This window comes from Thauera sp. 27 (genome assembly GCF_000310125.2).
Taxonomy (GTDB): domain Bacteria; phylum Pseudomonadota; class Gammaproteobacteria; order Burkholderiales; family Rhodocyclaceae; genus Thauera; species Thauera mechernichensis.
The window spans coordinates 56,557-114,227 of record NZ_AMXB01000013.1; the positions used below are offsets into that span (position 1 = coordinate 56,557).

General features: G+C 66.2%; 53 protein-coding genes (2 of these 53 only partly in view). 33 read left to right on the plus strand and 20 right to left on the minus strand.

Features of this window, described 5'->3' with window-relative positions; all coding sequences use genetic code 11:
* On the plus strand, positions 1-156 hold the 3' end of the coding sequence (rpiA, locus tag B447_RS09040; RefSeq protein ID WP_002929366.1) for a ribose-5-phosphate isomerase RpiA. It extends 504 nt beyond the left edge of the window; only the last 156 of its 660 coding nucleotides appear in the window; its start codon lies beyond the left edge, outside the window; the stop codon is at positions 154-156.
* Between the two features lie 94 nt (positions 157-250).
* The gene (gene phoU, locus B447_RS09045) at positions 251-946 is read left to right on the plus strand and encodes a phosphate signaling complex protein PhoU (protein ID WP_002938926.1); all 696 of its coding nucleotides are present in this window, start codon (positions 251-253) and stop codon (positions 944-946) included.
* A gap of 81 nt (positions 947-1,027) precedes the next feature.
* Here the strand turns inward: phoU and B447_RS09050 are convergent, their stop codons facing one another.
* The 9 genes from B447_RS09050 to B447_RS09090 all read right to left on the minus strand — a co-directional run bounded on the left by B447_RS09050 (position 1,028) and on the right by B447_RS09090 (position 10,942).
* Positions 1,028-1,300, minus strand: a complete 273-nt coding sequence (locus B447_RS09050) for an oxidative damage protection protein (protein WP_002929370.1) — start codon at positions 1,298-1,300, stop codon at positions 1,028-1,030.
* A 70-nt stretch (positions 1,301-1,370) separates the two neighbouring features.
* Positions 1,371-2,732 carry a GGDEF domain-containing protein gene (locus tag B447_RS09055; protein ID WP_002929371.1) on the minus strand — a complete coding sequence of 454 codons (1,362 nt, stop codon included), beginning with the start codon at positions 2,730-2,732 and terminating at the stop codon, positions 1,371-1,373.
* Positions 2,729-4,054: an amino-acid N-acetyltransferase gene (gene argA, locus B447_RS09060; RefSeq protein WP_002929373.1), complete on the minus strand. Its 1,326-nt coding sequence runs from the start codon at positions 4,052-4,054 to the stop codon at positions 2,729-2,731. Before argA ends, B447_RS09055 begins: the two co-directional genes overlap by 4 nt.
* 180 nt (positions 4,055-4,234) lie before the next feature.
* The gene (locus B447_RS09065) at positions 4,235-4,837 is read right to left on the minus strand and encodes a hemerythrin domain-containing protein (RefSeq protein WP_002938927.1); all 603 of its coding nucleotides are present in this window, start codon (positions 4,835-4,837) and stop codon (positions 4,235-4,237) included.
* Between the two features lie 43 nt (positions 4,838-4,880).
* A complete protein-coding gene (locus tag B447_RS09070; RefSeq protein ID WP_002929376.1) occupies positions 4,881-5,672 on the minus strand; it encodes an ABC transporter ATP-binding protein in 792 nt (263 codons plus the stop codon).
* 14 nt (positions 5,673-5,686) lie between these two features.
* A complete protein-coding gene (locus B447_RS09075; protein WP_002938928.1) occupies positions 5,687-7,480 on the minus strand; it encodes a branched-chain amino acid ABC transporter ATP-binding protein/permease in 1,794 nt (597 codons plus the stop codon).
* Entirely contained in the window at positions 7,477-8,514 is a 1,038-nt protein-coding gene (locus B447_RS09080; protein WP_002929384.1) for a branched-chain amino acid ABC transporter permease, read from the minus strand. The genes B447_RS09075 and B447_RS09080 overlap by 4 nt, the downstream gene beginning before the upstream one ends.
* 111 nt (positions 8,515-8,625) lie before the next feature.
* On the minus strand, positions 8,626-9,774 hold the full coding sequence (locus B447_RS09085) for an ABC transporter substrate-binding protein (protein ID WP_002938929.1): 1,149 nt from the start codon (positions 9,772-9,774) through the stop codon (positions 8,626-8,628).
* A 346-nt stretch (positions 9,775-10,120) separates the two neighbouring features.
* Positions 10,121-10,942 (minus strand): IclR family transcriptional regulator, encoded by an 822-nt coding sequence (locus B447_RS09090; RefSeq protein WP_002938931.1) that lies wholly within the window; start codon positions 10,940-10,942, stop codon positions 10,121-10,123.
* 64 nt (positions 10,943-11,006) lie between these two features.
* Between B447_RS09090 and paaY the strand changes: the two genes are divergently transcribed.
* Positions 11,007-11,630 (plus strand): phenylacetic acid degradation protein PaaY, encoded by a 624-nt coding sequence (paaY, locus tag B447_RS09095; protein ID WP_002938934.1) that lies wholly within the window; start codon positions 11,007-11,009, stop codon positions 11,628-11,630.
* Between the two features lie 19 nt (positions 11,631-11,649).
* Here paaY and paaX read toward each other — a convergent pair whose 3' ends face one another.
* Positions 11,650-12,744: a phenylacetic acid degradation operon negative regulatory protein PaaX gene (gene paaX, locus B447_RS09100; protein ID WP_232431600.1), complete on the minus strand. Its 1,095-nt coding sequence runs from the start codon at positions 12,742-12,744 to the stop codon at positions 11,650-11,652.
* A gap of 359 nt (positions 12,745-13,103) precedes the next feature.
* On the opposite strand from paaX, the gene paaN reads away from it, so the two are divergent.
* The 13 genes from paaN (at position 13,104) to B447_RS09165 (ending at position 27,708) form a co-directional block, all read left to right on the plus strand.
* Positions 13,104-14,771 carry a phenylacetic acid degradation protein PaaN gene (gene paaN, locus B447_RS09105; RefSeq protein WP_002938936.1) on the plus strand — a complete coding sequence of 556 codons (1,668 nt, stop codon included), beginning with the start codon at positions 13,104-13,106 and terminating at the stop codon, positions 14,769-14,771.
* A 10-nt stretch (positions 14,772-14,781) separates the two neighbouring features.
* Complete coding sequence (gene paaG, locus B447_RS09110; protein WP_002938938.1) at positions 14,782-15,579, plus strand: 2-(1,2-epoxy-1,2-dihydrophenyl)acetyl-CoA isomerase PaaG; 798 nt, start codon at positions 14,782-14,784, stop codon at positions 15,577-15,579.
* On the plus strand, positions 15,576-17,135 hold the full coding sequence (paaH, locus tag B447_RS09115; protein WP_002938939.1) for a 3-hydroxyacyl-CoA dehydrogenase PaaH: 1,560 nt from the start codon (positions 15,576-15,578) through the stop codon (positions 17,133-17,135). Before paaG ends, paaH begins: the two co-directional genes overlap by 4 nt.
* On the plus strand, positions 17,128-17,595 hold the full coding sequence (paaI, locus tag B447_RS09120) for a hydroxyphenylacetyl-CoA thioesterase PaaI (RefSeq protein ID WP_002938940.1): 468 nt from the start codon (positions 17,128-17,130) through the stop codon (positions 17,593-17,595). Before paaH ends, paaI begins: the two co-directional genes overlap by 8 nt.
* 36 nt (positions 17,596-17,631) lie before the next feature.
* A complete protein-coding gene (gene paaK / locus B447_RS09125; RefSeq protein ID WP_002938941.1) occupies positions 17,632-18,957 on the plus strand; it encodes a phenylacetate--CoA ligase PaaK in 1,326 nt (441 codons plus the stop codon).
* A 10-nt stretch (positions 18,958-18,967) separates the two neighbouring features.
* Positions 18,968-20,188 carry a 3-oxoadipyl-CoA thiolase gene (gene pcaF / locus B447_RS09130; protein WP_002938942.1) on the plus strand — a complete coding sequence of 407 codons (1,221 nt, stop codon included), beginning with the start codon at positions 18,968-18,970 and terminating at the stop codon, positions 20,186-20,188.
* 16 nt (positions 20,189-20,204) lie between these two features.
* On the plus strand, positions 20,205-20,990 hold the full coding sequence (locus B447_RS09135; protein ID WP_002938943.1) for an enoyl-CoA hydratase-related protein: 786 nt from the start codon (positions 20,205-20,207) through the stop codon (positions 20,988-20,990).
* Positions 20,991-21,097: 107 nt separating this feature from the next.
* A complete protein-coding gene (gene paaA, locus B447_RS09140) occupies positions 21,098-22,102 on the plus strand; it encodes a 1,2-phenylacetyl-CoA epoxidase subunit PaaA (RefSeq protein ID WP_002929409.1) in 1,005 nt (334 codons plus the stop codon).
* The gene (gene paaB, locus B447_RS09145) at positions 22,099-22,395 is read left to right on the plus strand and encodes a 1,2-phenylacetyl-CoA epoxidase subunit PaaB (RefSeq protein WP_002929410.1); all 297 of its coding nucleotides are present in this window, start codon (positions 22,099-22,101) and stop codon (positions 22,393-22,395) included. The genes paaA and paaB overlap by 4 nt, the downstream gene beginning before the upstream one ends.
* A complete protein-coding gene (gene paaC, locus B447_RS09150; RefSeq protein ID WP_002929411.1) occupies positions 22,395-23,180 on the plus strand; it encodes a 1,2-phenylacetyl-CoA epoxidase subunit PaaC in 786 nt (261 codons plus the stop codon). Before paaB ends, paaC begins: the two co-directional genes overlap by 1 nt.
* Before the next feature lie 11 nt (positions 23,181-23,191).
* Positions 23,192-23,698, plus strand: coding sequence for a 1,2-phenylacetyl-CoA epoxidase subunit PaaD (gene paaD, locus B447_RS09155; RefSeq protein WP_002929413.1), 507 nt, complete (start codon positions 23,192-23,194; stop codon positions 23,696-23,698).
* 18 nt (positions 23,699-23,716) lie between these two features.
* A complete protein-coding gene (locus tag B447_RS09160; RefSeq protein WP_002938944.1) occupies positions 23,717-24,814 on the plus strand; it encodes a 2Fe-2S iron-sulfur cluster-binding protein in 1,098 nt (365 codons plus the stop codon).
* 236 nt (positions 24,815-25,050) lie between these two features.
* A complete protein-coding gene (locus B447_RS09165) occupies positions 25,051-27,708 on the plus strand; it encodes a bifunctional acetate--CoA ligase family protein/GNAT family N-acetyltransferase (RefSeq protein WP_002938945.1) in 2,658 nt (885 codons plus the stop codon).
* Between the two features lie 19 nt (positions 27,709-27,727).
* On the opposite strand, the gene pap is transcribed toward B447_RS09165, so the two are convergent.
* Positions 27,728-29,209 (minus strand): polyphosphate:AMP phosphotransferase, encoded by a 1,482-nt coding sequence (pap, locus tag B447_RS09170; protein WP_002938946.1) that lies wholly within the window; start codon positions 29,207-29,209, stop codon positions 27,728-27,730.
* 61 nt (positions 29,210-29,270) lie between these two features.
* On the minus strand, positions 29,271-29,993 hold the full coding sequence (locus B447_RS09175; protein ID WP_002938947.1) for a 16S rRNA (uracil(1498)-N(3))-methyltransferase: 723 nt from the start codon (positions 29,991-29,993) through the stop codon (positions 29,271-29,273).
* Between the two features lie 50 nt (positions 29,994-30,043).
* On the opposite strand from B447_RS09175, the gene B447_RS09180 reads away from it, so the two are divergent.
* The 8 genes from B447_RS09180 to fba all read left to right on the plus strand — a co-directional run bounded on the left by B447_RS09180 (position 30,044) and on the right by fba (position 41,285).
* Positions 30,044-30,853, plus strand: coding sequence for an inositol monophosphatase family protein (locus B447_RS09180; RefSeq protein WP_002938948.1), 810 nt, complete (start codon positions 30,044-30,046; stop codon positions 30,851-30,853).
* An 84-nt stretch (positions 30,854-30,937) separates the two neighbouring features.
* Positions 30,938-31,813, plus strand: a complete 876-nt coding sequence (locus B447_RS09185; RefSeq protein WP_002938949.1) for a phosphoribulokinase — start codon at positions 30,938-30,940, stop codon at positions 31,811-31,813.
* Positions 31,814-31,909: 96 nt separating this feature from the next.
* Entirely contained in the window at positions 31,910-33,910 is a 2,001-nt protein-coding gene (locus B447_RS09190) for a methyl-accepting chemotaxis protein (RefSeq protein ID WP_037982609.1), read from the plus strand.
* 138 nt (positions 33,911-34,048) lie between these two features.
* A complete protein-coding gene (tkt, locus tag B447_RS09195; RefSeq protein ID WP_002938951.1) occupies positions 34,049-36,064 on the plus strand; it encodes a transketolase in 2,016 nt (671 codons plus the stop codon).
* 142 nt (positions 36,065-36,206) lie between these two features.
* Positions 36,207-37,235 carry a type I glyceraldehyde-3-phosphate dehydrogenase gene (gene gap / locus B447_RS09200; RefSeq protein ID WP_002938953.1) on the plus strand — a complete coding sequence of 343 codons (1,029 nt, stop codon included), beginning with the start codon at positions 36,207-36,209 and terminating at the stop codon, positions 37,233-37,235.
* A 67-nt stretch (positions 37,236-37,302) separates the two neighbouring features.
* On the plus strand, positions 37,303-38,487 hold the full coding sequence (locus B447_RS09205; RefSeq protein ID WP_002929434.1) for a phosphoglycerate kinase: 1,185 nt from the start codon (positions 37,303-37,305) through the stop codon (positions 38,485-38,487).
* A gap of 157 nt (positions 38,488-38,644) precedes the next feature.
* Positions 38,645-40,099, plus strand: coding sequence for a pyruvate kinase (pyk, locus tag B447_RS09210; RefSeq protein WP_002938954.1), 1,455 nt, complete (start codon positions 38,645-38,647; stop codon positions 40,097-40,099).
* A 121-nt stretch (positions 40,100-40,220) separates the two neighbouring features.
* Entirely contained in the window at positions 40,221-41,285 is a 1,065-nt protein-coding gene (gene fba, locus B447_RS09215) for a class II fructose-bisphosphate aldolase (RefSeq protein ID WP_002929444.1), read from the plus strand.
* Between the two features lie 66 nt (positions 41,286-41,351).
* On the opposite strand, the gene B447_RS09220 is transcribed toward fba, so the two are convergent.
* On the minus strand, positions 41,352-42,272 hold the full coding sequence (locus tag B447_RS09220; protein ID WP_002938955.1) for a LysR family transcriptional regulator: 921 nt from the start codon (positions 42,270-42,272) through the stop codon (positions 41,352-41,354).
* A gap of 134 nt (positions 42,273-42,406) precedes the next feature.
* On the opposite strand from B447_RS09220, the gene B447_RS09225 reads away from it, so the two are divergent.
* From B447_RS09225 to B447_RS09255, 7 genes are all read left to right on the plus strand, one after another.
* Positions 42,407-43,873: a form I ribulose bisphosphate carboxylase large subunit gene (locus tag B447_RS09225; RefSeq protein WP_002938956.1), complete on the plus strand. Its 1,467-nt coding sequence runs from the start codon at positions 42,407-42,409 to the stop codon at positions 43,871-43,873.
* 35 nt (positions 43,874-43,908) lie between these two features.
* Positions 43,909-44,334 carry a ribulose bisphosphate carboxylase small subunit gene (locus B447_RS09230; RefSeq protein ID WP_002938958.1) on the plus strand — a complete coding sequence of 142 codons (426 nt, stop codon included), beginning with the start codon at positions 43,909-43,911 and terminating at the stop codon, positions 44,332-44,334.
* Positions 44,335-44,361: 27 nt separating this feature from the next.
* Positions 44,362-45,264, plus strand: a complete 903-nt coding sequence (gene cbbX / locus B447_RS09235; protein WP_002938960.1) for a CbbX protein — start codon at positions 44,362-44,364, stop codon at positions 45,262-45,264.
* Positions 45,265-45,324: 60 nt separating this feature from the next.
* Positions 45,325-46,413, plus strand: coding sequence for a class 1 fructose-bisphosphatase (locus B447_RS09240; RefSeq protein WP_002938962.1), 1,089 nt, complete (start codon positions 45,325-45,327; stop codon positions 46,411-46,413).
* Positions 46,414-46,431: 18 nt separating this feature from the next.
* Positions 46,432-47,313: a phosphoribulokinase gene (locus B447_RS09245; RefSeq protein ID WP_002938964.1), complete on the plus strand. Its 882-nt coding sequence runs from the start codon at positions 46,432-46,434 to the stop codon at positions 47,311-47,313.
* An 88-nt stretch (positions 47,314-47,401) separates the two neighbouring features.
* The gene (locus tag B447_RS09250) at positions 47,402-48,640 is read left to right on the plus strand and encodes a phosphoglycerate kinase (RefSeq protein ID WP_002938967.1); all 1,239 of its coding nucleotides are present in this window, start codon (positions 47,402-47,404) and stop codon (positions 48,638-48,640) included.
* A gap of 122 nt (positions 48,641-48,762) precedes the next feature.
* Positions 48,763-50,058, plus strand: coding sequence for a DUF3422 family protein (locus B447_RS09255; protein ID WP_002938969.1), 1,296 nt, complete (start codon positions 48,763-48,765; stop codon positions 50,056-50,058).
* 33 nt (positions 50,059-50,091) lie between these two features.
* On the opposite strand, the gene B447_RS09260 is transcribed toward B447_RS09255, so the two are convergent.
* From B447_RS09260 to B447_RS09290, 7 genes are all read right to left on the minus strand, one after another.
* The gene (locus tag B447_RS09260; protein WP_002938971.1) at positions 50,092-52,230 is read right to left on the minus strand and encodes a sensor domain-containing diguanylate cyclase; all 2,139 of its coding nucleotides are present in this window, start codon (positions 52,228-52,230) and stop codon (positions 50,092-50,094) included.
* 179 nt (positions 52,231-52,409) lie between these two features.
* Entirely contained in the window at positions 52,410-52,691 is a 282-nt protein-coding gene (locus B447_RS09265; protein ID WP_002929463.1) for a hypothetical protein, read from the minus strand.
* A 239-nt stretch (positions 52,692-52,930) separates the two neighbouring features.
* Positions 52,931-53,575 carry a hypothetical protein gene (locus tag B447_RS09270; protein WP_002938973.1) on the minus strand — a complete coding sequence of 215 codons (645 nt, stop codon included), beginning with the start codon at positions 53,573-53,575 and terminating at the stop codon, positions 52,931-52,933.
* A 74-nt stretch (positions 53,576-53,649) separates the two neighbouring features.
* Positions 53,650-54,219, minus strand: coding sequence for a peroxiredoxin (locus tag B447_RS09275; protein ID WP_002938974.1), 570 nt, complete (start codon positions 54,217-54,219; stop codon positions 53,650-53,652).
* 78 nt (positions 54,220-54,297) lie between these two features.
* Positions 54,298-54,705 (minus strand): GFA family protein, encoded by a 408-nt coding sequence (locus B447_RS09280; RefSeq protein WP_037982610.1) that lies wholly within the window; start codon positions 54,703-54,705, stop codon positions 54,298-54,300.
* 83 nt (positions 54,706-54,788) lie between these two features.
* Positions 54,789-55,181 (minus strand): hypothetical protein, encoded by a 393-nt coding sequence (locus B447_RS09285; RefSeq protein ID WP_002938976.1) that lies wholly within the window; start codon positions 55,179-55,181, stop codon positions 54,789-54,791.
* Between the two features lie 78 nt (positions 55,182-55,259).
* Complete coding sequence (locus tag B447_RS09290) at positions 55,260-55,616, minus strand: VOC family protein (RefSeq protein ID WP_002938977.1); 357 nt, start codon at positions 55,614-55,616, stop codon at positions 55,260-55,262.
* A 143-nt stretch (positions 55,617-55,759) separates the two neighbouring features.
* Between B447_RS09290 and B447_RS09295 the strand changes: the two genes are divergently transcribed.
* Entirely contained in the window at positions 55,760-56,695 is a 936-nt protein-coding gene (locus B447_RS09295) for a phosphoribosylaminoimidazolesuccinocarboxamide synthase (RefSeq protein WP_002938978.1), read from the plus strand.
* A 240-nt stretch (positions 56,696-56,935) separates the two neighbouring features.
* Positions 56,936-57,671, plus strand: the 5' portion of a protein-coding gene (locus B447_RS09300; RefSeq protein WP_002938979.1) for a DUF2189 domain-containing protein. Its footprint extends 41 nt past the window's final position; the window shows 736 of its 777 coding nt (coding positions 1-736); the start codon lies at positions 56,936-56,938; its stop codon lies beyond the right edge, outside the window.

The following is a 57,671-nucleotide window of genomic DNA, read 5'->3' on the forward strand; positions in this document are numbered from 1 at the left end:
CTCGACGTCCACGGCCTGTCGATCGATGCCCCGATCGAGATGGAAGCGCGCATCAACCAGATCGTCGGCGTCGTCACCAACGGCCTGTTCGCCGAGCGCGGCGCCGACATCCTGCTGCTGGCAACCGCCGGCGGCGTCGAGCGCTACGTTCGATAGGGCGGAGCAAATCAGGACGGCAAGAGCAGGATGAAACAAAAGCTTAACAAATGCCTGCTAGCCTTCCATTTCTTCCGACTGGACCATGGCAACAATGACTCAACACACTCTCAAGCAGTTCGACGTCGAACTCGAAGAAATCCGCCGCGGCGTACTGCAGATGGGCGGTCTGGTCGAAACCCAGGTCGCACGCGCGCTGGAAGGCCTGGCAAGTGGCGACCTGGCCCTGCTGGATGCGGTTACAGCGGGAGACAAGGAAGTCAACCTGGCGCAGATCAAGCTCGATGACGAATGCAGCCGGCTCATCGCCCGGCGCCAACCTGCCGCCACCGACCTGCGCTTCGTACTGTCGGCAATCAAGGCCGTGGCCGACCTCGAGCGCATCGGTGACGAAGCCAAGAAGATCGCGAAGGCAGCCCGCCGCCTGCATTCGGCCGACGTACCTTTCACGCCGCGCGTGGGCCTGAGCCAGTCCGCTCAACTCGTGCTCGAGATGCTGCGTACCGCGCTCGACGGCTTCGCCCGCGCAGACGCCAGCCACGCTCAGGAGATCAAGCTCAAGGACGCCGAGGTCGACACCCAGTTCAAGGGCACGATGCGCCAGCTCATCACCTACATGATGGAAGATCCGCGCACCATCACCAGCAGCCTGGAGACGCTGTTCATCGCCAAGTCGATCGAGCGCATCGGTGATCACGCGACGAACGTCGCCGAGCACGTCGTCTATATGGTGAGCGGCGAAGACGTCCGCTTCGAAAACACGCAAGCCGTGCTCGGCGGAAAGCACTGAGCGGCCGCACGAATCGAAGCCGCGGTAAAAGAAAAACGGGGATGCGCAGGCATCCCCGTTTTTCTTGCCGATCGCCCGGGTTCAGTTGCTGGGCGGTACGTAGCCTGAGACCTGATCCGCGCCACCTTCGAAGAAGTGCTTCTCCATCTGTTCGGCGAGGTACTTGCGCGCGCGCGCATCCATCAGGTTGAGGCGGTTCTCGTTGATCAGCATGGTCTGGTACTTGACCCACTGCTGCCATGCCTCTTTCGAAACGCTCTCGAAGATGCGCTTGCCGAGCGCGCCCGGAACCGGCGGAAGGTCCAGACCTTCGGCCTCACGACCGAGCTTCACGCAGTTGACCATGCGAGCCATCTTTCAATCCTCTCTGCTGTCGGGTTCATTGATACACGAAGCCCCGATTCTAGCCGATTCGGCGCAAACCCTAGGCGCCCATCCGTCCCGACACCGTCGCGCGGTTGCGCCCCTCGCTCTTGGAGCGGTAGAGCGCCTCGTCGGCCGCCGCCACGAGCGCGTCACCACGTCGGGCATTTGCCGGGAAGCGCGCAATGCCCACGCTCGCGGTAACACCCACTTCATCACCCTCGAAGCAGAATCGCGACGCCGCGACCGTCTCGAGCAAACGGTGCGAAAGCTCGAGCAACTCATCAATGCTCGCATCGGGCACAAGCAGGGCAAATTCGTCGCCACCGATACGGAAAAGCAGTTCGTTCCTGCGCACGATGCGCCCGAGCGCCCGTGCAAGTCCAACGAGCACCTCGTCTCCGGCCTGGTGCCCGAATGAGTCGTTGATGGGCTTGAAGCCATCGAGATCGAAAGCGAGCAGGCCCACTGCCGAATGTCGCCGCTCGGCGTCCGCGAGCAAGCGCTCGAGCTCCTCGTGGAAACGGCGGCGATTGTAGAGCCCGGTCAGTTCGTCGCGCACCGCCAGCTCCACCAACTGCCGCGAGGTCCGGCGTGCCTCGCTCACGTCCTCGTAGATCCAGACCCGGCCGATACCTCGCCCCTGCTCCCCCCCCTGCACGACGGCCGAGCGATCGGTCACCACACGACCATCAGCGAATACGAACTCGTGCTCCTCGCTTGCGGATTCCCGGCCACCCACCACCGCATCGATATGACCGAAGTACGCTTCAGGATCTGCCAGCACGTGCGCGGCCTGGCGCTTGAGCACGGCCTCCCTGCTGCCGACCAGCTCCGTAGCGGGCGGATAGGCCCAGATTTCGAGCATGGCCCGGTTGTGGTAAAGCACGCGACGGTCATGATCGATGAACAGGATCCCCAAGCGGATCAGATTCAGGAGGGCCGACAAACGCTGGCGCTCGTCGTTGCTGCGCAACAGGTAGTGCTCACGCAGGGCCTGAGCGCGGCGCAACTCGGCCACCGTCTCGAGCAATGCGTACTCGGCCTCCTTGCGCGCCTGGATATCTTCGGCTGACAGGCGCAGGCCGCCAGCCCGACGCCGCCAGTGCATGGCGACCCACACCACCCGCCCATCGCGCGCCACCAGACGCAACTCGAAATCCTGCGGCAAGCCGGTGTCGAGCACCTGCCTGGCCATGCGCCGACAGAAATCGCGATCCGACTCGTGGAGCAGGAACGCAAAGAAGTCCCCGGCCGCAATGCAGTCGGCAGGCGCCTGCGCGGTGAGCCGGCCAATCGAGGGACTGATCCAGGTCAGACGCAGCGCCTCGTCGAACAAGGCTTCGACGCCGTGAACGCCCTCGGCCAGCTCGCGCAGGCTGGCGAGCTCATCGTCCCGGTCCAGCTTGCGCCCCCAGATCATAAGGTCTTGACGAACACCTTCGAGCGCCGCTGAAGGTTGTAGAGCTCGCGCTTCTGGCGCGGCAGCGCCTCCGGGCCGATCTCGCTGAAGCCGCGCTCGCGGAACCAGTGTGCGGTGCGCGTGGTGAGCACGAACAGGCGCTCCAGGCGCTGCAGGCGCGCCCGCCGCTCGATGCGCCGCAGCAGCTGGTCGCCAAGCCCGGCTCGGCGGTACTCGGGCATGACCGCCAGGCAGGCGAGTTCGGCGGCGTTTTCCTCGCTGAACGGATAAAGCGCTGCGCAGCCGACCAGAACACCATCGTGTTCGACCACGGTGAAGCGTTCGATCTCTTGTTCCAGCAGTTCACGCCCGCGCCTGACCAGGGTGCCGTCGGCCTCCATCGGCGATATCAACGACACCAGCGCCGCCACGTCGTCCACCGAGGCCTCACGCAGGCGGAACAGCGGGTCGCGCGACACCACCGTACCGACGCCGGCATGGGTGAAGAACTCGAGCAGCAGGCCGCCGTCGAGGTCGCGATCGATGAGGTGGCAGCGCGCAACACCCTTGCGCACTGCACGAATCGCACTCGGCAGGAAGAAGTGCAGGTCCTCGGTCAGGCCTTCGCCAGTGTCGAGCTTGCGCTGGGCCTCGTCCGCGGTGACCGACTCGATGAGCAGGCCTGCCTCGTCAAGCAAGCCAGGGGCGTCGCACAGGTAAATGAGCTTCTCGGCCTTGAGTGCGACCGCCACCGCCTCGGCCACTTCTTCCATGGCCAGATTGAAGATCTCGCCGGCCGGCGACACGCCGAGCGGCGTGATGAGCACAACGTTCTGCTGGTCGAGGTCGGCGTTGATCTCGTCGGCGATGATCTTGCGCACGGCGCCGGTGTACTGGTAATCGACGCCTTCCATCACCCCGACTGGCCGCGCGGTGATGAAGTTGCCACCGGTCACGCGCATATAGCTGCCGGCCATCGGGGTATTGGGCAAGCCCTGGGAGAGCAGCGCCTCGACCTCGAAGCGGGTCACCGCCATGGCCGACTTGACGCACTCGAGCGCCTCTGCATCGGTGACGCGCAAACCGTGGTGGAAGCGCGACTCCAGGCCGCGACGAGCAAGCTCGGCGTCGATCTGGGGACGCGCGCCATGCACCAGCACGAGGCGGATGCCGAGCGCCGCGAGAAGGTTGCAGTCGTAGGCGAGGCTTTGTGCGCGCTCCCCGGCTGCCACCTCGCCACCGAATCCGACGACGAAGGTACGGCCGCGAAAGGCGTGGATATAAGGCGCCGCGCCGCGCACCCAGGCGACGAACTGAGCCGTGGCGTCATCGACCCGCGGCACGGTGGGAGAGGAAGAAGTAGATCCGGGGCTGGCGTTGTTGTTTTCGGCGCTCACACATTCACCGCTGCTGAAGCCGGGCGTGCGCGCGGGCTGCCCGGCCAAATGGAATTGATGCCGGAATTCTAGCCCGGATCCTCCGCCGCAGCGCGGCCCTCGCCGCCGAAAGGGCGGTGCAGCGCGCTAATCGGCCTTGTACGGCCCCGCACCAAGCCCGATCGGCGCCGGTGCGGCAGCGACCAGCCGGGAGAAGATCTGCGCAAAGTCCTCCTCGCCTGCCCTGGCGCCCGCGCGCGCGCCGCTCAAGGGATCATCGGCAATGAAGCCGGCATTGGCCCTGTCCCAGTCCTCGGCGGTGAAGTGCTTGCGGATCAGCGGCAGCACCTCACGCTCCTCGGTGATCATGTGGCTGCGGTAGAAGGCCGCATAGTCCTCGAAAGCACGCTTGAAAGCCTCGAATCCGCCCGTGGGGTCCTGCGCGTAGCCCTTGACCGCAGCGTCCAGCACGGCGATGCGCGCCTCGGCTTGAGCGTGCTCGGCTTCGAGACGGTCGAGCGCGGCATCGGCATCATGCGTGAGTGCGCGCAGCGGCCCGAAGAGGAACTCGTCTTCCTTCGGGTGGTGGCGTCTTTCGGGGTAGGCATCGAGGTAGTGCACCATCGCCTCGAGCAACTTGTGGTCGGGCTGCAGGCGGCCCGCACCGATCTCGCCGATCATGTGGCGGATGGCGTGGATGATCGCCGCCAGCGACTGGTGTTCGTCCATCAGGATGCGCATCGCGTCCATGGGAATGTCCTTTAACGTTTGGGGTCCGGCTTCGCGGGCGAGCTCAGGTCGACAGCATCGCCTGGTGCTTGCCACCAAAGCCGAGATAGGCCTCGATCACGCGCGGGTCATCCGCGAGTTCGTGCGCCGGGCCCTGCATGGCGATCTGGCCGGTTTCGAGCACATAGGCGTAGTCGGCCACCTGCAGCGCGGCGCGCGCGTTCTGCTCGACAAGCAGGATCGACACGCCGCGCCGGCGCAGCTCGCTGATGATGCGGAAGATCTCGCGCACGATCAGCGGCGCAAGCCCGAGGCTCGGCTCGTCGAGCATCAGCAGCTTGGGCTTGGCCATCAGCGCGCGGCCCACCGCCAGCATCTGGCGCTCGCCACCCGACATCGTGCCGGCGTGCTGATCGCGGCGCTCCTTCAGACGCGGGAACAGCGCATAGACCTCCTCGAGCGTCTGCGCGTGGTCGCGCTTGCCCATGCGGTAGCGCTGGAAGGCGCCAAGCACCAGGTTGTCCTCGACACTCATCTCGCCGAAAAGCTCGCGCTTCTCCGGCACCAGGGTCATGCCGCGCGCAACCATGCGCTCGACCTCGGGTACCACCTCCAGGCTGCCGTCGAAGGCGACCTGGCCTCTGGAACCGAGCACACCCATGATCGCCGACAGCATCGTCGTCTTGCCCGCCCCGTTGGGGCCGATCACGGTGACGATCTGGCCCTCGCCGACGGTGATGCTGGCGTTGGTCAGCGCCTCCACCTTGCCGTAGGACACACACAGCTCCTTGACCTCGAGCACCGGGTTCTTCGCACTCGCGTTCGAGGGCGCGCTGGCTTGGGTTTGTTGTGTCATCGCGTTCTCCTCGCTCACTCCACGCCGCCCAGATAGGCTTCAAGCACCGCCGGGTTCTGCTGCACCTCTTCCGGCAGGCCTTCGGCGATCTTCTGGCCGAACTCCATCACCACCACGCGATCGACCAGGTTCATCACGAAATCCATGTCGTGCTCGACGATCAGCGTGGCCATGCCTTCCGAGCGCAGCCTCTTCAGGAGTTCGGCGAGCGCCTGCTTTTCCTTGTAGCGCAGGCCGGCCGCGGGCTCGTCGAGCAGCAGCAGGCAGGGGTCGGCACACAGGGCACGTGCGATCTCAAGGATGCGCTGCTGGCCAAGCGCAAGACTGCCGGCCTCGTCGAACATATGGTCCTTGAGACCCACACGCTCGATCTGGTGCGCGGCCTCCTTGAGGATGCGCGCCTCTTCGGCGCGGTCCAGGCGCCAGGCCGAGCTGAGCACGCCCTTGTGGCTGCGCAGGTGTGCGCCGATGGCCACGTTCTCGAGCACGCTCATGGTGGGCAGCAGCTTCACATGCTGGAACGTGCGGCTCATGCCCATGCGGGCGATCTCACGCGAGTCACGACCGGCCACCGGCTTGCCCAGGAACAGCACCTCGCCCGAGGTCGGCGTATCGACACCCGAGATCTGGTTGAACATCGTGCTCTTGCCCGCACCGTTGGGGCCGATCAAGGCGAGGATCTCGCCGGCCTTGACCTCGAGGCTCATGTTGTTGTTCGCCACCAGACCGCCGAACCTGCGCGTGACGTCCTTGGCCTCGAGGATCAGCGTCCCGGGCGCGGGCAGCGTACGCCGCGGCAGAGGCTCGGCCTGGGCATCGATCGTCTTGTGGATGGTACGCATCGGCACAAGCTTCTTGAGGATCGGCCACAGGCCCTCGCGGGCGCGGTGCAGCACCAGCACCATCAGGATGCCGAATACGATCATCTCGAAGTTGCCGCTCGCGCCCAACAGGCTCGGCAGCCAATCCTGCAGCCACTGTTTGAGCACGGTGATGACGCCTGCGCCGACGATCGCCCCCCACACATAGCCAGCACCGCCGACCACCGCCATGAAGAGATACTCGATGCCGATATGCACACCGAACGGAGTCGGGTTCACGAAGCGCTGCATGTGCGCATACAGCCAGCCCGAGGCACAGGCCAGCAGCGCGGCGATCACGAAGATGATCATGCGCGCACGGCCGGTGTCGACACCCATCGCCTCTGCCATCACCCTGCCGCCTTTCAAGGCGCGGATCGCGCGCCCTTCGCGCGAGTCGAGCAGGTTGTGGGTGGTGAGCATGCCCAGCAGCAGGAAGGCCCAGATCAGGTAGAAGATCTCGCCGCCGCCATCGAGCGTCCAGCCGAACAACTCGATGGGCGGAATGCCGGTGATGCCGGTGTGCCCGCCCAGGCTTTGCATGGTGCCGAACAGGAAGTACAGGCTGATGCCCCAGGCGATCGTACCCAAGGGCAGGAAATGGCCCGACAGCTTGAGCGTGAGCGAACCCAGCAGGACCGCCACGGCAGCGGTAATGAGCAAGCCCGCCACAAGCGTGAGCCAGGGCGAAGCCCCCACCCAGGCCAGCCAGGCCGGCAGGTCCGTCGCCGTGGTCAGCGCAGCGGTGGTGTAGGCCCCCAGGCCGACGAAGGCCGCCTGGCCAAAGCTCGTGAGCCCGCCCACGCCGGTGAGCAGCACCAGGCCGAGGGCGACCATCGCATACAGGCCGATGTAGTTGAGCAGCGTCACGTAGTACGGCGAAAGGATCGCCGGCACCATCAACAGCAGGGCAAGGAAGGCCCCCAGCACCAGACGGTCGGTTCTCATTCTTCCTCCTCCACGTGGTGGCTGGTCAGCGAACGCCACAGCAGCACGGGGATGATTAGCGTAAACACGATGACTTCCTTGTACGCGCTGGCCCAGAATGAAGCGAAGGCTTCGAGCAACCCGACTGCAATGGCGCCAAGCGCGGCGATCGGGTAGCTGGCCAGGCCGCCGATGATGGCGGCAACGAAGCCCTTGAGCCCGATCAGGAATCCGGTGTCGTAATAGATGGTGGTGATTGGGGCGATCAGCACGCCCGAGAGCGCGCCAATGAAAGCGGCCAGGAAGAAGGTGAGCTTGCCGGCAAGCGCGGGCGAGATCCCCATCAACTGCGCCCCGACGCGGTTGATCGCGGTTGCGCGCAAGGCCTTGCCGTACAGCGTGCGTTCGAAGAACTGGTAGAGCGCCACGATCAGCAGCACCGACACCACCAGCACCCAGATCGTCTGCCCCGTCACCATCAGCGGGCCGAGATCGAAGCTGAGCTCGCTGAAGGCCGGCGTTCTGTGCCCCTCGGCGCCGAAGAACAGCAGCCCCAGGCCCACCATCGCGATATGCAGGGCCACGGACACGATCAGCAGGATCAGCACCGGCGCAGAGGCGATCGGCTGGTACATCAGGCGGTACATCATCGGTCCCATCGGCACCACGATCGCCAGCGTGAGCACAACCTGCAGCACCAGCGGCAGTTCATTGACCGGCAGCGCGGACAACACAGCCACCAGCGCCAACGGATAGGCCAGGTTCCAGCCCGCCACCATGCCCGCACGCTGCATCTGGCCGGCCTTGAGGGCTTTGAGGCCGTCGAACGCCGTCACCAGCCCCCCCATCGCCACCAGCAGCCAAACCGTCGCAGGGGTCGCACCCGACTGCATCATCGCCAGTGTCAGCGCGCCGTAGGCCACGAACTCGCCCTGCTGGATGAAGATCACCCGTGTGACCGCAAACACCAGTACCAGAGCCAGCGCCAGCAGCGCGTAGATCGCGCCGTTGGTGATGCCGTCCTGGCCCAGGATCAGTGCAATTGACATATCCATGGATGTACCCCATGTCCGCTGGCCGCCATAAAACGCCAGTCGAGTTGAAAACACCGTGCCGGCCGCGCGACACGGGCAGGCGCGGAGCGCAAGCGCTCCGCGCCTCAGGACTTACTTGAGCAGCGACCAGGTGCCGTTGCGGATCTCGATCATCACGCGCGAGCGCTCGTCCAGACCAAGGTGGTCATCCGCGCTCATGGTGTAGATGCCGGTCGCACCCGCCACCTCCTTCACGCCCTCGAGCGCGTCGCGCAAGGCGCTGCGGAACTCGGCCGACCCGGGCTTGGCCACCTGCAGCGCAACCGGAGCGGCCGCTTCGAGTAGCACGCCCGCATCCCAGGCGTAGGCACCAAAGCTCGACACCGAACCCTCGCCATGCACCGCCTCGTACTTCTCCACATAGGCCAGCGCGCTCGCCTTGACCGGGTGGCTGTCGTCGAGGCTGCGTGCCATCTGCACCGGACCGACCGGCAGCAGCGTGCCTTCGCAGTCCTTGCCGCAGATACGCAGGAAGTCGTTGTTGGCCACGCCGTGCGTCTGGTAGATCGGCCCCTTGTAGCCACGCTCGCGCAGCGTCTTCTGCGGCAGCGCGGACGGCGTACCCGAACCGGCGATGAAGACGGCATCCGGCTTGGCGGCCATGAGCTTGAGTGCCTGGCCGGTCACCGAGGTGTCGGCCGGGTTGAAGCGCTCGTTGGCAACGAGCTCGATCCCCTTCTCCTCGGCCTGCTTCTTGAACTGCTCGAACCAGCCTTCGCCGTAGGCGTTGGCAAAGCCGATGAAGGACACCCGCTTCACGTTGTTGGCGGTCATGTGCTCGACGATCGCCGAAGCCATCTGCTGGTCGTTCTGCGGCGTCTTGAAAATCCAGCGCTTCTTGTCGTCCATCGGCGACACGATGCGCGCCGAAGCGGCAAGGGAGATCATCGGCGTACTGGTCTCGGCCGCGACATCGATCATCGCCAGCGAGGCCGGGCTGGTCGTCGAACCGATCAGCACATCGACCTTGTCCTCGGCAACCAGCTTGCGCGCGTTCTTGACCGCCGTGGTGGTGTCCGAAGCGTCGTCGAGCACGATGTAGCGCACCGGCTCGCCACCGATGGTGGTCGGCAGCAGCGCCACGGTGTTGCGCTCCGGGATGCCCAGCGACGCCGCAGGACCGGTGGCCGAGACGACGACACCGACCTTGATTTCGGCGTGGGCGGCGGAGGCGGCAAAGGCGAGGCTGATTGCTGCCAGCAGGGTGTGACGCAGTTTCATGGTTTCTCCTCCGATATTGATGCAAACAGCCGGGTACCCGTGACGGGCCTGTCTCACGGCGCCGCCCCGGACTTCGGCGCCTTGTGCTTCTGGACCTTGCCGAGAACCTGGCCGAGGCATCTGCCCGGACCAAATTCTGCATTACAGAAAACGTTTCTCTTATTAGAAATGATACAAAACAGCGCGTCAAGACATTATTTTGTATCGCATGAACACCCTGCCTGCGCCCCTCAGCCCCAACAACGAAAAAGGCAGGAGGACGCTCACCATCGAGCCTCCTCCTGCCTCATCCGCACTCTCATCCGCGACCTTCGCCGCGGTCGTGCCAAGCCCGCGCCGTGCCGCTCTATTGAATATCGGCGTCCATCGCAAGCGAGTCCAACGTGGCGCCAAGCCGTCGCGAGAGCGCTGCCGCGGTACGACGCAGCGCCGCAATCGTCTCGCCATCCATGGAGAGATCCATCGACCCTTCGACACCGACGAGCGCGATCGCCATGGTGATCTCGTTCTTGAAGTTGAAAACCGGCGCCGCAGCAGCTTCGACGCCGCGCGCAAAATAGTCGCCACTGAGGACGACGACACCGGACTCGCGCACCTGCGCCAGCAGCGCCCGCGCGTCCTCAAGGTTCGCAACCCCCGCGGGCGCCCTGCCCGTCTCCAGTTCACGACGCAGCAGGGCTTCGGTCTGGCGCTCGGGGAGCCAGGCCGCAAACACGCGCCCACCCGCCGAGCGCAGCAGACTCAGGTGCGTACCGGTGACAACGTTCACCGTGATCGGTCGGCGCGGACGCTCCCAGCGCACCACCACCGGACCGGCATCGCTCCACACTGTGAGGGCGACGGTCTCGTTGGTTTCGTCACGCAGATCAGTGATCGCGAGCAGACCCAGACGGATGCGATCAATGCGATCGAGGGCCACCAGGCCGAGGTTGAGCGCAAAGGGTCCCAGGTCGTAGCGCGAGGTCAGCCGGTCCTGCTCGACCAGCCCGCTGCGGATGAGGCTGACCAGATAGCGGTGCGCCTTCGACGGCGGCATGCCAGCTGCCTCGGCGATCTCCTTGAGCATCATCGAACGCCTTCCCGTCGCCATCGCGCGCAGAATGCTCATGCCCACCTCGAGCGACTGAACCCCATGCTTGCCGTCAAGTTCTTCGTTCGCGCTGCCCATCGGGACTGTTCCTTATTGGAGAAATCGTTTATTTATATGTAACACAAACCTCAGGAGCGCGCGCGTGATCAAGCCGGAACTCAAAGTCTATGCAATCGATGGCATCGTGCCCGCGGTCGACCCGACCGCCTACGTTCACCCCTCGGCGATCCTTATCGGCGACGTGATCATCGGCCCGGGCTGCTATGTCGGCCCCTGTGCCAGCCTGCGCGGCGACTTCGGCCGCCTCATCCTGGAACGCGGTGCAAACCTGCAGGACACCTGCGTCATGCACGGTTTCCCGGGCACCGACACGGTGGTTGAAGAGGACGGCCACATCGGTCACGGCGCCGTACTGCACGGCTGCCGCATCGGGCGCAATGCGCTGATCGGAATGAACGCGGTGATCATGGACAACGTGGTGATCGGCGAGGAAGCCATCGTCGCCGCCTCGGCCTTCGTCAAGGCGGGTGCGGAGATCCCGGCACGCGTGCTCGTCGCCGGCGTGCCGGCAAAGGTCGTCCGCCCGCTCAGTGAAGACGAGATCCGCTGGAAGAGCCAGGGCACCGCGACCTACCAGGACCTGACCCGGCGCTGCCTGGCAACGCTATGCGAAACGACACCGCTGGCCGCGGTCGAACCTGGCCGCAAGCGCATCGAGATGCCGGACGTGATCCCGCTCGTCGAAACCCGCAAGCGCGAGGGCTGAGCCCCGCGCAAGCACTGCATCAGGTCGGCAGGGAAAGCAGGTCCGGGTCCCGGAAACGCTCATGCAGGCGCGGCGACGCCTCGGGCACCGAACCGTCGGCAAGCTGGAAGCAGGCATCGAGGTGGCGTTCCGACGCGCTCAGAAGCCTGCGGTAAAGCTCTCGGCAAAGCAGCCGGGCCTTCTGACCCGGCCAGTCGGACGGCAGCAGGACGTCGGGCAGCACCGGATCGCGCAGGAGCAGACGACGGTAGTCGTGGATCAGCAGCACGCGCAGCAGCAGGGCTGTCTCATCGCTCGTCTCGAAGCTGCCCTCGCGCAATTGCCCCAGCACGGGCCGATAGCGCGCCACGAAGTCCCGATACAAGTCAGCAAGGTGCGCCAGGTCCCAGGCCGAATGCACCATCGCCGCATCCGTCGCCGCCGCGCCCAGCGCAGCGTCCGCCGCGATCAGCGGCTTCAGCCGATCGAGCAGGCTGCCCAGGCCCTCGGCCACGAGCGCGTCAAAGGTTGCGATCAAGTCAACGCTTGGATGCACGAAGCAGTCGTTGTTGAGTGCCCCGAAGCCGTGCCACGTCAAGGCCTTGCGCAGGCGATCACGGTCCCGGGACGAAAACTCGCCGACAGTGACGATCAGCCGCCAACGCCGGTCCCATTGCGGCATCGCAGCTGCGTAGATGAGCCGCGACGCCTCATCCATGCGCTGCTCTGCCGACGGCGTGAGCAGGTAGTCGGTCCGCCGCCCTGCAGGCGCACTCGCCAGCCACTCGTCACGCACCAGACGAAACACCGCCGTCCGCACGAGACGCTCATTGAGACCCAGAGGCTGGAGCAAGCGGATGAGGCTCCCCAGCCAGATGCGCCCTCCCCGCGGCACCACGGCATCGCCGAACACCGAGATGATGAGCGAGCCCGCATGCACACGGTCTTTGCGACGGAAATCGTCGAGGATCTGCTGCGAGGGAGAGGACACGATAGTGGCGGGAGAGCGTGCATTTTGGGGGCGGAAGTCTAGCGGATTCAGTGGCTTGCGTACAGGCAGATGACGCCCTTCAGGCACCTCTTCGGCAACGCCGAGCCCCCGTTTCGAAGCCATCGCAGCACCGCCGCCGATCACTCGCGCCACGCCCCACCCACCATATCGAAGCCGGTCCGAGGGCAGGCTCTCGGCGCTGCAGCGGACGATCTGAAAGAATCCACAAAACGACTCCTGAAAACACTTTTTATTGTCATTTTTGTATCACATCAACAACCACCATAGATCATAAAAACTTTCTATGGAAAATATACAGGACCTGAAGTACAGACGAAATAAATCATATCTATATGTTTTTATTGTTATTTTGTTTTACGGAACATCTTTCCAATAGTGTAATACGAGCATTTTCAACAACATCAGAACGATACTTTCTATTGACCATTTGGCATCACATTTGTATCGTTTGAACACAGAACCACTCCCCCGGAGAGAGACGAATGAGCCACCCCCTTCTTGACAAGCACCGTGACACCCTCGATGGCGCGCTGTCCGCGATTGCGACGCGTGGCTACTGGACGCCCTTCCCGGAGATGCCGAGCCCGAAGCTCTACGGCGAAACCTCAGCCGACGACGGCAAGCGTGCCTTCGAGGCGCACCTGGGCAAGCGCTTCGAGTTCGATCAGCCAGGCCAGACCGGCTGGCACGGAGGCGAAGCCTCGCCCTACGGCATCGCGCTCGACGTCAGCTACCCGGTGTGCGACCCGGATGCACTGATCTCTGCCGGTCTCGAGGCCATGAAGGGCTGGCAGGCCGTGGGAGCGGATGGCCGCACCGGAATCTGCCTGGAGATCCTCGACCGCCTCAACAAACAGAGCTTCGAGATCGCTCACGCAGTGATGATGACCACCGGCCAGGGCTGGATGATGGCTTTCCAGGCCGGCGGCCCGCACGCCCAGGACCGCGGGCTCGAGGCCGTAACCTATGCCTGGCGCGAACAGAGCTTCGTGCCCGCTGAGACCACCTGGGAAAAGCCGCAGGGCAAGAACCCGCCCCTGGTCATGAAGAAGCACTTCCAGGTCGTCGGCCGCGGCGTAGGTCTGGTGATCGGTTGCGGTACCTTCCCGACCTGGAACACCTACCCGGGCCTGTTTGCAGCACTCGCCACCGGCAATGCAGTCATCGTCAAGCCGCACAGCAACGCCATCCTGCCGGCAGCGATCACCGTACGCACCATCCGCGCCGTGCTCGCCGAGAATGGCATCGACCCCAATCTGGTGAGCCTGTGCGTCGCCACCCAGCGCAGTGTCACCCAGAAGCTCGCCACCCACCCGGCGGTCAAGTCGGTCGACTTCACCGGCAGCAACGTGTTCGGCCAGTGGCTGATCGACAACTGCCGCCAGGCCCAGGTCTATGCCGAGCTCGCCGGCGTGAACAACATCGTCATCGACTCCACCGACAGCTACAAGGCAATGCTCGGCAACCTGGCCTTCACGCTGTCGCTTTACTCCGGCCAGATGTGCACCACCTCGCAGGCGATCTTCGTGCCCGCGGGCGGCATCGAGACCGAAGACGGCCACAAGAGCTACGACGAGTTCTGCGCCGACCTCGCCCGCGCCGTCGAGCGTTTCCTGTCCAAGCCCGAGGTCGCTCACGCGGTGCTCGGCGCGATCCAGTCGGCCGACACCGCAGAGCGCATCGACATCGCCAACAGCGGCGAACTGGGCAAGGTGGTGCTCGCCTCGCAGAAGCTCGACAACCCGGAGTTCCCGAACGCCAAGGTACGCACCCCGGTGCTGCTCGCCTGCGACGCCGCCGACGAAAAGGCCTACATGGAGGAGCGCTTCGGACCGATCAGCTTCATTGTCAAGGTCGCCGACACCGCCGCCGGCATCGCGCTGTCCGAGCGCGTAGTCAGCGTCCATGGTGCGCTCACAGTCGGTCTGTACTCGACCAAGCAGGCCGTCATCGACGCCATGACCGAGGCCACCTGGCGCGGCAAGGTTGCGTTGTCGATCAACCTCACCGGCGGCGTGTTCGTGAACCAGTCGGCCGCCTTCTCCGACTACCACGGCACAGGTGGCAACCCGGCTGCCAACGCCTCGTACGCGGACTCCGCCTTCGTCGCCAACCGCTTCCGTGTCGTTCAGCGCCGCTATCACGTCTGAGGAGGCGCTCGTGGAATACCAGAACATCCAGTTCGCGGTGGAGGCGGGCGTCGCCCGCCTGACACTCAACCGCCCTGACAAGCTCAACAGCTTCACTGGCGACATGCATGCCGAACTGCGTGACGCACTGGACCGCGTGCACGCCGACCATGCCACGCGCGTGCTGGTGCTGAGCGGCGCCGGGCGGGCCTTCTGCGCCGGCCAGGACCTCGCCGACCCCGACATGGCCACGCAGCCCGACGGCCGCCTGCCCGACATCGGCGACGTCGTCGACAAGAACTACAAGCCGCTGGTGCTGCGCCTGCAGAACCTGCGCGTACCCACCATCGCCGCCGTCAATGGCATCGCCGCCGGTGCCGGCGCCAGCCTGGCGCTGGCCTGCGACCTGGTGGTGGCGACGAAGTCGGCGTCCTTCCTGCAGGCGTTCAGCAAGATCGGCCTCATCCCCGACACCGGCGGCACCTGGTTCCTGCCCCAGCGCGTCGGCATGGCACGCGCCATGGGCCTGGCCCTGCTCGCCGACAAGCTGCCCGCGGAGAAAGCCGCCGACTGGGGCCTGATCTGGGCCGCGTACGACGACGCCGAGTTCGGCGCCAAGGTCGACGCGCTCGCCACCCAGCTCGCCGCCATGCCCACCAAGGCGCTGGTGCGCACCCGCCAGGCCATGCACGCCGCCCCCGGCCACACCCTCGAACAGCAGCTCTCCTTCGAAGGCGGCTTCATGCGCGAGTTGGGCTGGAGCGCGGACTACGCCGAGGGCGTCGCCGCCTTCACTGAAAAGCGCGCGCCGAGGTTCACCGGGAAATGATCGTGAACGCCACCCAGACCTGCAAACCCGTCGCACACGCATTGCCCACCTCGGCCATCGTCGCCGTGGTCGGTACCGGTGCCATGGGTGCCGGCATCGCACAGGTCGCGGCTGCGGCCGGCCACGTGGTCAAGCTGCTCGATAACCGACCGGGCGCCGCCGCCAAGGCAATCGAGGGCATCCGCGCCCAGTTCGGCAAGCTTGCCGACAAGGCGAAGATGAGTGCCGAGGCCGCACAGGCCGCAAGCGCGCGCCTGGTCGCCGTCGAGCAGCTCGGCGATCTCGCCGATGCCGCACTGGTCATCGAAGCTATCGTCGAGAACCTCGAAGCCAAGCAGACGCTGTACCGCAACCTGGAAGAGATCGTCGCTGCCGACTGCATCTTCGGCACCAATACCTCCTCCATCTCGGTGACCTCGATCGGCGCCGCACTGCAGCGCCCCGAGCGCCTGGCCGGCCTGCACTTCTTCAACCCGGCGCCGCTGATGAAGCTGGTCGAGATCGTCTCCGGGCTTGCCACCGAGCGCGCCGTGGCCGACACCCTGTTCGCCACCGCTGCGGCTTGGGGCAAGACGCCGGTGCATGCACGCTCGACCCCGGGTTTCATCGTCAACCGTGTCGCCCGGCCGTACTACGCCGAGGCACTGCGCGTCCTCAATGAAGGCGGTGGCGACTGTGCCACGGTGGATGCCATCATGCGTGACGCCGGCGGCTTCCGCATGGGGCCGTTCGAACTGATGGACATGATCGGCCACGACGTAAACTTCGCCGTGACCCGTTCGGTATGGAACGCGTTCTACAACGATCCGCGCTTCACCCCCTCCCTGATCCAGCAGGAGCTGGTCGACGCCGGTTTCTACGGGCGCAAGTCGGGACGCGGCTTCTATGATTACCGCGACGGCGCCGAGCGTCCCGGTGCGCAGGTCGCCGTGGCGCAGCAGGCACCCGGCGACATCGTGCTGCATGGCCACTCGGCCGTGGCCCATGCGCTTGCCGATCGCCTGTTCGAACGCAAGATCGCCCACACCTGGGGTGAGGCCGCAGACGGCCGCATCGCCGAGGTGGGCGGCGCAGTGATCTTCGTGACTGACGGCCGCACGGCCACCCAGCGCGCCGCCGAGTCGGGCATCGACAATGTGGTGTTGATCGACCTCGCACTCGACTACGCCAGCGCTCCCCGCCTGGCCGTCGGCGCCGCGATCAACTGCTTCGCCCCAGCCGTCGGCGCCGCTATCGGACTGCTTCAGGCCGCCGGCTTCGAGGTCTGCCGCCTCGGTGATACGCCGGGCCTGGCGGTGATGCGCACGGTCGCCATGCTCGCCAACGAAGCCGCCGACGCCGTGCATCAGGGCGTATGCGATGCCGCGGCCGCCGATGCGGCAATGAAGCTCGGCGTTAACTACCCGCGCGGCCCGCTCGAGTGGGCCGACCGCATCGGCCTCCCGGCCATCTGCACGGTGCTCGCCAACCTCGCCCGCTTCTATGGCGAAGACCGCTACCGCGTCTCGCCGCTGATCCAGCAGCGCGTCCTTGCCGGAAAGAAGATCCATGACTGATATCCAGACCATCCCCACGGACCCGCAGGCCCTGGCCGAAGCCGTGGCCGCTGCAATGTGGTCGCGCGACCGCGCCGCCCAGGCGCTGGGCATCCGCATCGAGGCCGTCGGCCCCGGCACCGCCACGCTCAGCATGCTGGTGCGCGGCGACATGGTGAATGGCCACCACATCTGCCACGGCGGCCTCATCTTCTCGCTTGCCGACACCGCCTTCGCCTACGCCTGCAACGCCTACAACCGCAACACCGTGGCCTCGGGCTGCAACATCGACTTCGTCGCCCCCGGCAAGGAAGGCGACACGCTCACCGCCGAGGCCATCGAGCGCTCGGCCTCGGGACGCACCGGCGTCTATGACATCACCGTGCGCGACAGCAGCGGCAGGACGGTCGCGCTTTTCCGTGGCAAGAGCTACCGCATCGCCGGCGAGGTCATCGCCGGCCTGGCAGCAGAACAGGCCTGAGCGGCCCCCGAAGAACAGAGAGGAGAGGACAACATCATGACCGTGAAGCGCCCCCAGCCCGGCGAACTCGACCCGATCGAGACCGCCAGCCGTGACGAGATCTCCGCCCTGCAACTGCAGCGCCTGCAGTGGTCGGTGCGCCACACCTACGACAACGTCGCAGCCTACCGCATGCGCTGCCAAGAAAAGGGCGTGCACCCCGACGACCTCAAGTCGCTCGCCGACCTCGCCAGGTTCCCGTTCATGACCAAGACGGACCTGCGCGACAACTACCCCTTCGGCCTGTTCGCCGTGCCGCGCGACAAGGTACTGCGCCTGCATGCCTCGAGCGGTACCACCGGCAAGTCGGTGGTGGTCGGCTATACCCGCAACGACCTCGACAACTGGGCCGACGTCGTCGCCCGTTCGCTGCGCGCCGCCGGCGTGCGCGCCGGCGACATGGTGCACAACGCCTATGGCTACGGCATGTTCACGGGCGGCCTCGGCGCCCACTACGGCATCGAGCGCCTGGGCTGCACCGTGGTGCCGATGTCGGGCGGGCAGACCGAGAAACAGGTGCAACAGATCGTCGATTTCCGCCCCGACGCAATCATGGTCACGCCGTCGTACTCGCTGGTGATCGCAGAGGAGTTCGAGCGCCTCAACATCAAGCCCGAGGAGATCTCGCTCAAGGTCGGCATCTTCGGCGCCGAGCCCTGGGGTGAAGGCATGCGCGCCGAGATCGAGCGCAAGCTCGGCATCGACGCCATCGACATCTACGGCCTCACCGAAGTCATGGGGCCGGGCGTAGCCTGCGAGTGCATCGAGACCAAGGACGGCCCGGTGATCTGGGAAGATCATTTCTACCCCGAGATCATCGACCCCGACACCGGCGAGGTGCTGCCCGACGGCGAGGAAGGCGAGCTCGTGTTCACCTCGCTCACCAAGGAAGCCTTCCCGGTCATCCGCTACCGCACCCGCGACCTCACCCGCCTGCTGCCGCCGACTGCACGTTCGTTCCGCCGTATCGGCAAGATCACCGGGCGCTCGGACGACATGCTGATCGTGCGCGGTGTGAACGTGTTCCCGACCCAGATCGAGGAGCAGATCCTGCGCGACAAGCGCCTGTCCGGCAATTACCAGATCGTGCTCACCCGCGACGGTCACATGGACAACGTCGAGGTGCGCTGCGAAGTCCAGCGCGAGTTGTCGGGAGCGCTCAGCCGCAACGACACCGAGCTGATCGCGCGCGAACTGCAGTCCCACATCAAGACCATCATCGGCATCACCACCAAGGTGAGCGTGATGGAGTTCGATACCATTCCGCGCACGCTGACCGGCAAGGCCCGCCGCGTCATCGACCAGCGCCCGAAGCAGCTCTGAGGAGCGCACGATGACACAAGCCTCAACGCCCCAAGCCTTCATCTGCGACGCCATTCGCACCCCGATCGGCCGCTACGGCGGCACGCTCGCAGCAGTGCGCGCCGACGATCTCGGTGCCGTGCCGCTCAAGGCCCTGATGACCCGTAACCCGCAGGTCGACTGGGCTGCGGTGGAGGACATCATCTACGGCTGCGCCAACCAGGCCGGCGAGGACAACCGCAACGTCGCACGCATGTCCGGCCTGCTCGCCAGGCTGCCGATCGAGGTCCCCGGCACCACGGTCAACCGCCTGTGCGGCTCCGGCATGGACGCCATCGGCCTGGCCGCGCGCTCGATCAAGTCGGGCGAGACCGCGCTGATGATCGCTGGCGGCGTCGAGAGCATGTCGCGCGCGCCCTTCGTGATGGGCAAGGCCGAAAGCGCGTTCTCGCGCCAGGCCGCGATCTACGACACCACCATCGGCTGGCGCTTCATCAACCCGATGATGAAGAAGCTGTACGACACGCACTCGATGCCGCAGACCGCGGACAATGTCGCCGCCGAGTTCGACATCTCGCGCGCCGACCAGGACGCCTTCGCGCTGCGCTCGCAACAGCGCTGGGCCGCCGCCCACGCCGCCGGCCGTTTCGCGGACGAGCTGGTACCGGTAGAGATCCCGCGCAAGAAGGGCGAACCGATCGTGTTCGACACCGATGAGCATCCGCGCCCCGACACCACGCTCGAGATGCTGGCCAAGCTCAAGGGCGTCAACGGTCCCGAACTCAGCGTCACCGCCGGCAACGCCTCGGGCGTCAATGATGGCGCGTGCGCAGTGCTGCTGGCCTCCGAAGCCGCCGCCGCGGCGCACGGCCTCACCCCCCGCGCGCGCGTCGTCGCCATGGCCACTGCCGGCGTGCCGCCGCGCATCATGGGCTTCGGCCCGGCGCCCGCGGTGCGCAAGGTGCTGGCCAAGGCCGGCCTCACCCTCGACCAGATGGATGTCATCGAACTCAACGAAGCCTTCGCCGCACAGGCGCTCGCCGTGGTCCGCGACCTCGGCCTCGCCGACGACGAGGCGCGCGTGAACCCCAACGGCGGCGCGATCGCCATGGGCCACCCGCTCGGCATGAGCGGCGCGCGCCTGGTCACCACCGCGGCCTACGAGCTGAAGCGCCGCAATGGCCGTTACGCGCTGTGCACCATGTGCATCGGTGTCGGCCAGGGGATCGCGATGATCATCGAGCGCGTCTGAAGCACAGGACATGGCCATGACCTACGACACTCTCGCCATAGAACGCTGCGGCGCCGTCGCCACCGTCTGGATGGATCGCCCTGAGGTATTCAACGCCTTCGACGAGCAGCTCATCGCCGAACTCGCCGCTGCCTGCGCGGCGCTCGACGCCGACGCTGGCGTGCGCGTGGTCGTGCTCGCCGGCCGTGGCAAGCACTTCTCGGCGGGTGCAGACCTGAACTGGATGCGCCGCGCCGCCGACAGCAGCGAAGCCGACAACCTCGCCGATTCGCGCAAGTTCGCCGCCATGCTGCATACGCTGGCAAGCATGTCGAAACCGACAATCGCCCGCGTACAGGGCGCCGCACTTGGCGGCGGCACCGGCCTGACCGCGGCCTGCGACATGGCGATTGCCGCGGCCGACGCCAGCTTTGCGACCTCCGAGGTCAAGTTCGGCATCATCCCCGCGGTCATCAGCCCGTACGTACTGCGCGCCATCGGCCCGCGCCACGCGCTGCGCTACTTCCAGAGCGCCGAACGCTTCGGTGCAGCGGAGGCCAAAGCAATGGGACTGGTCAGCGAGGTCGTTGCCGTGGATGAACTCGACGCTGCCGTGGACCGCCTGGTCCAGGCCCTGCTGGCCTGCGGCCCGCAGGCCCAGCTCGCAGCCAAACAGCTGATCGCGGCGATCAACGGGCGTCCGATCGACCCCGAGGTCGGCGAGGAAACCGCGACCCGCATTGCCCGCCAGCGCGCCACCGCAGAGGCACGCGAGGGCTTCGCAGCCTTCTTCGAGAAGCGCCAGCCCGCATGGATGGCATGAACCCCCGCCGCGCCCGGAGCGCAGCGGACCACTGAGGAAAGGGCGGGCCACACGTCCCGCGTTCCGCACCGGCATTCTCCGGCGCGGTGTTTGCTAGGAGGAAACACATGTACACCCAGGCAATGGACATACCGGATGAGTCCGGGAAGAAGCTCGCCGTCGTCGCAGGGCAGAGCGAGCAGGAAGCCGCGTTCGAGGCCCGCATCGACGCCGACGGCCGCATCGAGCCGCAGGACTGGATGCCGGACGCCTACCGCAAGACCCTGGTGCGCCAGATCAGTCAGCATGCCCACAGCGAGGTCGTCGGCATGCTGCCCGAGGGCAACTGGATCTCGCGCGCGCCCAGCCTCAAGCGCAAGGCGATCCTGATCGCCAAGGTGCAGGACGAGGGCGGCCACGGCCTCTACCTTTACTCCGCCGCCGAAACGCTTGGCACCAGCCGCGACGAAATGATCGACGGCCTGCTCTCGGGCCGTGCCAAGTACAGCTCGATCTTCAACTATCCGACCCTGAACTGGGCCGACGTGGGCGTCATCGGCTGGCTGGTCGACGGCGCTGCGATCATGAACCAGATCCCGCTCTGCCGCTGCTCCTACGGCCCCTACTCGCGCGCCATGATCCGCGTGTGCAAGGAGGAATCCTTCCACCAGCGCCAGGGCTACGAGGCCCTGCTGGTGATGATGAAGGGCACCGAGGCACAGCGCGAGATGGTGCAGGACGCAGTCAACCGCTACTGGTGGAAGTGCCTGGCCATGTTCGGGCCGCCCGACGCCGACAGTGCGCACAGCGCACAGGGCATGCGCTGGGGCATCAAGCGCATCAGCAACGACGACCTGCGCCAGAAATTCATCGACGCCACCGTGCCGCAGGCCAAGGTGCTGGGCGTCACCCTGCCCGACCCCGACCTCAAGTGGAACGAGGCGCGCGGCCACTACGACTACGGCCAGATCGACTGGCAGGAATTCTGGAACACCGTCGAGGGCAACGGCCCCTGCAACAAGGAACGCCTGGCCACCCGCGTCAAGGCACACAAGGACGGCCAGTGGGTCCGCGACGCGGCCATGGCCCATGCACGCAAGCAACAAGAACGCGCACAAAAGGAGGCAGCATGAACACCCCCGCACTCAAGGATTGGCCGCTCTGGGAAGTCTTCGTCCGCAGCAAGCAGGGTCTCGAGCACAAGCACTGTGGCAGCCTGCACGCAGCCGACGCCGCCCAGGCCCTGCACATGGCGCGCGACGTCTACACCCGCCGCCAGGAGGGCGTGAGCATCTGGGTCGTGCCTTCGGCCGCGATCACCGCCAGCAACCCGGACGACAAGGGCGAGCTCTTCGACCCGGCTGCGGACAAGATCTACCGCCACCCGACCTTCTACGAAATTCCTGAAGAAGTGGGGCACATGTGATGAGCAAGGCACCCGTCGAATACTTGCTGCACCTGGCCGACAACGCCGTGGTGCTCGGCCAGCGCGACGCCGAATGGTGTGGCCACGGCCCCATCCTGGAAGAGGACCTCGCGCTCGCCAACGTCAGCCTCGACCTCATCGGCCAGGCCCGCCTGCTCTACCAGCTCGCCGCGGCGCGCATGGGCAACGGCGCCACCGAGGACGCCCTGGCCTACTTCCGCGATGACAAGGACTTCCTGAACTACACGCTGGTCGAGCTACCCAACCACGGTGCCCTGGTCGGCTACGCGGCCGCAGACCGCGACTACGCCACCACCATCGTGCGCAACTTCCTCTACAGCGCGCTGATGGTGCTGGTGTGGGATGCGCTGCAGAAGTCGCCCGACAGCGACCTCGCCGCCATCGCCGCCAAGTCGCTCAAGGAGGCACGCTACCACCTGCACCACGCCGCCGACTGGCTGGTGAAGTTCGGCGACGGCACCGAAGAGTCGCATGCCCGTGCCCAGGCTGCGCTCGACCACCTGTTCCGCTACACCGAGGAGTTCTGGACGCCGAGCGCAGTGGAAGACGCCGCCATCGCCTCCGGTGCCGCAGTCGACGTGCGCACCCTGCGTGCCGCCTGGGACGCCATCGTCGCCGACACCCTCGCCGAGGCCACGCTGAAGCGACCCGAGGTGCGCGGTTACATCCCCGAGGGCAAGCACGGCCGCCACTCCGAGCACCTGAGCTACCTGCTGGGCGAGATGCAGGGCCTGGCGCGCGCCCACCCCGGCGCAACCTGGTAAGGCGGCAAGCCATGAGCAGCACGATCGAAAAAGTCTGGGCCACCCTCGAGCACCTCACCGATCCCGAGATCCCGGTGGTGACCCTGCGCGAGCTGGGCATCCTGCGCGAGGTGCGCGAGACCGACGCGGGCATCGAGGTGGTCATCACGCCGACCTACAGCGGCTGCCCGGCCATGGGCCAGATCGAGGACGACGTGCGCGCAAGCCTGGACCAGGCCGGCATCGCAGCGCGGGTGATCACCCAGCTCGCGCCGGCCTGGACTACCGACTGGATGAGCGACGAGGCCAAGGAAAAGCTGCGCGCCTACGGCATCGCCCCGCCCCACCGCACCTGCGGCAGCGGCGGCGACGTCAGCGTGGTGCACTTCGTGCGCCGCGTGCAGGCCGAACCGGTGGCCTGCCCGCGCTGCGGCTCCATCCACACCACGGTCACCTCCCAGTACGGGTCGACGGCGTGCAAGGCACTGTACAAGTGCCTCGACTGCCAGGAGCCCTTCGACTACTTCAAACCCTATTAAAGCCGGAGCCCAAACGTCATGTCAGCACTCCGTTTCCAAGAACTCGCCGTCAAGCGCGTGAGCCCAGAGGCCGCCGGCGCGGTGGCAATCACGTTCGATATCCCGCCTGCCGAGCGCGAACGCTTCACCTTCGAGCCGGGCCAGTTCCTCACCCTGCGCGCCACCATCGACGGCCAGGACGTACGCCGCAACTACTCGATCAGCAGCCCACGCAGCCGCCTCGCCCGCGATGGCGAACTCGAGATCGGCATCCGCCCGGTCGAGGGCGGCCTGTTCTCGAACTGGGCCACGCGTGCGATCAAGGCCGGCGACACCCTTCAGGTCATGCCGCCCGATGGACGCTTCGTGGTCAGGAAGAAGCGCGCACTGCACCGCGTTGGCTTTGCCGCCGGCTCGGGCATCACCCCGATCCTGTCGATCGCCGCGACCACGCTCGAGGAGCAGCCGGACGCCAAGTTCACGCTCATCTACGGCAACCGCCGCATGTCCACGGTGATGTTCAACGAGGAGCTGCAGGACCTCAAGGACCGCTACCGTGACCGCTTGACGATGATCCATGTGCTATCGCGTCAGGCCCAGGAGGTCGACCTGCTGCAAGGCCGCATCGACGGTGACAAGGTGCGCGCCATCATCGGCGCCCTGCTCCCCGTGGGCAGCATGGACGAAGTCTTCATCTGCGGCCCCGATGAGATGATCATGGCCACCGAATCGGCTCTGGTCGAGGCCGGCGTGCCGGCAGACCGTATCCGCACCGAGCGCTTCACTGTCAACCTGCCCGCCGGCGCCCAGCCCGTCGGCGCATCGAGCAGCGCCGAAGCCGCCGCCGCCGCAACCAAGGACATCACCATGACCTTGGTGCTCGACGGCAAGGAACACGAGATCGCCATCGGCCCGGACGACCACCTGCTCGACGCCGCGCTCAACGCCGGCCTAGACCTGCCGTTCTCGTGCAAGGCGGGCGTGTGCTGCACCTGCCGTGCCAAGGTGCAGGAGGGCGAGGTGGTGATGGACAAGAACTTCACCCTCGAGGCGGCCGAAGTGGCACAGGGCTTCGTGCTCAGCTGTCAGGCACGGGCGACGACCAAGCGGCTCAAGATCAGCTTCGACGAACGCTGAGCGCGCGGGGCGGCCACGGGCCCGCGGCTGGCGCCGTGGGAGCGGGCCGAGCCGCGAGCGGTTGAAGGCAATCGCGGCAACTGCCCTGCCCGCATCCGTACCCTTGCAACGGCCGTCTCGACGGCCGTTGGCGTTTTCGAGGCGAGGCGCCAGCGGATGCTTACTGATACACATCAACAAAGAAAATCAATTTATCTGGTATCACTTAAGCCCTAGCCACCTCTGCGCCCACCGCCATGTCCAGCCACCACGCCCTGAGCACCGCCTTCGAACCGGCGTCGATCGCCGTCATCGGCGCTTCGGACTCACCCGGCTCGGTCGGCCGCATCATCTTCCGCAACCTGGTCGAGGGCGGCTACCGCGGCACGCTGCACGCGGTGAACCCGAAGTACGAGCGCATCCAGGACCACCCCTGCCATCGCTCGATCGAGGACATCGGCCGCCCGGTCGACCTCGCCATCATTGCCACGCCCGCGCGCATGCTGCACAACGTCACTGCCCAGTGCGGGCGCAGCGGTGTGCGCAATGCCATCATCGTCGGCGCCACCGGGCGCACACTCGAGCGCCGCATCATCGAGACCGCGCGTGAAAGCGGCTTGCGCCTGCTCGGACCCGGCAGCCTGGGTATCGCCCGCCCGGGCAGCGGGCTCAACGCCGCGCTCACCCGCATCGCGGTCAAGCCGGGCGAAATCGCCCTGGTGTCGCAGTCGGGCGCACTGTGCTCGGTCGTGCTGGACTGGGCCTCCACACAGGGCGTGGGCTTCTCGTCGGTGATCTCGCTCGGCGGCACCGTGGACATCGATTTCGGCGAGATCCTCGAATACCTGACCCACGACCCGCAGACGCGCTACATCCTGCTCTACGTCGACCACATCCGTAATGCCCGCCACTTCATGAGCGCACTGCGCTCGGCGGCACGCATCAAGCCGATCATCGTGCTCAAGGCGGGCCGTCACGGCGCGGACGAGAACGACACGACCGCAGCTGCACACGGTGGACTCGCCGACGTGGTTTTCGACGCGGCCATGCGCCGTGCGGGGGTGGTGCGGGTCAACAATCTCGACCAATTGTTCTTCGCCACCAAGGCGCTCTCCTGCGGCTTCCGTCCGCGCGAGGACAGCCTCGCCATCGTCTCCAACGGCAGCGGCCCGGCCGACCTCGCCGCCGACCGCGCCAAGGACCTCGGCACCACCCTGGTCAATCTCGGCTCGCCCACCATCGCGGCACTCGAGCGCCTGGGCGGACGCGAGCGCCGCAGCCACAACCCGCTCGACCTCGGCGGCGACGCGAGTCCGCAACGCTATCGCGACGCCATCCTGGCACTCGCCGAGGACGCCGCAGTGACCAACCTGCTGGTAATCCTGTCGCCGCATGCCCTCGTGGAGCCGGTCGAAGTCGCCCAGGAGATCATCGACCTCTCGGCGCAGCTGCGGCTCAAGCTGTGCTGCTGCTGGATGGGCGGCGGCCAGGTGGCCGAGGCGCGCAGCCTGCTCGAACAGGCCGGCATCCCCGTATTCAGCGCCCCCGAGGCCGCGGTCGAGTTGCTCCACGACATCTCCCGCTTCCATCACAGCCAGACACTGCTGCTGCAGACCGCGGGCGGCGGCGCGGCGGCCTACCGTCGCAGCGGCGGGGCACGCGTGCTGATCGAAACCTTGCTCAACCAGCGCCGCCACACCCTGTCGGCGATGGAGTCCAAGGCCCTGCTACGCAGCTACGGCATCGCGGTCACGCCCACCACGGTCGCCCACGATGCCACGCAGGCCCTGTTCGTCGCCGAGCAGGTCGGCTTCCCGGTGGCGATGAAGGTCGACGCTGCCGAGCTTGCCAGCAAGTCGGAGTCGGGCGGCGTACGCCTCAACATCAACACCGCCGAATCGGTGTGGAGCGCCTACCACGACATCGTCGATGCGGTCCGCCTGCGCCACCCCGAGGCGCACATCACTGGCGTAGCGATCGAGCCCTACCTGTACCGGCCGCGCGCCCGCGAGTTCAGCATCCAGGTCGTACGCGACGCCATCTTCGGCCCGGTGATCAGTCTCGGGCCAGAGGACGCCTCGGCGCCACGCACCTTTGCGCTGCCGCCGCTCAACCCGGTGCTGGCGCGCGACCTCATCGACACGGCCATGCCGACTGCGCCGCGCGGCCCCCGCAGCCCTGCGGGCACGCTCAACCGCGCCGCCGTCGAGCAGGTGCTGGTATCGGTGTCCGACCTGGTGTGCGAATTGCCCTGGGTGCGCGAACTGGAGATCGGCCCGCTCATCATCGACGCTGAGGGTGCAGTGGCGGCGGACGCGCGCGTCGTCATCGACCAGGGCCTGCCTGCCGGCAGCGACCGCTATGCCCACATGGCGATCCATCCCTATCCGCTGCACCTCGTCCAGGACTGGAAGGTCGGCGACGGCCGCGCCGTGCGCACCCGCCCGATACGCCCGGAAGACGCCGGGCTGCTGCTGGCCTTCTTCAACGGCCTGAGCGCCGAGACCCGCTACATGCGCTTCATGGAGGAGCTGGACGAACTCAGCCCGGCGATGATCGCGCGCTTCACGCAGATCGACTACGACCGCGAGATGGCACTGATCGCCACGACGCCCGACGACGCGGGTACCGAGCAGATGATCGGCAGCGCGCGCTATGCGCTCGCTGCCGATGGCGAGTCGGTCGAGTTCGCCCTCGTCGTCGCCGACGGCTGGCAGCGCTTCGGCCTCGGCCGCCGACTCATGGGGGCGCTCATCGAAGTCGCCCGCGCCAAGGGCTATCGCAGCATCTTCGGCGACGTGCTCGGCAACAACCCGAAGATGCTGCGCCTGATGCACGGCCTCGGCTTCCTGGTCCAGCCCCACCCCGAGGAGAGCGCGCTGCGGCGGGTGGTCAAGGCGCTGCACGGCAAGTGAGCGCTCCCGCGCCGCAGCCTCAGCCGAGTGCTGCCTCGAGGCGTTCGCAGATCGTGCGCAGCACCTTGATGCGGGCGAAATGCTTGTCGTCAGCCTCGACCAGGGTCCACGGCGCGTACTCGGTACTGGTGCGATCGACCATGTCGCACACCGCACGGCTGTACTCGTCCCACTTGTCGCGGTTGCGCCAGTCCTCCTCGGTGATCTTGAAGTGCTTGTGCGGCTCGGATTCACGCTCCTTGAAGCGGGCGAGTTGCTCGTCCTTGCTGATCGCAAGCCAGAACTTGACGACAACCGCGCCGGCACTCGCCAGTTCGTCCTCGAAGTCGTTGATCTCGGCGTAGGCACGCATCCAGTCGGCCTCGGAACAGAAGCCCTCGACGCGCTCGACCAGCACACGGCCATACCAGGAGCGGTCGAATACGACCACCTTGCCGCGCCGCGGCAGGTGGCGCCAGAAGCGCCACAAGTAGGGCTGGGCGCTTTCCTCGTCGGTCGGCGCCGCGACCGGGATGACGCGGTACTGGCGCGCATCGAGCGCGCCGACCACGCGGCGGATCGCGCCGCCCTTGCCCGCCGCATCCATGCCTTCGAACACCAGCACCAGCGCGCGCGTGCGAAACGCCGGCGAGCGCGACAGCAGGGCAAGTCGCCCCTGCAGGCGCTCGAGCTGGTCGTCGTAGTCCTTGCGTCTCATGTCCTGGCGCACGAGCGCGTCGAGCACATTGAGCCCATCGACGCGCGGCGGCAGCGGCGCGACCGACAGCCGGGGCGTCCAGTGCTGGGATGCGGCATCGAGCCGGCGGCGCAGCGCCGACAACAGCGTGCGGCCGACGAACAGGGCTCGGTAGTTGGCGTCCGAGCCATCCACGATCAGCCAGGGCGCCGCAGCCGTGCTCGTCGTCCGCAACACATGCCCCGCCACCTCCCGGTAGCGTTCGTAGAGGTTGTAGTAGCGCCAGTCGCGCTCGGTCACCCGCCAGCGCGTGCGCGGATCCTTCTCGAGCGCCTTCAGGCGCGCCTTCTGTGCGTCCCGCGGCAGATGGAACCAGAACTTGATCAACAGCACGCCCTCTTGCGCGAGCATCGACTCGAAACGGCGGATGTCGTCGAGGCGCTTGTCGAGCTCGGCCTTCTTCGAGGTCCGGTCGACGCGCTCGAAGATGGGCTGGGTATACCAGTTGCCGAACATGACGGCGATCTTTCCGCGCGGCGGCAGCGCCCGCCAGAAGCGCCACATGTAGGGTCGCTCCGACTCCTCCGCGCTCGGCGCGTCAAACGCCCAGGTCTGGATGTGGCGCGGATCCATCCACTCGTTGAGCAGGTTCACCGTCTCACCCTTGCCGGCCTTGTCGACGCCATTGACGAGGACGACGACGGCGAACTGCCTGAGTTCGAGCAGGTCCAGCTGCGCATCGAGCAGCTCTGCACGCAATGCCGGCACCGCCTGGCGGTAGGTGTCCTTGTCGGTGCTGTGGCCAAGCTCTGCGGATTCGAACATTCCCCTCCCCCTTCGATCTTCGTTGTCGCGCCGCGGGCGCTATGCGGACCTGCCGATCCGTTCAGTAGTCGCCCCAGCGCGCCTGCAGCACCGCCAGCGCCGCCAGACCTGCGGTCTCGGTGCGCAGTACGCGGGGGCCGAGCACGATGCGCCGGCAGCCAGCAGCATCGAAAGCTGCCAGTTCGCTCTCGCTCCACCCCCCCTCGGGACCGACAAGCAGGTGAACCGGCCCAGCGGGCGGCGGCTCTTGCGCAAGCCCCACCCGCCCACCCGGGGCCAGCACGAAGTTGGTCGCCGCCCTGTTCGCGGCGAGCCATTGCAGCACCGGCTGCATCGGCCGCAGCTGGGGAATGCGGTTGCGACCGCACTGCTCGCAGGCCGACACCGCGACCTGCTGCCAATGCACCAGCCGCTTGTCCGCGCGCTCGCCGGCCAGGCGCAACACCGAGCGCTCAGCCTGCACCGGCTGGACAGCGGCAACGCCGAGCTCGACCGCCTTCTGCACCACCCAGTCCATCTTGTCGCCCGTGGCCAGGGCCTGCACCAGCACCACCTGCAGCGGCGACTCGCGCTCGATGTCGCGCCGCGCCCCGAGACGCGCGAACGCGGCCTTGCCGCGCACCACCAGCTCGGCCTCGACCTCGCCGCCATGGCCGTCGAAAAGCACCAGACCAGCCCCGTCCGGCAGCCGCAGAACACGCACCGCGTGGTGTGCCAGCGCCTCCGGCAGGGCGACCTCGCCACCGTCCGGGAGGCGACCATCAAAGTGGAATCGTGAAATCATCGTAAAATTATAGGCCCGAGCATCGCTCCCCCGAGCGCAAGGAGTTCCGCATGCCCACTGCAGCCATACGCCTGTCCCGCGCCCGCGCCCTCGAATCGATGGTGCGCGAGGTGGCACGCGAGGAAATCCTGCCCCGTTATCTCAAGTCCGCGCGCAACCGCAAGGAGGACGGCTCGCTCTTCACCGAGGCCGACGTCGAGTCCCAGCGCCGCTTCAGCGAGGAGCTGCCGAAGCTGCTGCCCGGCGCGGTGCTCGGTGAGGAAATGACCGCGGCCGAGCAGGCCCACCTGTGGAACGAGGGCGCTCGCGGCCTGTGGTGCATCGACCCGATCGACGGCACCACCAACTTCGCCAACGGCATCCCGCTGTTCGCAGTGTCGATCGCCTACCTGATCGACCACCAGCCGGTGATCGGTGTCGTGTACAACCCGATCACCGACGAATCCTTCTACGCCGCCCGCGGTGCGGGCGCCTTCCTCAACGGCGCCGAGCTGCCGCTGCGCAGCGGCGCCGTCAGCCTGCGCGACGCCGTCGCCGGCGTGGACTTCAAGCGCATCAGCCACCACCTGGGCGACGAACTCGCGGTGCGCCCGCCCTACTACTCGCAGCGCAACTTCGGCTCCAGCGCACTCGAATGGTGCTTTGTCGCCGCCGGCCGGCTCGATGTCTATCTGCACGGCGGACAGATGCTGTGGGACTACGCCGCTGGCCGTCTCATCCTCGCCGAGGCCGGCGGCCAGGCCGAAGCGCTCGACGGCGGTGAGCTCATGGCCGGTCCAGCCATCAAGCGCGGCGTGATCGCAGCGGTCACGCCCTCGCTATTCACCGAGTGGTCGGCGTGGGTGAAGGGACGCTCCTGAGCGCCCCCGCTCCTCTGCACGCACCCGCGAATACATCCAAGCCCGCAACACCCCACAGCCGTCGGCCGTAGGCGGAGAACCCCCATGTCCATGAAGCACCCCATCATCGCGGTCACCGGCTCTTCGGGCGCGGGCACCACCACGGTCAAGCACACCTTCGAGGCGATCTTCCATCGCGAGAACGTGAACCCCGCAATCGTCGAGGGCGACAGCTTCCACCGCTACACCCGTGCCGAGATGAAAACCCTCATCGAGGACGCCGAACGCGCAGGCCAGCGCGGCATCAGCCACTTCGGCCCGGAAGCCAACCTGCTTGCCGACCTCGAGAGCCTGTTCCGCTCATACGGCGATGCCGCCACCGGTCGCCGCCGCTACTACATACACAACGAGGCGCAGTCGATGCGCTGGAACCTGCCGATGGGTACCTTCACCGAATGGGAAGACCTGCCGGTCGGCACCGACTGCCTGTTCTACGAGGGCCTGCATGGGGCAGTCGTCACCGACAGTTCCGATGTGGCGCGCCATGTCGACCTGTTGATCGGCGTCGTGCCCACGATCAACCTGGAGTGGATCCAGAAGCTGCACCGCGACACCAAGCTGCGCGGCTACACCGCCGAGGCCGTGCAGGACACCATCCTGCGCCGCATGTACGACTACGTGCATTACATCGTGCCGCAGTTCGCCCGCACCCACATCAACTTCCAGCGCGTGCCGGTCGTCGACACCTCCAACCCCTTCATCGCCCGCGACGTGCCGACCCAGGACGAATCCATGGTGGTGATCCGCTTCAAGGATCCGCGCGGCGTCGACTTCCCCTACCTGCTGCGCATGATCCACGACGCCTTCATGAGCCGGGCCAACACCATCGTGATTCCGGGCGGCAAGCTCGACCTGGCCATGCAACTGATCCTCACGCCGCTGATCTGGAAGCTCATGGAACGACGCCGGCAGTGGGTATGAAAGCGCTCAAGTCAGCCCCCGGCGCGCCGTTAGCAGCATGAACGGCGCCGTCCGCGGGACTGCTGCCCCACCCCGACTCACAAGGATCGACCAGCCATGCCCGGAATGTTGTCCAGCCTTCGTGCAAAGCTGCTGACCGCCACGCTTGCAGTGGTGGCTACAGGTTTCACCGTCACCATCGGCGTGATGTCCTACCAGAGCTACAACGCCGTGCTCGAGCAAGGTGACATTCGCGCCAAGCGCACCGCCGAGCTCGCAGCCAAAACCGTATCGCAGCACCTCGACCATTCGATGACCACCGCACTCGGCCTGCGCCATGTGCTCGAAGGCCTGCACAGCCACGGCGCGACCGACCGCGATGCGGTCAATGCCATCCTGCGCCGCCTGCTCGATGGCAATCCTGCCCTGCTTGGCCTGTTCACCGGCTGGGAACCCGATGCCTTTGACGGTGATGACGAACAGTTCGCCAACACCCCCGGTCACGATGCCAGCGGCCGTCTGGTGCCTTACTGGAACCGGGGCGACGGCAGCCTCGCAGTGGAGCCGCTGGTCGACTACGACCAGGCAGGCGCCGGTGACTATTACCAGACCCCCAAGCGCACCGGCCAAGCGTTTGTATCCGACCCGTACGAATACGAGGTGGGGGGTCGCAAGATGCTCATCGCCTCGCTGGTGCACCCCATCATGGTCGGGGGCCGCTTCCACGGCATCGCCGGCGCGGACATCGCACTCGATGCGATGGGTCAATGGCTTGGCGGCATCAAGCCTTTCGGCGTAGGCCATGTCACCGTCCTCAGCCAGTCGGGGACCATAGTCTATGGCCCCGACCGCAGTGCGGTCGGCAAGATGGCAAGCACGCTGCCGGCTGCGGCGCTCAATGCCCTGGCCCGAGGGGAAGAGTACCGTTGGCTGGACGACGCCGGCATCAGCCACTTCCTCGAACGCATCGACATCAAGGGCGCCGAGCGCGCATGGGGAGCGATCGTATCGGTACCCCAACAGGTCATCACCGCATCGGCGGATCAACTGCTGCGCACCGCAATCATGCTCGGCCTGCTCAGCCTGGCGCTGACTGCCGGCGTCATCTTTACCCTGTTGACCGCACTGACGCGCCCGCTCAACCAACTCGCAGGGGCGATGGAAGAGCTCGCAGGTGGCGAGGGCGACCTCACCCGTCGCCTGGACATTCGCAGCAACGACGAACTCGGGCGTGTCGCTGGCAGCGTCAACGCCTTCCTGAGCACGCTGCAGCGCATGTTCGTCGAGGTTCGCGACCAGAGCACGACCCTGGAGCACGGCCTGCGCACAGTCACCCAGGCAACCCAGCAGGTCGCGAGCAGCTCGCGCACCCTGGCAGGCACCTCCAGCAGCAACGCTGCCACCGTCGAGCAAGTCACCGTCTCCATCGGACATATCGCCGAACACGCCCGCGAAGCGGACGAAACCATGCTCCATACAAGCGCAGTGTCGCGTCGCAGCGCAGCGGCGGTGGGCGCCATGGAACAGCAGATGCAAGGCATTGGCTCCACAATGGAAGGACTTGCCGCCTCGCTCAGCGGGCTGGAGCAGCGCTCGGAGCAGATTGCCGGGGTCGCCCAGGTCATCCGCGACATCGCCGACCAGACCAATCTGCTGGCGCTCAATGCGGCCATCGAGGCCGCCCGGGCAGGCGAACAGGGTCGTGGCTTCGCCGTGGTCGCCGACGAGGTGCGCAAGCTGGCCGAACGCACCGGCTCAGCCACGCTGGAGATTCGTGCCACCATCGAGTCCATCCGCAACGAAACACAGGCGGCGGTCGACGGCATGAAGCAGGCTCGCAAGGCCGTCGACCTGGGGATGGTCAAAGCGCACGAAGTCGCCGGCGAGATCGGATCGATCGAGACACAGATGGACCAGGCGGCAGGGCGTGTCAGGGAGATCGCCGAAGCCACCCAGGAGCAAAGCGCCGCCGCCACACAGCTGGCACAGTCGATCGAGGAGGCCTCGCTCATGGTGCAAACCACCGATGAAGCCATTCAGGACGCCTCGAACACCATCGACGAACTCGGACAGACTGCCGAACGCCTCGGCAAGCTGGTGGGGCGCTTCCGTCTCTAGCATTCCTTCGACATATCCCCCCGCAGTTGGCGCCAGCGCGCACAATTGCGGGGCCGTGGTTCCTGAATTTCCAAAAATGCCGAGGTTTCAGCGATAATTCTGGTTTTTTCCAGCCGCCCCGGCGGCGTCGAGGCAACCATGTCGCAGTCCAGAAACGTCAAGCCCCCGGTTTTCAACCCGCTTACCGGCGCCATCCGCGCGCTGGCGATGGATGCCGTGCAACAGGCCAACTCCGGCCATCCGGGCGCGCCGATGGGCATGGCCGAGATCGCCGAGGTGCTGTGGCGCCACCATCTGCGCCACAACCCGGCCAACCCCAAGTGGGCCGACCGCGACCGCTTCGTGCTTTCGAACGGCCACGGTTCGATGCTGATCTACGCGCTGCTCCACCTCACCGGCTACGATCTGCCGATCGAGGAGCTCAAGCGCTTCCGCCAGCTGCACAGCAAGACCCCGGGCCACCCGGAATACGGCTACGCCCCCGGCGTCGAGACCACCACCGGCCCGCTCGGCCAGGGCATCACCAACGCCGTCGGCATGGCACTCGCCGAGAAGATCCTCGCCGCCGAGTTCAATCGGCCTGGCCACGAGGTCGTCAATCACAACACCTATGTATTCCTGGGCGACGGCTGCCTGATGGAAGGCATTTCGCACGAGGCCTGCTCGCTCGCCGGCACCTGGGGCCTGGGCAAGCTCATCGCCTTCTACGACGACAACAACATCTCCATCGACGGCCACGTCGAGGGCTGGTTCACCGACGATACCCCGAAGCGCTTCGAAGCCTACGGCTGGCAGGTCATCCGCGACGTTCAGGGCCACGACCCGGTCGCCATCGAAGCAGCCATCCAGCAGGCCAAGGCCAACACTGCCCAGCCCACGCTGATCTGTTGCAAGACCATCATCGGCGCCGGCGCGCCCAACAAGCAGGACAGCCATGATGTGCACGGCGCCCCGCTCGGCGCCGCCGAGATCGAGGCCGCGCGTGCCCACATCGGCTGGAACCATCCCCCCTTCCACATCCCGGCCGACGTCTACGCTGCCTGGGACGCGCGCACCAAGGGCGCCTCGCTCGAAGCGCAGTGGAATGCCAGCTTTGCCGCCTACCGTACCGCCCACCCCGAACTCGCCGCCGAGTTCGAGCGCCGCATGGCCGGCGAGCTGCCCGCCGACTGGGACAGCCACGTCGCAGCGGTACTCGCCAAGGTTGTCGACAAGGCCGAGACCATCGCCACCCGCAAGGCCAGCCAGAACAGCATCGAAGCCTACGCCCCCAAGCTGCCCGAACTGCTCGGCGGCTCGGCCGACCTCGCCGGCTCCAACCTCACGCTGTGGTCCGGCGCCAAGGGTGTCAGCAGGGCCAGCGGCGGCAACTACGTGTATTACGGCGTGCGTGAGTTCGGCATGGCGGCAATCGCCAACGGCGTCGCGCTGCACGGCGGCCTGATCCCCTACACCGCCACCTTCCTGATGTTCAGCGAGTACGCGCGCAACGCCTTGCGCATGGCCGCGCTGATGAAGGTGCGCCAGATCTTCGTGTTCACCCACGACTCGATCGGCCTCGGCGAGGACGGCCCCACCCACCAGCCGGTGGAGCAGACCGCCACCCTGCGCCTGATCCCCAACATGGACGTATGGCGCCCCTGCGACACCACCGAAGCGGCAGTGGCCTGGGCGAGCGCGATCGAACGCAAGGATGGCCCGACCAGCATGTGCTTCTCGCGCCAGAACCTGCCCTTCCAGGCGCGTACGGCGGAACAGGTCGCCGCAATCCGTAAGGGCGGCTACGTCCTGTCGGAAGCTGAGGGTGGCAAGCCGCAGGCGGTGATCCTCGCCACCGGCTCCGAAGTCGCCCTCGCCATCGCTGCGCAGCAGGCCCTGGCCGAACAAGGCGTCGCGGTGCGCGTGGTGTCCATGCCCTCGACCAACGTCTTCGACCGTCAGGATGCTGCCTACAAGGCCAGCGTGCTGCCCGCCGGCCTGCCGCGCGTCGCGGTCGAGGCCGGCAGCACCGACGGCTGGTACAAGTACGTCGGCCTCGAAGGTCGTGTCATCGGTATCGACCGCTTCGGCGAATCGGCACCCGCCGGCGAGCTGTTCAAGTATTTCGGCATCACCGCGGATGCGGTCGTGCAGGCAGTGAAAGCGGTGCTCTGAAGAAGGCCTGGCGCGGGAGCGGCTCCGGAAACGGACCGCTCCCGCTGCACATCAAGGCACGGACCGGCGCGGGCCGGCAGCGCATCAACAAGGACATACACCCGGTTTTCCACTCTTACCTTCATTCCAGGGAGAAGCATCGATGAGCATCAAGGTCGCCATCAACGGTTTCGGTCGTATCGGTCGCTGCACGCTGCGCGCCATCTACGAGCAGGGCCTGCAGAACGAATTCGAAGTGGTCGCCATCAACGCCTCAGGCGATCTGGCCACCAACGCCCACCTGCTCAAGTACGACACCACGCATGGCCGCTTCGCCACCTCGGTCGAGACCGAAGGCGAGAACTGCATCATCATCGATGGCAAGAAGATCCCCTTCTACTCCACCAAGGACCCGAAGGGCGTCAACTGGGGCAGCCACGGCGTTGACGTGCTGCTCGAATGCACCGGCGCCTACACCACCAAGGCCAAGGCCCAGGCCCTGCTCGACATGGGTGCCAAGCGCGTGCTGATTTCCGCCCCGGGCGGCGATGACGTGGACACCACCATCGTCATGGGCGTGAACGAAGAAGTGCTGCGCGGCGACATGACCGTCGTCTCCAACGCCTCGTGCACCACCAACTGCCTGGCCCCGGTTGCCAAGATCCTGGCCGACAGCGTCGGCATCAAGCAGGGCCTGATGACCACCATCCACGCCTACACCAACGACCAGGTCACCGTGGACGTGCGCCACAAGGACCTGCGCCGCGCCCGCGCTGCCGCCGCCAACATCATCCCGACCAAGACCGGTGCCGCCAAGGCCGTTGGCCTGGTGCTGCCGCAGCTCGTCGGCAAGGTCGATGGCTTCGCGCTGCGCGTGCCCACCATCAACGTGTCGCTGGTCGACCTCACCTTCACCGCCGAGCGCGCCACCACCAAGGAAGAGATCAACGCACTGATGACCACCGCCGCCAACGGCCCGCTCAAGGGCATCCTGGCGGTGAACAACGAGCCGCTGGTGTCGTCGGACTTCAACCACACCACCGTCTCGTCCACCTTCGATGCCACCCAGACCCGCGTCATCAAGGGCGAGGACGGCTCGGTGCTGGTCAAGGTGCTGGCCTGGTACGACAACGAGTGGGGCTACTCCTGCCGCATGCTCGACGCCGCGCGCGCCTTCTACAACGCCAAGTAAGCCGGCCACCGATAGCACAACCCCAACGCCCTGCCCTGCAGGGCGTTTTCACGAGCCTGATACGACCATGCAAGTCAAGAAACTCACCGAACTCGACGTCAGCGGCAAGAAGGTGTTCATCCGTGCCGACCTCAACGTGCCGCAGGACGAAGCCGGCAACATCACCGAGGACACCCGCATCCGCGCCTCCATTCCCTCCATTCGCTACTGCCTCGAGCACGGCGCTGCAGTGATGGTCACCTCCCACCTCGGCCGCCCTACCGAAGGCGAACTGCGCGCCGAAGACTCACTGATGCCGGTCGCCGTGCGCCTGGGCCAGCTCCTCGACAAGCCGGTACGGCTGATCCAGGGCTGGGTCGACGGCGGCTTCGAAGTCAAGCCGGGCGAGGTCGTGCTGCTCGAGAACTGCCGCTGCAACAAGGGCGAGAAGAAGGACAACGAAGAGCTCGCCAGGAAGATGGCCGCGCTGTGCGACATCTACGTCAATGACGCCTTTGGCACCGCTCACCGCGCCGAAGCCACCACCCACGGCATCGCCCGCTTCGCCCCGGTCGCCTGCGCGGGCATCCTGATGGGCGCCGAGATCGACGCGCTGTCCAAGGCGCTGCACAACCCGGCCCGCCCGCTGGTGGCGATCGTCGGCGGAGCCAAGGTGTCGACCAAGCTCACCATCCTGCGCACGCTGGCCGACAAGGTCGACCAGCTCATCGTCGGTGGCGGTATCGCCAACACCTTCCTGCTCGCCGCCGGCAAGCGCATCGGCGAGTCGCTCGCCGAACCCGAGATGGTGCGCGAGGCGCAGCAGGTGATGGACATCATGAAGGCACGCGGCGCCGAAGTGCCGCTGCCTGTGGACGTGGTCGTGGCCGACGAGGTCTCGGCGCTCGCCCGTGCCAACCGCATCTCGGTGGACGAAGTCGGCCCCCACGACCGCATCCTCGACTTCGGCCCGAAGAGTTCGGCGCGCCTGGCGGACATCATCGCCCACGCCGGCACCATCGTCTGGAACGGCCCGGTCGGCGTCTTCGAGCACCCGCAGTTCGCCGGCGGCACCAAGATGATGGCCTCGGCCATCGCCCACTCCGAAGCCTTCTCGATCGCCGGCGGCGGCGACACCCTGGCGGCCATCGCCAAGTTCGACATCGCCCAGGACGTCGGCTACATCTCCACCGGCGGCGGCGCCTTCCTCGAATTCCTCGAGGGCAAGACGCTGCCCGCGATCGCGGCGCTGGAAGAACGCTTCGCAGCCTGACCCAGGCCACAGCCTGACCCAGGCCACAGCCTGACCCATCGAAAGGCCGTCCCACGCGACGGCCTTTTTCTCGTGCGGCGCTAGAATGCCGGCTGACAAGCGCTTTCAGGCCTGCCGCCCCCCAGCCATCACGTACCCCGCCTCGCTGGAGTCCTACATGTCCCGCCACACCAAGATCGTCGCCACCCTCGGCCCCGCCTCATCAGACCCCCACGTCCTGCAACGCATGGTCCAGGCCGGCGTCGATGTGGTGCGCATGAACTTTTCCCACGGCAAGGCCGAGGACCACGTCGCGCGCGCCGAGGCAATCCGCGAGGCCTCGGCACTCGCCGGTCGCCCGGTCGGCATTCTCGCCGACCTGCAAGGTCCCAAGATCCGCGTCGGCAAGTTCGCAGACGGCCGGATCACACTCACCAAGGACCAACCCTTCATTCTCGACGCGCGCTGCGAGCTCGGCAGCGGCGAGCGTGTCGGACTCGACTACAAGGACCTGCCCAAGGACGTCAAGCCGGGCGACGTGCTGCTGCTCGACGACGGCCGCCTCAAGCTCACCGTGCAGCGCGTGCTCGGCCACGAGATCCACACCACGGTGAAGGTGGGCGGCGAGCTGTCGAACAACAAGGGCATCAACCGTCAGGGCGGCGGGCTCACCGCCCCCGCGCTCACCGCCAAGGACATGGATGACATCCGCACCGCAGCGCAGATCGGCGTGGACTTTGTCGCCGTGTCCTTCCCAAAGAGCGCGGCCGACATGTACATGGCCCGCCAGCTGCTGCGCGCCGCCGGCAGCAGCGCGGTGCTGATCGCCAAGATCGAGCGCACCGAGGCCGTCGCCAACCTGGAGGAGATCCTAGGCGCCTCAGACGGCATCATGGTGGCGCGCGGCGACCTCGCAGTCGAGGTCGGCGACGCCGCCGTGCCTGCCCTGCAGAAGAAGATGATCCGCGCCGCGCGAGACCGCAACAAGCTCACCATCACCGCCACGCAGATGATGGAATCGATGATCACCAGCCCGGTGCCGACGCGCGCCGAGGTGTCCGATGTCGCCAACGCGGTGCTCGACGGCACCGACGCGGTGATGCTGTCGGCCGAGACCGCCGCCGGCAAGTACCCGGTGGAAGTCATCGAGGCGATGAGCCGGGTCTGCCTGGAGGCCGAGAAGTCGTCCGAGATCGGACTGGACCGCGAGATGCTCAACCGCGTGTTCTCGCGCATCGACCAGTCGATCGCGATGGCGGCGATCTGGACCGCCTACCACCTCAAGGTCAAGGCCATCGCCTCGCTCACCCAGACCGGGTCGACCGCACTGTGGATGAGCCGGCTCAATGCCGGCGTGCCGATCTATGCCCTCACCCCGGAGGTGACGGCGCGCAATCTGATGACGCTGTACCGCGAAGTGCACCCGTTGCTGATGAGCCAGACCCACCAGGACCGCGACGTACTGCTGTGGGAGGCCGAACAGGTCCTGCTCGAGCAGGGCGTAGTCGACTACGGCGACCTCATCGTGCTCACCATCGGCGAGCCGATCGGTGCCTCGGGCGGCACCAACACGCTCAAGATCGTGCGCGTGGGCGAACACCACCGCCCGGGCACCCTGGACGACCGCCTCTGAAGCCCGGCCGCCTGCCCCATACCTGTCGCGCCGGCATGACGCATGCACCGCGCGACAGGATAAAATAACGACTTTCGAACACCGAACCGCCGGTCACCGGCGCCCCCTCCCGGAGAAACCCATGCCCCTCGTTTCCATGCGCCAGCTGCTCGACCACGCGGCCGAACACAGTTACGGCCTGCCCGCCTTCAACGTGAACAACCTCGAACAGGTCCAGGCCATCATGGAAGCGGCTGCCGAATGCGACAGTCCGGTGATCATGCAGGCCTCGGCCGGCGCGCGTAAATACGCCGGCGAAGCCTTCCTTCGCCACCTCATCGACGCCGCCGTCGAAGCCTACCCGAACATCCCCATCGTCATGCACCAGGACCACGGCCAGAGCCCTGCGATCTGCATGGGCGCGATCCGCTCGGGCTTCTCCAGCGTGATGATGGACGGCTCGCTGCTGGAAGACGGCAAGACGCCTTCCTCCTACGACTACAACGTCGCCGTCACCCGCGAAGTGGTGAAGTTCTCGCACGCCATCGGCGTCAGCGTCGAAGGCGAGCTCGGCTGCCTCGGCTCGCTCGAGACCGGCCAGGCCGGCGAGGAAGACGGTGTCGGCGCCGAGGGCACGCTCGACCACAGCCAGATGCTGACCGACCCCGACCAGGCCGCCGACTTCGTCAAGCAGACCGACTGCGACGCACTTGCCATCGCCATCGGCACCAGCCACGGCGCCTACAAGTTCAGCCGCAAGCCCACCGGCGACATCCTCGCCATCGAGCGCGTCAAGGCCATCCATGCCCGCATTCCCAACACCCACCTGGTGATGCACGGCTCGAGCTCGGTGCCCCAGGAGCTGCTCGAGATCATCCGCCAGTACGGCGGCGACATGAAGGAAACCTACGGCGTGCCGGTCGAGGAGATCGTGCAGGGCATCAAGTACGGCGTGCGCAAGATCAACATCGACACTGACATCCGCCTGGCGATGACCGGTGCAGTGCGCAAGTTCCTGGTCGAGAATCCCTCCAAGTTCGACCCGCGCGAGTTCAACAAGCCCGCGCGTGAAGCCGCCAAGCTGGTGTGCAAGGCCCGCTTCGAAGCCTTCGGCTGCGCCGGCATGGCCAGCAAGATCAAGGCGATCTCGCTCGACAAGATGGCTGCGCGCTACAAGGCAGGCGAGCTGACGCAGATCGTGCGCTGAGCCGACGCGGCTTTCCAGTCAGATCGAAACGCGCCCACGTGGCGCGTTTTCTTTTTTGCGCTGGCCTCAGCGCTCCATCGCCCGCATCCGCGCCGCCCCCTCGGTCTGCAGGAACTCCAGCAACGCGTCGAGCGCGGGCGTCATTGGCCGGTCGGTGCGCGAGACCACGTTCCACTCGCGGATGACCGGCGTGTCGGCTACATCCAACCGCACCAGGCGCCCGCTTTCCACCTCCATTGCAAAGGTGTGATGCGACAGGAAGGCGATGCCCATGCCGGCCATCACCGCCTGCTTCAGAGTCTCGTTGCTGCCGAGCTCGTCCGCCGCCAGCGGCTTGACGCCGTGCGCGCGCAGGAAGCGCTCGAGGTTGTCGCGCGTGCCCGAGCCCTGCTCGCGCAGCAGCAGGCGCTCGTCGGTCAGCGCCGCGGGCGGGATGCGCTTGCGTCCGGCCAGGCGGTGGTCCGGGCGCGCCACGAAGGACAGCCGGTGCGGAGCGAAGGGAATCCGGCGCAGGTCGATGCCGCGCGGCGGCTGTCCCATGATCGCCACGTCACAGCGCTGTTCCTGCAGCAGCGTGCGCACCCGCTCGCGGTTCTCCACCGCCAGGCGGAAGGTGATGTCCGGGTGGCGACGACCGAACTCGGCCAGCAGGTGCGGCACGAAGTACTCCGCAGTCGTGATCGCCACCACGTCCAGCGTGCCGGCCGCCACGCCCATGCGCGCCTTCAGCTCGACCTCGGCCAGTTCTAGCGCCTGCAGTGCCTGGCGCGCCGCCCGCGCCACGATCTCGCCCGCCGGGGTGAGGTGGATCTCGCGCCGGCCATCGACCAGCACCTGGCCCACGATCGCCTCCGCGTCGCGGATCTGCATCGAGATCGCCGGCTGGGTCAGGTGCAGCAGGCGTGCGGCCTGGGTGAAGCTGGCGCTGTCGGCCACCGCCACCAGGGCGCGGAGCTGCCTGAGGGTAAGGCGCTGGGCGAGCTTCATCAGAAAACCTTATCTCAATAAGCCAGAAAACCTCATTTGAGCTTATTAAAGCACCGCCCTATTGTCCAGTCACCACCGCTTGCAAGTCACCGCTTCACAGCCCCTGGCAGCACACAAACGGAAGGAGACACGACATGGGCGCCGCAGAAAACCCGCAACAGATCCTCGACCCCAAGAAGCGCTACCAGGCCGGCGTGCTGAAGTATGCGCAGATGGGTTACTGGAACCCGGACTACGAGCCCAAGGACACCGACGTGCTCGCGGTCTTCCGCATCACCCCGCAGGAAGGCGTCGATCCAATCGAAGCGGCCGCTGCGGTCGCCGGCGAATCCTCCACCGCAACCTGGACCGTGGTGTGGACCGACCGCCTCACCGCCTGCGACAAGTACCGCGCCAAGGCCTACCGCATCGAGCCGGTGCCCGGCCAGGAGGGCCAGTACTTCTGCTGGGTCGCCTACGATCTCGACCTGTTCGAGGAAGGCTCGATCGCCAACCTCACCGCGTCGATCATCGGCAACGTGTTCAGCTTCAAGCCGCTCAAGGCCGCACGCCTGGAAGACATGCGCCTGCCGGTGGCCTACGTGAAGACCTTCCGCGGCCCGCCCACCGGCATCGTGGTCGAGCGCGAGCGCCTGGAGAAGTACGGCCGCCCGCTGCTGGGCGCGACGATGAAGCCCAAGCTCGGCCTGTCCGGCAAGAACTACGGCCGCGTGGTGTATGAGGCCCTGCGCGGTGGCCTGGACTTCACCAAGGACGACGAGAACATCAACTCGCAGCCCTTCATGCACTGGCGCGACCGCTTCCTGTACTGCATGGAAGGCGTCAATCAGGCCGCGGCGCAGACCGGCGAATCCAAGGGCCACTACCTCAACATCACCGCGGGCACCATGGAGGAGATGTATAAGCGCGCGGAGTTCGCCCGCGACCTCGGCTCCTGCATCGTCATGATCGACCTCATCGTCGGCTGGACCGCGATCCAGTCGATGAGCAACTGGTGCCGCGACAACGACATGATCCTGCACCTGCACCGCGCCGGCCACGGCACCTACACCAGGCAGAAGAACCACGGCGTGTCCTTCCGCGTCATCGCCAAGTGGCTGCGCCTGGCCGGCGTCGATCACATGCACGCCGGCACCGCGGTCGGCAAGCTCGAAGGCGACCCGATGACGGTGCAAGGCTTCTACAACGTCTGCCGCGACATGGTGACCAAGCAGGATCTGCCGCGCGGCCTGTTCTTCGACCAGGACTGGGCCAGTATCAAGCGCGTGATGCCGGTGGCCTCGGGCGGCATCCACGCCGGCCAGATGCACCAGTTGCTCGACCTGTTTGGCGACGAGGTCGTGCTGCAGTTCGGCGGCGGCACCATCGGCCACCCGATGGGCATCCAGGCCGGCGCCACCGCCAACCGCGTCGCGCTCGAGGCCATGGTGCTCGCCCGCAACGAAGGCCGCGACATCGCCAACGAAGGCCCACAGATCCTCGCCGACGCCGCCAGGTGGTGCCAACCGCTGCGCGCCGCCCTCGATACCTGGGGTGACATCACCTTCAACTACACCAGCACCGACACGTCGGACTTCGTGCCGACCGCCAGCGTGGCCTGAAGCTCAGCCCCATCCCGGAACCGAGGAGACCCATCATGCGCATCGCCCAAGGCTGCTTTTCCTTCCTGCCCGACCTCACCGACACCCAGATCGCGGCCCAGATCAACTACTGCCTCGACCAGAACTGGGCGGTCGCGATCGAGTTCACCGACGACCCCCACCCGCGCAACACCTACTGGAACATGTGGGGCCTGCCGATGTTCGACCTGCGCGACCCCGCCGGCGTAATGGGCGAACTCAAGGCCTGCCGCGAGGCCAAGCCCGAGACCTACATCCGCATCAACGCCTTCGACTCGACCAAGGGCTGGGAGACTGTACGCATGTCCTTCATCGTCCAGCGCCCCACCGCCGAGCCCGGCTTCCGCGTGATCCGCCAGGAAACGCAGGGCCGCAAGCTGCGCTACACGATGGAGAGTTACGCCGTCGGCCGCAACCCGGAAGGCGCGCGCTACAGCGCCTGACCCCAGACGACAGCAGGAGACGAGTCCATGAACGCCCCCGAGAAGGCCCCCGCCCCCGCCCGCATCGACCTCGGTGCCGAGTTCCGGGACGCCGGTATCGGCGAGGTGCTCGAGTCCCTCGAGCGCGACCTGGTCGGCCTCGCCCCGGTCAAGCGCCGCGTGCGCGAGATCGCCGCCCTGCTGCTCGTCGACCGCGTGCGCCAACGCCTGGGGCTGGCCACCGAACAGCCCTCGCTGCACATGAGCTTCACCGGGAACCCCGGCACCGGCAAGACCACCGTCGCCATGCGCATGGCCGAGATCCTGCATCGCCTCGGCTACTGCCGCCGCGGCCACGTCGTCGCGGTGACGCGCGACGACCTCGTCGGCCAGTACATCGGCCACACCGCGCCAAAAACCAAGGAGGTGTTGAAGCGCGCCATGGGCGGCGTCCTCTTCATCGACGAAGCCTACTACCTCTACCGCCCGGAGAACGAAAAGGACTACGGCCAGGAGGCAATCGAGATCCTGCTGCAGGTGATGGAGAACCAGCGCGACGACCTGGTGGTGATCCTCGCCGGCTACGCCGACCGCATGGAGCGCTTCTTCGAATCGAACCCAGGCATGAAATCGCGCATCGCCCACCACATCGACTTCCCGGACTACAGCGACAGCGAACTCGGCGAGATCGCCCAGCGCATGCTCGCCGGCTGGAACTACCGCTTCGACGAGGCCGCCTTCAGCGCCTTCGACGAATACATCGTCCTGCGTCGCCGCCAGTCGCACTTTGCCAACGCCCGCAGCATCCGCAACGCACTCGACCGCATGCGCCTGCGCCAGGCCCTTCGCCTGTTCGAATCCGGCGCCACGGTCGATGCCGAGGCGCTCACCACCATCACCGAATCCGATGTCCGCGCCAGCCGTCACTTCCAGCAGGCCGAGGCCGGCTGAACGCGAGCCGCACCCATAACGACAAGCACCGTTCCGGCACCACGCCGGGGGAGACAGTCCATGTTCAACCTCGACCGCAGCACGCTCACCGAATACCTGATCGAACACCGCCGCCGCACCCCCGAGGCCACCGGCGAATTCAACGCTCTGATCCTGCAGATCGCCCAGGCATGCAAGGCCATCTCGCGCGCAGTCGCCCACGGCGCACTCGCCGACGTACTCGGCAGCCACGGCAGTGCCAACGTGCAGGGCGAGGAGCAGAAGAAGCTCGACGTGCTCGCCGACGAGATCTTCCTGCGCGCCACGCACTGGGGCGGCGACCTCGCCGGCATGGTGTCGGAAGAGAACGAGGCCCCCATCCCGCTGCCCGCCAGCGACCAGCGCGGCAAGTACCTGCTTGCCTTCGATCCGCTCGACGGATCAAGCAACATCGACGTCAACGTTGCCGTCGGCTCCATCTTCTCGATCCTGCGCGCCCCCACCCCCGGCGAGGACGCCACGGCCGCGGACTTCCTGCAGCCCGGCAGCCGCCAGGTCGCCGCCGGCTACGCCATCTACGGCCCCTCGACGATGCTGGTGCTCAGCGTCGGCAACGGGGTCGCGGGCTTTACCCTCGACCCGATCATCGGCGAGTTCTATCTCACCCACCCCGGCATCCGCGTACCCCAGACCACGCGCGAGTTCGCCATCAATGCGTCCAACGCGCGCTTCTGGGAGCCGCCGGTAAGGCGCTACGTCGACGAGTGCCTGGCCGGGCGCAGCGGCCCGCGCGGCGTCGACTTCAACATGCGCTGGATCGCCTCGATGGTGGCCGAGACCCACCGCATCCTGATGCGCGGCGGCGTCTTCCTCTACCCGCGCGACCGCAAGGACCCGGCCAGGCCCGGCCGGCTGCGCCTGCTCTACGAATGCAACCCGATCGGCTTCCTCATCGAGCAGGCCGGCGGCCGCGCCAGCACCGGCGTGCGCCCGACGCTAGAGGTCCGGCCCGAAAGCCTGCACCAGCGCATCGGCTTCGTCTTCGGGTCGCGGGAAGAAGTCGAGCGCATCGAACGCTACCACCACGAACCGGTGATCGGCAGCGTGCAGGACGAGCCGCCACTGTTCCACGCCCGCTCCCTGTTCCGTGACACCGAATTCGCCCAATAGGGGCCGAGGGGAGACATCATGTCCGAACGCCACCCGATCGTCGCCATCACTGGCTCCTCCGGTGCCGGCACCAGCACCGTGCAGCGCACCTTCGAGGAGGTGTTCCGCCGCGAAGGCGTCGCCGCCGCCGTCATCGAAGGCGACAGCTTCCACGCCTACGACCGCAAGACGATGCGCGAGAAGCTCGCCGCCCGCGAGGGCAGCACGGGCTGCCAGCTCAGCCACTTCGGCCCCGAGGCCAACCTCTTCGGCGAACTCGAGAACCTCTTTCGCAGCTACGCCGAATCCGGCGGCGGCAGGCGCCGCAAGTACCTGCACAGCCTGGAAGAGGCCGAGCACTACCAGCAGCCGCCGGGCACTTTCACCCCTTGGGAAGAGCTGCCCACCGGCACCGACCTGCTGTTCTACGAGGGCCTGCACGGCGCCGTCCAGCACGAGCAGGTGGACGTGGCCCGCTTCGTCGACCTGCTGATCGGCGTGGTGCCGGTGGTGAACCTGGAGTGGATCCAGAAGCTGCACCGCGACAAGAGCACCCGCGGCTACTCCACCGAGGCCGTCACCGATACCATCCTGCGCCGCATGCACGACTACGTTCATTACATCTGCCCGCAGTTCGCCCGCACCCATGTGAACTTCCAGCGCGTGCCGATGGTGGATACCTCCAACCCCTTCATCGCGCGCTCGATCCCGACCGCCGACGAATCAATGGTGGTGATCCGCTTCGCCAACCCCAAGGGCATCGACTTTCCCTACCTGCTCAACATGATCAACGACAGCTTCATGAGCCGTGCCAACACCATCGTGGTGCCGGGCGGAAAGATGGAGCTGGCCATGCAGCTGATCTTCACCCCCTTCATCTGGCGCCTGATGGACCGCCGTCGCAAGGCGCTGGCGCAATGACGACGAAACACCGGCCACAACGCACCGCCCACGCCCCTGCTCGCATCCGCAGCCTGCGTGCCCGCGCACCATCGAAAGGAGTCCTCCGATGAACTTTCTGCGTCTGTCCGACCTCGACCTTGCCGGCAAGCGGGTCTTCATCCGCGCCGACTTGAATGTTCCCTTCAATGCAGACGGCAGCCTCGCGGACGACACGCGCATCCGCGCCACACTGCCCGCCATCCGCCACTGCCTGGACGCCGGTGCAGCGGTCATGATCACCTCGCACCTCGGACGCCCGGTCGAAGGAGCGCTCGCAGCCGCCGACTCGCTGGCACCCGTCGCTGGCGCATTATCCTCACTGCTCGGACACCCCGTGCCGCTGGTCAAGGACTGGACCGACGGCGGCTTCGGCGTGCGTGCGGGCGAGCTGGTGCTGCTCGAGAACTGCCGGGGCAATGTCGGCGAGAAGGCCGATGACCCACGGCTCGCCGCCCGCATCGCCCGCTTCATCGACGTCTACGTCAACGACGCCTTCGGCACCGCACACCGCAAGGAATGCACCCTCCACGCACTGGCACTCGCCGCGCCGGTGGCCTGCGCCGGGCCGTTGATGACGGCCGAACTCGATGCGCTGGGACGTGCGCTGGCCCACCCCGCGCGCCCGCTCGCGGCGATCGTCGCCGGCTCGAAGGTGTCGACCAAGCTCACCATCCTCGAGAGTCTGGCTGCCAAGGTGGACGTGCTCGTACTGGGCGGCGGCATCGCCAACACCTTCCTCGCCGCGCGCGGCTGCGAGGTCGGCGCCTCCCTGCACGAACCCGACCTGCTCGACGCCGCCCGCCGCATCGAGCGCCGGCTGGCTGAACACGGCGGCGTGGTTTGGCTGCCCGAGGACGTGGTGGTCGCCGACCGCTTCGCCCCCGACGCCGACGCCCGTAACCATGACACCGAGCACGTACCACCAGGCACCATGATCCTCGACATCGGGCCGCAGAGCCGGGATTCGCTCGCTGGCGTGCTCGCCCGCGCCGGCACCATCGTATGGAACGGCCCGGTTGGCGTGTTCGAGATGGACGCGTTCGCGGCCGGCACGCGGGCACTCGCCTCAGCCATCGCCGCCAGCCCGGCCTACAGCATCGCAGGCGGCGGCGACACGCTGGCGGCCATAGCACGCTTCGACGTCGGCGAGCAGATCGACTACATCTCCACCGGTGGCGGCGCCTTCCTGGCGTTTCTCGAAGGCAGCGAACTGCCGGCCGTCGCCGCATTGCGCACCCGCGCCCGCACGGCGAGCCGTCGCATCGGACCGGTGCCGCAGTTCGAGCATGAGCCGGAGCTCAGCTGAGCGGGCACCCACTGGCTGCGGTGGGCGGGCCGCCCTCCGCAGCGGCTTGTCATCGCCTGCAGCGGTGGGCAAGAATGCCGACAGATCCGCATTCCCATCCCCACTCGGCCTCCTCCCCCTCCATGTCCCTGCCCGAACAGCACCCCCTGCGCCGCCCGCTCAACGACGAGGTACACGCCCGCCCGCCCGTTCCGCTCGAAGCCCCCGAGTACGTGAGCTACCTGGCAGTCCTTCACCATGAAGGCAGCGCCAGTCGCGAGGCAGCCCATCTCTCGGCGCTGGCCGAGCAGTTCGGCCTCGACTCCCCGGTTACCGACAGCGGCCACGTCCTGCTCGAGATGGACGGTTTTCGCCTCAAGTGGGAACGACACAACGAGTTCTCCAGCTACACCTTCTTCCGCCCCATCCTGGCCGGTGACAGCAGCGAGGAGCACGCACTGCTGGCCGTACCTGCAGCGTGGCGGCGGGACATCCCGGGGCAGATCATCGCCGCCACCCATATCGAGGTCCGCAGCACGGACGACGTCCTCCCCGACAGCCTGCTCGAGCAGGCCTCGCCGCGCGGCGAAACCCTGGTCGCCTCACGCGTGGCGGATTGTGCCGGCTGGGTGTTCACCGACTTCCACATCCACGACGGCTTTTCGCGCTTCGTGCTGCTCGACGACGGCCTCACCCCGCGCCAGGCCGGCCGCATGGTGCAACGCCTGGTCGAGATCGAAACCTATCGCGTGATGGCCCTGCTCGCCTTTCCGATCGCCAAGGAGGTTGGCCGTCTGCTTTCTCGAGCAGAGGATGAGCTCGCAGACCTCATGGACGGCCTCGGCCAGGCCCGCAGCACCGACGACGACCGCATCATGCTAGGCCGCCTCACCCGCCTGGCGGCAGAGGTCGAACGCTCGGTGGCCCGCACCACCTTCCGCTTCGGCGCCGCAGCGGCCTACTACCGCCTGGTGCAACAACGCATCGACGAACTGCGCGAGTCACGGCTGAACGGCTTCCCCACCATGCGCGAGTTCATGGAACGCCGGCTGGCCCCGGCCATCGCCACCTGCGCGACGATCGCCCGCCGCCAGGAGGATCTGTCCGGCCGCGTCGCACGCAACTCGCAACTGCTGCGTACGCGGGTCGACATCGAGCTCGAACGCCAGAACCAGGAGTTGCTCGCGCAGATGAACCGCCGCGCCAAGATCCAGCTCCATCTGCAGGAGACGGTGGAAGGCCTGTCGGTGGTGGCCATCACCTACTACGCTTCGCAACTGGTCAACTACGTCGCCAAGGGCGCCAAGGACTTCATCGCGCCAGCCACGCCGGAAGTGCTCACCGCGGCGTCGATTCCGGTCATCGCCGGGCTGGTGTACATGGGCTTGCGGCGAATGCGCAAGTTGCTGGCGCGGGAAGAGCGCAGTGGCCATCCCTGAGCTGCCCGCCACGGCCCTGCTCCTTCCCACGGCCTAGTGCGGGCGTTGGGGCAGCTCGGGGGCGAAGAAGCGCAGCGTGTTGCGGCCGGCAGCCTTGGCCTCGTACATGGCGAGGTCGGCCTGCCTGATCAGCTCGTCCACCTGCAATCCCTTGCCCGCAAAGACTCTGATGCCGATGCTTGGCGTGCTGACATGGACGTGCCCCTGCAACACATAATGTTTCCCGAGGCAGTCCAGGATCTTCTCGCCGACGGCTCGGGCATGTGCGACCGCCTCGTCCTCGCGCACGCCCAACCCGCCCAGCATCACCACGAACTCGTCGCCGCCGATGCGGGCGACGGTGTCCTCCTCGCGCACGCAGGACCGCAGCCGGCATGCCACTTCCACGAGCAGCACATCGCCCTGGTCATGCCCCAAGGTGTCGTTGAGCGCCTTGAAGTTGTCAAGGTCGATGAACAGCAGCGCCCCATGCTGGGCGTTGCGGCTGCCCTGCGCGAGCAGCTGCTGCAGGCGATCGACCAGCAATCTGCGGTTGGGAAGGTCGGTGAGCGCATCGTAGAAGGCCAGATGGCGGATCTCCTCCTCCATGGCCTTGCGCTGGGTGATGTCCGTGGATATGCCGCACAACGCGTAGATCGAACCATCCTCCCGGCGCAGCGGCAACTTGACTGACATGAAGGTGCGCTCGGCCGTGCCGCTGCGGGTGGTGTTGATCTCTTCGACCGCCACGCGCTCGCCGTGCTCGATCACTCTTCTGTCATTGCGCGCCAGATTCGCAGCGGTGGCCGCATCGAAGAAATCCGCGTCGGTCTTGCCGACCAGGTCTGCCTGACGACAATCGAACAAGTCGCATACCAGGCGGTTCGCATAGCTGTAGCGATAGTCCGCGCCCTTGATATAGATGTAGGCCTCGACACTGTCGAGGATCGTCGCGAGCTTGTCCTCACTCTCACGCAAGCGCTCCGCCTGCGCCCTCAGGGCCGCACGCTGGGCACGGTTCTCGTCGTGATAGCGCATGAAGAGACGTCCGGACCAGCGCGAGAACAGCCAGGACGCAACCAGGGCGACGCCCAGCGCAAGCCCCAGCGCGATCATCAGGCCGCGCCCTCGCGGACCGCTCATGCGTTCGAACGACTCGCGCTCGGCAAGCAGGGCGCCATGCAGTTCGTCCTCGAACACGGCAACGACGAGAATCCAGCCCCAAGGCTGGGCAGTCTCCACTCTGGCCAGCTTGGGCGCAAGCACGCCGGTCGCCGGATTGCGCCACAAGTAGCGCACCAACCCTCCACCCTCGCGCGCCTTGGCATACAGAGTGCGCAAAGCCTCGCCCTGCTCGGCAGGAAGCTCGCTGAAATGCTTGCCTTCGAGTTCGGGCTCGGAGGGCGAAAGCAGGGAGCGGCCTTCGGCATCGATCAGGCCGACATAGCCACTTTCACCAAAGCGGAAGCCGCGCAGTCGGGCCAGCGCCTCATTCTGCAGATGGATCTCCCACTCGTAGGTGTAATCGCCGGTGCCGATCAGCCAGTCGTAAGGCTCGAAGTGGCGGACATAGGCAAGCTTGTCGGCCATGCGCTGAGGGTCGTCAGGACGGTACCAGCGGTAGCGGAAGAACCCCTGTCCCGGTGGCAGGCGTGCTGCATCGATGAGGCCCCGCATGATGTAGCGGCCAGTGTCGTCCTGGTTATCCGGCATCAGCCGCCCTTCGAACTGCGGGGCGGTGGGCAGCAGGATGAAGCGACCGCTCATGTCGTCGATGAAGAAATATCCTCGCCCATCGAAGAAACGCACAGGCCTGAGCGCCTCGACAATCAAACGCTGAATATCGTCATCGGGTCGCCGTCCCACTTCACGCGCATGTATGGCGGTTGCGATCTGGAGCGCCGCTTCCACAGGCTCGATGACGGCGTTGCGCAGCGTCTCTTCGGTGCGCGAGCGGGTGAACTCCAGGTAGTCGAGCGCGGAGGCCATCTCGGCGTCCAGGCGCGCTTCCAGCTTGGCGGTGACAACCTGCTCCAGACGCGCGATCGAGGCCCGATGCGCATCGATGTGCTGCCAGGAAAAGATGCTGCCCAGGGCCAGCGTCAGGACGACAACAACAACCAGGGTACCGACGAGGTGAAGCCGCGGAATGACTCGAGCTTGATCGGAAAGAGACACGATATCGGGGCGCACTGCCAGCGCCAGTATGAATGCACGGACCGGATTCTAGATGCTGCAGCGCAAAATAGCGCCATCAAGCATCACGGTCGCACGCATTCTCAAGGACGGCCACGACAAATCGCGCCCCTACGCGGCAATGCGTCACACAGTCGGCTGACGGGCTGCCCCCTGGCGCACCCGCGCCGTCCGGCCTAGGCAGCGCCCTGCACCCTGCTACTGCCCGGCTCCTGCAACTCTTCACGGACACGCCCCCCACGCATGTCGCCAATCGTTGCCCGCACACTCTTGAGGTGGTACTCCATCAACAGCTTCTTCGTTGCCTCGGGTACGGCCGGATCATGATAGATGCTGTGGAAGAGCTGCGACTGCACGAACATTGTCTGGCGCTTGATCGTGGCGCAATCGGGGTCCCTGACGCCATTGTTCAACTTGGCCACGATCGACAGTACGTCGCGCTTGAACTTGTAGATCACCGGCGTCTTCTCTCGCGACCTGACAGCAGGCGTCGTGTCCGTCGCAAAACCGATGAGTCTGCACAGAAAGGCCTTCATGATTCAGCGGTGGGCACTCGGAGCGCGTCTGGCAACGCATTGTTTCAACACGGGGGACCCAGCCTGCAACTGCAGGACAGCGTCTGATCGAGCACCGAATTATACCCCCGTCAATTCCGAACGCATAGCAAGCATTCGGCAGGCGGCAGTCTGCCCCCGGATCAGTGCCAGGCGCCAGCCTCGCGCTCGCGCGCGTACTTGCCGTAACGGTAACCCGACCACGGCGACACGGAAATCACGCCGCCATCGTCAGAGAACGCGAACGTGATGATCTGTTCCGCACCCAGCCACGGTGCCCCCCCGCCCTTGGCGGGCCGCGGTTCGGGCAACCCGAGTGCCCGCGCTTCCGGGGTGAACAGGAAGGGCGCGGGCGAGTGAATCTCCGGCACATACTTCAAGGAAACGAAACGGGTGCCGTCCATGGCATGAACCGGCAGGGATTCGGCGATCTCGCGGACCTTGACCTCGCCAAAGCAGAACCTCGATTCACGACGGCTGTAGTAAGGCTCGCCGGCCTCGAGCAGATGGTACTTCCCGTCCGAGAACGCCAGCAGCCCGGCCTGCTCCAGCCCCTTGCATGCGTCGCACGGGATATGGTTCCACATCGGCGAGCGCGGGAATGCGCCGGGTATGGTGATGCAAGCCGGAGCCAGGCGTTCGAGCTCGGTGTCGATCGCCGTTGCAAACACGGCGGCATGGTCTCTGACCACTGCTGCGCCATGAGGGTCGGCACCCGACTTCATCAACACCAAGTACAGGCCAATACCGGCCGCCGACAATACAAGCACGCCACGAAGCAACTGCATGATATCCCTCGATCCGCGTCAAGAAGGCACTTCGATGAAGAGCACCGGCGCCCTGAACGTCCCCGTCAATCCTGTCAGCCTTGTCCTCTGTGCATGCGCAACCACTCAAGAACATCCTCAGCGCTCCTTTCCGGCGGAAACACGGGATAGAACACCTTGCGGATGACGCCCTCCTCGACGACCAGCGTCAAGCGCTTGTATAGCTCCATGCCTGCGGCGTTGAAGGTCGGCAGGTGCAGCGCAGTCTTCAAGGCAAGCGCACTGTCGCTCAGCAGTTCAAAAGGCAGACGCAGCCGGTCGCGGGCTTCGCGCTGGTAATCCGAGCTCTGGGCACTCAGGCCGAAAACACGCGCCCCAAGTGCGGCGAGCTCGCCATGGTGGTCACGGAAGCTGCAGGACTGCGGCGTACAGCCGCGCGCACCAGGAATTGCATCCCAGCCATCCGGCAAAGGCACACCTGGCTGCCCGGTCCGGGGATATACGTAGATGACGCATGAACCATGCAGGGTGCTCAGATTGACCGTCGAACCATCGGTGGCGGCGAGCACCAGATCTGGCGCAGATGCACCTTCAAGATGCGCAGCCGCCCCATCATCGACGGGACACGGCAACTCGGGGGGTAACACGGAAGGATTGATATTCATGGCAGTTTCATCAAGTAAGGGTCAGGCACCCGTATCGGCTGCAAACAGCTCGCACCGCCCCGGTCCGGAGCCCCCGCCTCAGTGGCTATCGGGAGAGCTGTACCGCTCGATGACCTGCCGTTCGGTCAATGTGGGCGTCTGGTTCGCGAGCGCATAGTAGCCCGGCTTCCTGTCGATATAGACCTGCGTGACGATCTCGAAATCGGTGGAATCGAACACGCCAGCAGGGACGAAGTGGGCGCCAGTGGACAAGAGCTTGTAATAGAGGTGTGTTCCACATCTACTGCAGAAGCCTCGCTCTGCCCACTCGGATGACGAAAACACCGAGATATGCTGAGCCCCCTCAAACTGCACGTCTGGCCCACAATGAACGGCCAGGAGTGGCCCACCACCCCATCGCCGACAGAACCCGCAATGGCAGGCACCAATTTCCTTCACGTCGGGCGAGATGAGGTTCACTGCGCCACAAAGACAACGACCTTTCATGCGCCTACCCTCCAGAGACTGTTGCAGCGGAACACTCGGCCACCTGCGCGCCTGGCACGGTCACAGCACATGTGACCGCGGCCTCAACGCAACGCCATTACAGCATACGGAATGACGACCAGAAGCAACAGACCAAATGACAGGTAGTTTCCTGTTCGTGGATCGAAGTCTCTGAACACCCTGGCCCATGGCCGTTTGAGAAGCGTCCTGGCCAGAACGATATCGAAGCTGGCCATGAACAATGCCAAGGCAAGCCCAATGGCAAGGAGTGCCCCTGGCTCATTCACTCCGATGCCGGGAACAAGCAGGTAACACACACCGAACGCCAAGGCTGTGCCCGTCACGATGCTTACCTTCAAGGCTCGCCCCTTGCCCACCCGCGGAACAAGCACTGCGGCCCTTAGAATTCCGTGCAGCGTCTCGACGCCGGCGAGCACGACACAAAGCGCTAGCACCCTCAGGATTTCCGACGTCATGCGCAGCGTGCCTCATGCTGATCGAGGCGTGGTATCAGCGGCGTAGAGCAGTGCCAGCCGCTGCGTGCTGTTCGCCCGCTACTGCACGAAGATGAGCAAGACACCGCACGGATCCCAAACGTGGAGAACGAGCGAACCGTCAACGGCCTCCGGTGGTGTGAAGCGAACATTGGGAAAGCTGCCGCCATTCACAATCTCGTTTACCCGTCGATGCCATGCCTCGACATCCATGACGCCCATCACGAACATGCAGTTGTCCGCCCAGTCCTTGACATAGTAATTCTGCAGTCGAATGCAGTGGCCATTCAACTCGAAGTCGGCGGTACCGCCCCAACCGTCCGACATAGCAAAGCCGAGCGCTTGATAGAAGCGTTTGGACTCCTCGAAGTCTTTGGCGGGAACATAGGCTCTGAGGTCGACGATACTCAAGGACATGCCATATCTCCTGTTCTCAAACTACTCCAGCACAGAGCATTGCTCACTGCCTGGACCCCATCGATGACTGTACCTTCCTCAGTCCCGAAAGTGAGCGCCCCTCCCCTATAATCCCGGCTTTGCCAGCAACCCGAGGCCCCACCGTGGCGACGCCCATTTTCGAGACTTCCATCAAGAGCCTGCCGCTACTCGGCCGCGGCAAGGTGCGCGACATCTACGCCGTCGATGCCGACAAGCTGCTGATCGTGACCAGCGACCGCCTGTCTGCTTTCGACGTGATCCTTCCCGACCCGATCCCGGACAAGGGCCGCGTGCTGGTGGCGCTGGCCAACTTCTGGTTCGACAGACTCGGCCACATCCTGCCCAACCAGCTCACCGGCATCGACCCCGAGACGGTGGTGGCGGCGGACGAGCGCGACCAGGTGCGCGGACGCGCACTGGTGGTCAAGCGCCTCAAGCCCTTGCCGATCGAGGCGGTGGTGCGGGGCTACGTGATCGGCTCGGGCTGGAAAGACTACCAGGCCAGCGGCGCCATCTGCGGCATCGCGCTACCGGCGGGTCTGCAACAGGCGGCGAAGCTGCCGGCACCGATCTTCACACCCTCGTCCAAGGCGGACATGGGCGAGCACGACGAGAACATCTCCTTCGAGCAGGCGCAGGCGCGCTGCGACGCCATGCTGAAGGACGCGCTCGCCGGCACTGGCAAGACCGGTGCGCAACTTGCCGAGGAAGCGCGCACAGCAGCTATTGCGCTGTACTCCGAAGCAGCAGACTACGCTGCAAGTCGCGGCATCATCATCGCTGACACCAAGTTCGAGTTCGGCATCGATGCCGCCGGCACGCTGCACCTGATCGACGAAGCGCTCACCCCAGACTCGTCGCGGTTCTGGCCCGCCGACAGCTACCGCGAAGGCATCAGCCCACCGTCCTTCGACAAGCAGTACGTGCGCGACTACCTCGAAACGCTCGACTGGAACAAGACCGCGCCCGGCCCCCGGCTGCCGGCCGAGGTCATTGAGCACACCGCAGGCAAGTACCGCGAGGCCTACGAGCGCCTGACCGGCTGCGCCCTGGCCTGAGCGCAGCGGGCCGGGTCGCTGTTCCAGCCCGATTGCAGCAGCCCCGTGGGGCCCGTCCGCAAGCGTGTGCGGACGGGCCCCACGCTTATGAACGGCGGCTGCCGGGATGGAACAGGAACAACTCGTATTCGCGAACTCGACGATTCTGTCCTACTCTAAGAGTCAGCCTGCCGCCCGAGACGCCCTCGTGGGCGCCGGAGCGACAGCGCACCCCTCGCAGCACACCACAGGGAGACAGCCATGGACCACTCGTCAAACTCGCTGGAGCAGCATTTCCACCTGCCACACGTTCGCCATATCGACCGTTCGCGCCCCCTGCAGTGGTTGAAGCTGGGCTGGGAAGATATGCGCGACAACCTCGGCGCAAGCCTGCCCTACGGGGTCGTGCTCGCTGCGATGGGGTACTTGATACTCTCCTTCGCCGCCGACATGCCCTATCTGTTTACAGCGGCCATTTCAGGCTTCTTCCTGGTCGGTCCGATCGCGGCGGCAGGTCTCTACGAGGTCTCACGCCGGCACGAGCGCGGCGAACGGGCCTCCTTCATGGACTCGATGAGGGGCCTGCGCGGACACGCTGACAGCATCGCCTACTTCGGGGTCTTCCTCGCGCTCGCGCTCATCGCCTGGGAGCGCCTGTCGGCGATACTTTTCGCACTGTTCTTCCGGGGCGACCTCGCCGAAGTCTCGGGCTTTCTCAGCAGCGTCTTCATGTCGGGCGAGAACCTGTACTTCGTATTCGCCTACATGGTGATCGGCGGCACGCTGGCGGCCGTGGTGTTCGCGCTGTCCGCCGTCGCCATTCCGATGCTGATGGATCGTGACGTCGACAGCGTAACCGCAGCCATGACCAGCCTGCGGGCAGTTCAGGTGAACTTCGACACGATGGCGCTATGGGCAGCGATCATCGTCGCGCTCGTCCTGGTGGGCTTTGCAACCATGATGATCGGCATGGTCATCCTGCTGCCGCTCCTGGGCC

Bases quoted from the DNA above. Each gene is read 5' to 3' on its own strand.
- B447_RS09085 (WP_002938929.1), bottom strand. From the start codon at position 9,774: ATGAAACTGCGTCACACCCTGCTGGCAGCAATCAGCCTCGCCTTTGCC.
- pyk (WP_002938954.1), top strand. From the start codon at position 38,645: ATGTCCCGCCACACCAAGATCGTCGCCACCCTCGGCCCCGCCTCATCA.
- B447_RS09290 (WP_002938977.1), bottom strand. From the start codon at position 55,616: ATGTCCTTGAGTATCGTCGACCTCAGAGCCTATGTTCCCGCCAAAGAC.
- B447_RS09070 (WP_002929376.1), bottom strand. From the start codon at position 5,672: ATGACACAACAAACCCAAGCCAGCGCGCCCTCGAACGCGAGTGCGAAG.
- B447_RS09230 (WP_002938958.1), top strand. From the start codon at position 43,909: ATGCGCATCGCCCAAGGCTGCTTTTCCTTCCTGCCCGACCTCACCGAC.
- paaK (WP_002938941.1), top strand. From the start codon at position 17,632: ATGACCGTGAAGCGCCCCCAGCCCGGCGAACTCGACCCGATCGAGACC.
- B447_RS09220 (WP_002938955.1), bottom strand. From the start codon at position 42,272: ATGAAGCTCGCCCAGCGCCTTACCCTCAGGCAGCTCCGCGCCCTGGTG.
- B447_RS09065 (WP_002938927.1), bottom strand. From the start codon at position 4,837: ATGGACGCGATGCGCATCCTGATGGACGAACACCAGTCGCTGGCGGCG.
- paaH (WP_002938939.1), top strand. From the start codon at position 15,576: ATGATCGTGAACGCCACCCAGACCTGCAAACCCGTCGCACACGCATTG.
- B447_RS09180 (WP_002938948.1), top strand. From the start codon at position 30,044: ATGCCCACTGCAGCCATACGCCTGTCCCGCGCCCGCGCCCTCGAATCG.
- B447_RS09245 (WP_002938964.1), top strand. From the start codon at position 46,432: ATGTCCGAACGCCACCCGATCGTCGCCATCACTGGCTCCTCCGGTGCC.
- phoU (WP_002938926.1), top strand. From the start codon at position 251: ATGACTCAACACACTCTCAAGCAGTTCGACGTCGAACTCGAAGAAATC.
- tkt (WP_002938951.1), top strand. From the start codon at position 34,049: ATGTCGCAGTCCAGAAACGTCAAGCCCCCGGTTTTCAACCCGCTTACC.
- pap (WP_002938946.1), bottom strand. From the start codon at position 29,209: ATGTTCGAATCCGCAGAGCTTGGCCACAGCACCGACAAGGACACCTAC.
- B447_RS09075 (WP_002938928.1), bottom strand. From the start codon at position 7,480: ATGAGAACCGACCGTCTGGTGCTGGGGGCCTTCCTTGCCCTGCTGTTG.
- paaD (WP_002929413.1), top strand. From the start codon at position 23,192: ATGAGCAGCACGATCGAAAAAGTCTGGGCCACCCTCGAGCACCTCACC.
- pcaF (WP_002938942.1), top strand. From the start codon at position 18,968: ATGACACAAGCCTCAACGCCCCAAGCCTTCATCTGCGACGCCATTCGC.
- B447_RS09165 (WP_002938945.1), top strand. From the start codon at position 25,051: ATGTCCAGCCACCACGCCCTGAGCACCGCCTTCGAACCGGCGTCGATC.
- cbbX (WP_002938960.1), top strand. From the start codon at position 44,362: ATGAACGCCCCCGAGAAGGCCCCCGCCCCCGCCCGCATCGACCTCGGT.
- B447_RS09285 (WP_002938976.1), bottom strand. From the start codon at position 55,181: ATGACGTCGGAAATCCTGAGGGTGCTAGCGCTTTGTGTCGTGCTCGCC.
- B447_RS09250 (WP_002938967.1), top strand. From the start codon at position 47,402: ATGAACTTTCTGCGTCTGTCCGACCTCGACCTTGCCGGCAAGCGGGTC.
- B447_RS09225 (WP_002938956.1), top strand. From the start codon at position 42,407: ATGGGCGCCGCAGAAAACCCGCAACAGATCCTCGACCCCAAGAAGCGC.
- B447_RS09175 (WP_002938947.1), bottom strand. From the start codon at position 29,993: ATGATTTCACGATTCCACTTTGATGGTCGCCTCCCGGACGGTGGCGAG.
- B447_RS09270 (WP_002938973.1), bottom strand. From the start codon at position 53,575: ATGCAGTTGCTTCGTGGCGTGCTTGTATTGTCGGCGGCCGGTATTGGC.
- gap (WP_002938953.1), top strand. From the start codon at position 36,207: ATGAGCATCAAGGTCGCCATCAACGGTTTCGGTCGTATCGGTCGCTGC.
- B447_RS09275 (WP_002938974.1), bottom strand. From the start codon at position 54,219: ATGAATATCAATCCTTCCGTGTTACCCCCCGAGTTGCCGTGTCCCGTC.
- B447_RS09055 (WP_002929371.1), bottom strand. From the start codon at position 2,732: ATGATCTGGGGGCGCAAGCTGGACCGGGACGATGAGCTCGCCAGCCTG.
- B447_RS09255 (WP_002938969.1), top strand. From the start codon at position 48,763: ATGTCCCTGCCCGAACAGCACCCCCTGCGCCGCCCGCTCAACGACGAG.
- paaC (WP_002929411.1), top strand. From the start codon at position 22,395: ATGAGCAAGGCACCCGTCGAATACTTGCTGCACCTGGCCGACAACGCC.
- B447_RS09185 (WP_002938949.1), top strand. From the start codon at position 30,938: ATGTCCATGAAGCACCCCATCATCGCGGTCACCGGCTCTTCGGGCGCG.
- paaA (WP_002929409.1), top strand. From the start codon at position 21,098: ATGTACACCCAGGCAATGGACATACCGGATGAGTCCGGGAAGAAGCTC.
- B447_RS09135 (WP_002938943.1), top strand. From the start codon at position 20,205: ATGACCTACGACACTCTCGCCATAGAACGCTGCGGCGCCGTCGCCACC.
- B447_RS09160 (WP_002938944.1), top strand. From the start codon at position 23,717: ATGTCAGCACTCCGTTTCCAAGAACTCGCCGTCAAGCGCGTGAGCCCA.
- B447_RS09050 (WP_002929370.1), bottom strand. From the start codon at position 1,300: ATGGCTCGCATGGTCAACTGCGTGAAGCTCGGTCGTGAGGCCGAAGGT.
- fba (WP_002929444.1), top strand. From the start codon at position 40,221: ATGCCCCTCGTTTCCATGCGCCAGCTGCTCGACCACGCGGCCGAACAC.
- B447_RS09240 (WP_002938962.1), top strand. From the start codon at position 45,325: ATGTTCAACCTCGACCGCAGCACGCTCACCGAATACCTGATCGAACAC.
- paaB (WP_002929410.1), top strand. From the start codon at position 22,099: ATGAACACCCCCGCACTCAAGGATTGGCCGCTCTGGGAAGTCTTCGTC.
- B447_RS09190 (WP_037982609.1), top strand. From the start codon at position 31,910: ATGCCCGGAATGTTGTCCAGCCTTCGTGCAAAGCTGCTGACCGCCACG.
- B447_RS09090 (WP_002938931.1), bottom strand. From the start codon at position 10,942: ATGGGCAGCGCGAACGAAGAACTTGACGGCAAGCATGGGGTTCAGTCG.
- paaI (WP_002938940.1), top strand. From the start codon at position 17,128: ATGACTGATATCCAGACCATCCCCACGGACCCGCAGGCCCTGGCCGAA.
- B447_RS09205 (WP_002929434.1), top strand. From the start codon at position 37,303: ATGCAAGTCAAGAAACTCACCGAACTCGACGTCAGCGGCAAGAAGGTG.
- B447_RS09080 (WP_002929384.1), bottom strand. From the start codon at position 8,514: ATGGATATGTCAATTGCACTGATCCTGGGCCAGGACGGCATCACCAAC.
- paaN (WP_002938936.1), top strand. From the start codon at position 13,104: ATGAGCCACCCCCTTCTTGACAAGCACCGTGACACCCTCGATGGCGCG.
- B447_RS09280 (WP_037982610.1), bottom strand. From the start codon at position 54,705: ATGAAAGGTCGTTGTCTTTGTGGCGCAGTGAACCTCATCTCGCCCGAC.